Source organism: Cryobacterium flavum (assembly GCF_900103805.1).
Classification (GTDB): Bacteria; Actinomycetota; Actinomycetes; order Actinomycetales; family Microbacteriaceae; genus Cryobacterium; species Cryobacterium flavum.
In genome coordinates this window covers 1-56917 of sequence record NZ_FNIB01000014.1, presented here as the reverse complement: position 1 = coordinate 56917, position 56917 = coordinate 1, and the positions used below count along the sequence as shown (strand labels likewise).

Here is a 56917-nt window from a genome sequence, read left to right as displayed (position 1 = left end):
CCTGCGTTCGGCCGGCTACACCGCACCGATCCTCTTCCTCACGGCAAAAGACGACACCGAGGACAAGATCACCGGACTAACGGTCGGCGGCGATGACTACGTGACCAAGCCGTTCAGCCTCGACGAGATCGTCGCGCGCATCAAGGCCATTCTGCGCCGCACCATGCACGCCGACGAGGATGCCGTGATCCGCGCCGGCGAGCTCACCATGGACCAGGACACCCACGAGGTTCTCGTGGGCACCGAGGCCATCGAGCTGAGCCCGACCGAGTTCAAGCTGCTGCGCTACCTCATGCTGAACCCCAACCGGGTGCTGTCAAAGGCGCAGATCCTCGACCACGTCTGGGAGTACGACTTCAATGGTGACGCCGGAATCGTGGAGAGCTACATCTCCTACCTGCGCCGCAAGGTCGACGTGCACTCGAGCGAACCGCTCATCCAGACCAAGCGTGGCTTCGGCTACATGCTCAAGGCTGCCAAGGCATGATCCATGGGGCTTAGGCACAGCGAGCTTTCGTAGACTAAATTCACTTATGCACGAAACCCTGTCCAGGCGGTGGAGCAGCATCTCCCTCCGTTCCAAGATCACCGGTGTCACGGTGCTGATGCTCACGCTCGGCCTGCTCGTTTCGGGCATCGGCACCATGGCCATGCTCAAGCAGTATGTGGTGACCCAGGTCGACACGCAGCTGCAGGTCGACACGCAGACCGCGCTCAGCGGCTACTCGTCGAGCGTGTTCTCGCAGGGTGACACCGAGGGCGTCGCGTCGGACTACTTCGTGGCACTGTATGACCAGGACGGCGCCCTGATCACCCGCACCTGGCAGGAACGCGACCACGCTGAGCTGCCTGTGGTGGGTATGCCGCTCGACCTGAAGCGGGTGTCGCAGCTCGACGGGCAGATTCAGACACTCTGGGACGCTGCCCACGACACCGAGTTTCACGCCATCATGGTGCCCGTGGTGATCAGCCCCACCGGCACCTACGGCACCCTCGTCATGGCCGTTTCGCTGCGGCCGACCGAGAACACCATGGCCACCTATCTCACGATCTTTCTGGGCTTCGGCGCCGGGGTCGTGTTGATTGGTGCCATGCTCACCCGGGTGCTCGTCACGACCACCTTCGTGCCGTTGCGTGAGGCGGAACAGACCGCCGCGGCCATCGCCGACGGCGACTTCAGCCAGCGGCTCGGCGGGGCCACCCCAAACACCGAGGTCGGTCGCCTCAACCGCTCGCTCAACATCATGCTCAGCCGCATCGACCGCGCCTTCAAAGACCGAGCCCGCACCATCGACCAGATGCGCCGCTTCGTCGGCGATGCCAGCCACGAGCTGCGCACCCCTCTCGTCTCGGTGCGCGGTTACGCCGAGCTGTACCGCATGGGCGCGCTGCAAACCCCCGAAGATGTTGCTCAGGCCATGGAACGCATCGAGAAAGAGGCCATTCGCATGGGCGGCCTGGTCGAGGACCTGCTCGAACTCGCTCGCCTCGACGAGACCAAGCCGCTCGCGCTGACCCCGGTCGACCTCGTTCCCCTGGCCCGTGACGCCGCCCTCGATGCCATGGCGAGCTCCCCGGGCCGCCAGGTCACCGTACTCACTCCCCCGGCTGTTGTCGGGCCGCTCGATGGCGATCTCGACGGGCACGTTGACGGCGACTCCGGCGAAATTGTGCCGTTCGAAAACGACTCGTCGGAGAGCGTCACCACCGGCGCCATCACCCGGCCGTCCGGAACCGGCACGCCGACCGGAGCCATCGCCTTCGCCGGCGCCACCCTGGCCCGGCTGCGCACCCGCAAACCGCGTCGAGGAACCGTCGTTCTGCCCGAGGCTGACCTGACTGTACTGCCGGTGGAGCCGCAACTGCCGCCGATCGTCATGGCCGAAGAGAACAAGATTCGGCAAGTCATCACCAACCTGATGGGCAATGCGATGCGCTTCACCGCCTCGGACAGCCCGATCGAGCTCGAGGTGATGGTCGACTCGCACGCCCAGCGAGCTTCCATCGCCGTGATCGACCACGGCGAGGGAATTCCGCCGCAGATTCGGGAGAAGATCTTCCAGCGATTCTGGCGCGCCGACTCGTCTCGCGCTCGCGAAACCGGCGGCAGCGGCCTCGGACTCGCCATCGTCGCCGCGATCGTCGCGAGCCATAACGGCACCGTCGATGTCGTCGACACTCCCGGCGGCGGCGCCACCTTCCGTATCTCGCTGCCCCTCGCCGGAACGCCGAGCGCCCCGCAGCACGCCCAGCCCGTCATCCCGTAGGGGCTCCTCCCCAGGGTACGGGTGGCGACATCCGCTCACAGATCCGGGCCTGACAAGCGGATGCTGCCGCTCCTCTTCTACTCTCACAGTCACCAACCACTGTTATGTAGGAGAAGGGCACACCATGACGAGCTTTCAGGTCGACAGCGATGCGGTGCAGAGCACCGCGAGCACCGCCCGCGGCACCATCGCGCGAGTGCAGGCCGATGTGGGCGATCTCAACGCTCAGCTGACCAGTCTCGAAGGGTTCTGGACCGGCCAGGCCTCCGCCGCCTTTCAGAGCGCCTTCGCCGAGTGGCGCGGCATGCACCAGCAGCTGGAGGAAAGCCTGACCGTGCTCAACCAGGCGCTGAGCGTGGCCGGGCAGCAGTACGCCGAGACCGAGCAGGCCAACACCCGACTGTTCGCACGATGAGGCGAACGCCTGCACCTGCTCGGCCAGCTACGCCTACTCGGTCGCGAGGGCCACGACCGGGGTGATGCGGGTTGCCCGGCGGGAGGGCACCAGCGACGCCACCGCGGTGAGGGCAACCGCCGCGACAACGATAACCGCGAGCAGCACGAGCGGCACCGTCGGCACCACGATGCCCGGTGAGCCCTGGATACCGCCGATGAGCGACTGCGCCCCGGCCCAGCCGTAGAACGTACCGAGCACAAGGCCGACGACCACCGCCGCGGCGCTGAGTTGCGCGCTCTCGATGAGAATCATGCGGCGGATCTGACGCGCTGTGAACCCTAGCGCGCGCAGCAGGCCCAGTTCCCGGGTGCGCTGCAGCACGTTGAGGGAGAAGTTGTTCACCATTCCGACGGCAGCGATCAGGGCGCTGAACCCCATCAGTACCGAGAACACTGTCACCGTAATGGCCAGCAGCGGGTCGACGCCCGCGTAGACCCCGGGCATTGACTCTTGAGCCGCCTCGATGAGGCTTTGGTAGCTCGCCACCGTCACGGCGAACGTCGTGATCAGGGTGACTCCGATGACGAGCCCAATCGTGGTGCGAGCGCTCCGCTCGGGGTAGCGCACCGCGTTCTCGCGAGCGAGGCGGGCCGTGGCGCTGGTTCCGAACGCCCGGCCGATGAGGCGCAGGGCGCGCGGCATGATGACAGAGGCTCCCAGCACAACGCCGGTAAACGAAAATATTCCGCCGACGAGTCCGATGAGCACGCCGAGCGGATCCACGAGGCCGACCAGCACGCCCGCAACCAGAATCAGGTCGCCGATGACAAACACAGCGAGGGCAACCCTGTTGCGAACTCGCCGGGCGGTCTGCTCGCTGAATGATGACTCACCGGCCGCACCGAGGGCATCCATCGGCGAGACTGACAGTACGCGCCGCGATCCTGCCCACGAGGCCGCGGTCGTGGTGAGGGCGACGGCCAGGACCGGCAGCAGCATCGTGGCCGTGAGGTAACTGTAGTTCCCGGCTGGGAGCGCGCCGGACCGCACCCCGGCATAGACGACGAGGAGGGAAAACAGCACGCCAGCGATTCCCCCCATCAAGGCCCCGACCACCCCGACGGTGAGCCCTTCCCGGGCGACGGCGAGGCGCTGCCTGGCTGCGCTCGAGCCGATGAGCCGCAGCAGGGCAATCGTACGCACCCGACCGGCGATGATGGTAGCAAAGGTGTTCGCCGTGACCAAGGCGCCCACGTAGAGGGCGATGACGACGAACACGACGGCGATGAACGAGAGGATGAAGGTGAGTGTGGCGCTGTCAACGCCGGAATCGCGGATGACCTGGGTGAGAACACCGGTGATGGAGATCAGGCTGACGCCGAACGCCGTCGACAGGCCTGCCACCAGGATGCTCGGTGCGTGTTCGCGCACTGTGTGCACGGTGAGATTCATGAGAGGGCTTCCATGCCGAGCATGATCGAGCTGATCTGTTCGGGGGTGGAACGACCACGATCGTCGACCACGCGGCCGTCGTTCAAAACGATGATGCGATCGGCGTAGCTGGCAGCGACCGGATCGTGCGTCACCATGGCGATGCTCTGCCCGTACTCTCGGCTCGCGGTTTGAAGGAGGGTGAGCACTTCCCGCGAGGTGCGGGAATCGAGGTTGCCGGTCGGCTCATCTGCGAACACCAGGTCCGGCCGCGTCGCCAGAGCGCGAGCGATCGCCACGCGCTGCTGCTGGCCGCCCGACAGTTCGTGCGGGCGGTGCCGCAGTCGATCGCTGAGCCCGAGCACCGCCACGAGCCGGTCGATCCACGCCCGTTCGTCGATCGAGGGCGCTCGTCCGTCGAGTTCGAAGGGCAACAGAATATTTCCGCTGATGTCGAGCGTGGGCACCAGGTTGAAGGATTGAAAGATGAAGCCGACCCGCCGCCGCCGCAGAACGGTCAGGCTCGAATCATCGAGGCGGGAGATATCGCTGTCGCCGAGCCACACCGATCCGCTGCTCGCGGTGTCGAGGCCGGCCATGATGTGCATCAGGGTTGATTTGCCCGACCCGCTCGGGCCCATGATGGCCGTGAACTCGCCACGGCGAATTCCGACGCTCACGTCGGTGAGGGCATTCACCCGAGTGTTCGTGGCCCCGTAATACTTATGCAGCTGGGTCACCCGGGCGACGAGGCCGAGGTCAGTCGTTGTAGTTTTCATGTCTTCCAGTCTGGAGAACCGCCCCAATCCGCGCGTCCGGCCCCAGGATGGTGCTGCTACATCGCAGGGATGACTGGGAGTTAGGCGATGAGCGAGTTTTCGTAGGCGTAGACCACCAGTTGCACGCGATCGCGCAGTTCAAGCTTGGCCAGGGTTCGACTGATATGTGTCTTCACTGTCGCCTCACTGAGAAACTCCGTCGCCGCGATTTCGGCGTTGCTGAGCCCCCGGGCCGCGAGCGCGAAGATCTCCTGCTCGCGCGGGGTGAGCCGGGTGTAGGCGACCGGCGGGGCCGGCGGCATCCGTTTCTGGTCGAAGTGCTCGAACAGCTCGATGATCTGCGCGGCGGCGATGACAGACGAGCCCGCGTGCACGGTGCGGATTGCGGCGAGCAGAAACTCCGGATCGGCGTCTTTCAGCACGAAACCGCTCGCGCCCCCACGAATCGCGCGCGCTGCGGCTTCGTCGAGGTCGAAGGTGGTTAGCACGATGATGCGGGGGCCACCCCCACCGGCCGCTCTCGACGCGTTCACGATGTGAGAGGTGGCTTCGATGCCGTCCATGACCGGCATGCGTATGTCCATGAGCACCACGTCGGGGCTGGCCGACTCGACCAGGCGGATGCCGTCGGCCCCGTTTGCAGCTTCGCCCACGCACTCGAGGTCAACCTGCGACGAGATCAGCAGTCGGAGTCCGGCACGGAACAGTGCCTGGTCGTCGACGAGGGCAACGCGAATCGGAGTGGTCATGCGGGCATCGCCCCTCTGGTGTGCGGAAGCGACGCTGTCAGCGTCGGCAGTGTCAAGCACACGACGAAACGATCGCCCACCTCGCCGGCCTCGAAGGAGCCTCCGGCCAGAACCGCGCGCTCGCGCATGCCGTCGAGGCCGTGCCCGTGCGGCGCGGCACCGACCGGCCGTGACCCCCGCAGCCCGCTGTCCACGGTGAGGATGACGGCATGTGCCTCCCAGCTGAAGCCGATGCGGACGCCTATTGCGGAGTCGCCGTGACGAAGCACGTTGGTCAGTGATTCCTGCACGATTCGGTAAATCACGAGCTGTTGCCCCGGTCCGAGCGCAGCAGTCGGCCCGGAAGCGATGCGCTCAATCATGAGGCCCGAAGCGCGCAACTGGTCGATGAGCCGGTCGAGATCGTCGAGGGTAGGCTGTGGTGCGGCCACGACGGACCGGTCTGACCGGTCGCTACCGGGATCGGCATCATCGTTGGCGCGCAACTGGCCCAGCAGTACTCGCACGTCGGCCAGGGCTGACCGGGCCGTGCTTGCTATGGTGCGGAAGGCCTCATTCGCTGCTTCGGGGTCGGCGGCACGCGCGTAGCGTCCGCCGTCGGCCTGAGCGATTACAACGGCGAGGGAATGCGCCACCACATCGTGCATGTCGCGGGCGATGCGGGTTCGCTCCTGCTCCACCGCCACTTCGCGCCGGGCGTCGGCCTGCTCAGCCGCCGCCGAACGGAGAGCAGCCCTGCCGTCCCGCGCGGTTCGCCAGGTAGCCACGAGCAACCCGAGAACCCAGCTCAGCCCGAACAACGCCGCGGCAGAGACGAAACCGATCACCCCTGGGGCTCCAGCCTGGAAGGCCTCGCCCGTTCGTATCTGCAGAACGAGACTGGTGAGCCCGTCGAAGCCGCCGGACTGAAGGAATAGCACGTACACGGTCGCGATCAGCGCACCGATGGGCACCGATGCGAGACCGGCCCACCTGACGGTTCGGGAACCGTAGGCAGCCGTGGCAAACAGCACGGGAAGAACGGCCGCGTTCGCGATATCGGGAGGCAACGACGCGGAGAGTTGAACGGCTACGGTGCACCACGCCAGCCCGAGCGCGATACCCGGACTGAGCCGTCTCAGGAACAGGGCACCGGCCATACCGACAGTCATCCAGAACGCCACGGCCCCGTCGTAGCCGAGCACTGTGCGCGCGAGGAGCGCGATCACGGCCATCACGGCATCCACCAGGAGTTGCGGGCGGGAGAGGCTGCGGATCATGACTCAACCGTAGACGGTGAATGACCGGTGGTCATTGCGCGGGGGACACAGCCATCTCGTCTGGGTCGTTCGGCGTCCAGCCGTACCAGCCGTCGGCGATCTTGATTACGGCCCAGTTGGCGCAGGCGAAGACACGATCCACGTACACGTCATCCGGTGACCAGTCTTCGGCGTAGGTCGGTGCCGACTGCCGGTCGGTCTCCGCACACTGCATGGGGTCGAGGTCCGAGTTGGTTGTCACCGCCAGGATGGCCGGACCGCCGCCGGCCGCCTCCTCCCGGATCGTGATTTGGGTCGCATCGGCGGGCAGCCAGTCCGCAGGCTGGTCCCATTCCTCGGTGAGGATCGGCACAGACGCGAATTCGAGCGACTTCTCGCGCTGGACCTATTCGATGATGCTCGAACACCCGGTGAGGGCGAGGGCGGTCAGCGCTGCGGCGGCGAGAACGGGGAGGAGCTGGATCCTTTTCATATCTCCAGCCTGCTGGGTCACTACCGGGCGGTCGTCCGTTCCGAGTCGCTACGCGCTACCTCGCAAGGATGACTCTGTCGGGTGGACCGAACTCATGGCTCGACGCGGAACGCACAAAAAATGGGCGCCTCCCGAAGAAGACGCCCACTTTCGTGTACTGCTGGCGGGACTTAGAAGTCCATGCCACCCGAGGGGTCGCCGGCCGGAGCCGAGTTCTTCTCGGGCTTGTCGGCGACGACGGCCTCGGTGGTGAGGAACAGTCCGGCGATCGACGATGCGTTCAGCAGCGCGGAGCGGGTGACTTTCACCGGGTCATTGATTCCGGCAGCGATCATGTCGACGTACTCGCCGGTGGCGGCGTTGAGGCCCCATCCGACGGGCAGGTTGCGCACCTTGTCGGCGACAACGCCCGGCTCCATGCCGGCGTTGAGTGCGATCTGCTTGAGCGGGGCGTCGATGGCAACGCGCACGATGTTCGCGCCGGTCGCCTCGTCACCAACGAGGTCAAGGATTGCCTTGCCCTCGAATGCGGTCTTGCCGGCCTGAATCAGTGCAACGCCACCACCGGCAACGATACCCTCTTCGACGGCAGCCTTGGCGTTACGCACTGCATCTTCGATGCGGTGCTTGCGCTCCTTGAGCTCAACCTCCGTTGCGGCTCCAGCCTTGATGACAGCAACGCCGCCAGCAAGCTTGGCGAGGCGCTCCTGGAGCTTCTCGCGGTCGTAGTCGCTGTCGGTGTTCTCGATCTCGGCACGGATCTGCGAGACGCGACCGGCGATGGCTTCGACGTCGCCGGCACCCTCAACGATCGTGGTCTCGTCCTTGGTGATGACGACCTTGCGGGCGCTACCAAGCAGGTCGAGGGTGACGTTCTCAAGCTTGAGGCCGACCTCTTCCGAGATGACCTGTCCACCGGTGAGGATGGCGATGTCCTGCAGCTGAGCCTTGCGACGGTCGCCGAAGCCCGGAGCCTTGACGGCGACGGACTTGAAGATGCCACGGATCTTGTTCACAACGAGCGTGGCCAGTGCCTCCCCATCGACGTCTTCCGCAATGATGAGGAGCTGCTTGCCAGTCTGGATGACCTTGTCCACGATGGGGAGCAGGTCCTTGATGTTGGAGACCTTGGAGTTGACGATCAGGATGTAGGGGTCTTCGAAGACCGCTTCCTGACGGTCGGGGTCGGTGACGAAGTACGCCGACAGGAAGCCCTTGTCGAAGCGCATGCCCTCGGTGAGCTCGAGCTCGGTGCCGAAGGTGTTCGACTCCTCGACGGTGACAACACCTTCCTTGCCGACCTTGTCGATGGCCTCGGCGATGATCGCGCCGATCTCGGTGTCTCCGGCGGAGATGGACGCGGTTGCGGCGATCTCTTCCTTGGTTTCGATTTCCTTGGCGCTGGCGACGAGCTCGGCGATGACAGCGGCCGTAGCCTTCTCGATGCCGCGCTTCAGGCTGATCGGGTCGGCGCCGGCAGCGACGTTGCGCAGGCCTTCGCGAACCAGGGCCTGGGCGAGAACGGTTGCGGTGGTCGTGCCGTCGCCGGCTACGTCATCCGTCTTCTTGGCGACCTCTTTGACGAGCTCCGCACCGATCTTCTCGTACGGGTCGTCGAGCTCGATCTCCTTGGCGATTGACACGCCGTCGTTGGTGATCGTGGGGGCGCCCCACTTCTTCTCCAGAACGACGTTGCGTCCGCGCGGGCCGAGGGTGACCTTGACGGTGTCGGCCAGAATGTTCAGGCCGCGCTCAAGCCCACGACGGGCCTCTTCATTGAATGCAATGATTTTTGCCATATGTGTAACTCGTCCCTCCCGGACGTTCCAAACGATGATGGGGTTAGCACTCAGATGACGAGAGTGCTAAAACGATTCTGGCACTCTGGGGTCGAGAGTGCAAGCGAGCATCGGGGGCGACGCCGGGCTATCTGCAGACCCTCAGGGAACGAGGTCGACCGAGCCGGTGCCGTTGGGTACGAGCTGAAACCAGGTATTGCCCGGTGCCAGCCGAATTGTCACTCCATTGGCATCGACGAGGCGGATCGGCATGCTCTGGGAGTCCTTGCTCCAGGTGGCCGCGATGGTCTTTCCGCCGCTGGAGATCGACGCTTCCCCCGACGCGATCAGCTCGGTCTTGGGGATGCTCTGGTCGACGGTCACATTCACCCGCACCACGACGACGTTCGTTGCCTTCAGTTGCGCGCCTTCCGGAGTCAGATCGGGCGCGCCGTCCTGCGCGCGCAGGTATGCGGCGGCTTCGGCGTTCCAGGTCCAGCTGCGGGCACTGGAATTGGAGAATCGGGTGTTGATCACCGAGATCGGGGTGCCGTCCACGACGGCGGATGCCCCGGCGAGCGCGGGCGCATAGCCGTACTGCTGGGTGGGCGGTGCGACGGTCGCGTTTCGGTTGACGAATTCGGAGGCCGCGAGGATAACGTTGTGCGGGGCCGCTGTAGCCTTGGAACGAGAAAATAGCCCGGTCGTGTCGTAGTCGAAGATGGCACTGATTTGACCGGTCGCGTTCATCGCGTCGACGAATCGTTGCTGCCCGCCCGAAAACGCTACGAGGCCGCCGAACGGCGCAATGATGTCGGGATCCATCGGACGGATCGAGCGCACCGGGCCGACCTGGTCGGGAATGCTGGACTGCCACACGGCGACGTATCGGGTGATACCACCCTCGACCAGCTCTTCGAACACCAGGTCGGTACGGTCGATCGCGACCTGCGGGCGAGCGGCCACGTGGTTGTCGATCTTGGCCGCGAGGGAGGGACGTGCCGACGACCCGACCGCAACGGTCAGGCCGCTGAGCGGGGCGATTTCCGTAGCGGCGGGGGCGACATAGTTCGACGTCCACGCTTCGGCCGTCTGCGTCTTGGTCAGCGTCGCGCTACTGCCGGTGCATCCGCTCAGCAGCAATGCTGGAACGATCAGAGCGAGCAGACCCGCGGTCTTCAGCGGTCGAATTGTGCGGGCTGTCTTTTTCTTGGTCACCGGTAAACACTAACGCCGCCCGTTGCAGCGGGCGGCGTTAGGTGGGGGACAGACCCCGTTTAGGGGGTGGGTCAGGCCGGTCGAACCGATTCAGCCTGGGGGCCTTTCGCTCCGGCACCGACCTCAAAGACGACCTGCTGGCCTTCTTCGAGCACCTTGTACCCGCTCATGTCAATGGCGGAGTAGTGAACGAAGACGTCCTGCCCTCCCCCATCGACAGTGATGAAGCCGAAACCCTTTTCAGCGTTGAACCATTTAACGGTTCCGTTCGCCATGTGTTACTCCTTGCTCAATTTCGACGGCACGGCCCATTGGCTGTTCCGGGCCCTGCCGCAGAGACTGCGTTCATTCTGAACGAGCAGCAAATCCCCGAGAGCAAGTCTTCTGTTGCAAGTTACCTACTGGTGCAAGTTACCTTGGGCGAGCGTTCTTGATCCGGGCGGGTATTGCCCGAACAAAATGTTTGACCAAAACCAGATAATACTGAAGTGGCCGCAGAAGAAAAGGGGCTTGACGAATCAGGTAATGCCCAGTACGTCGGCAGTTTCGAGTTAAGATCAGCCCGCAGGAATGACGTAGTCGTTGCCGACGACGACGGTCAGGCTGGCACCTGTGTCAACAAAATTGGACGAAACGACGATCGTCGAGCCGGGCAGTGAGGCTGCGATGCCGCGGGCGGCGCCTTCCAGGCTGGCATCGGCATAGTAGATGACGGTGGTCGGTTCGGTGTCTGTGCTCGCGTTGCCGGTGCCACTGACTACCCAGCCGGCGGCGGTGAGCGTGTCGCTGACGGATGCTGCGACACCGTTCGCCGCGGAGCCGTTCAGCACATTCACGGTCAGCGCCGGGTCGACGGTGGCTTCAGCCGTTGGAATGACGGTCTCGGTGGGGATCGGAGTCGAGCTGGCCGAGGACAGACCCGGGATATTGGAGAAGTCGAGGCGATTGTTGATCGCGAAGATTCCGACCACGCCAACCGCGATCAACAGCACGGTGGCGCCGAGCGCCCACCAGAACCCGATCCAGCCGCGGCCCTTCTTACCGGGAGCACGGTGAGCACCCACCCGGTCGAGGGCATGCGTGTGGGTGTCGAAACGGTCTTTCGCAAATTTTCGCGCCATGGTGATTGAATCCTTGGTTGGCCAGCCAGGCCGGAATCGAGCGATGTGTAACGGCCCGGTTCTGGCGGAAAGCGGTCAGGTACTAGTCGTGGGTGGGCAGCGAACGACTGGCGCGCGCCTCGGATCGTGCGGAACGCATCCGCTGCAGTCGGTTCACGAGCATCGGGTCGAAGGCCAGCGCCAACGGTGAATCGACCAGTGCCCCCAATAGCTGATAGTACCGGGCGGCCGAGAGGCCGAATGTGGCGCGGATGGCCTCTTCTTTGGCGCCGACGTGCCGCCACCATTGCCGTTCAAAGGCGAGCACGGCTTCGTCGCGCTCGCTGAGCTGGGTCGAAATCGGGGCGCTGCCGGCGGGCAGAGTGGTGCGTTGCGCGGGGGCCGGTGTGCTCTCACTCATTGATCTATCTCTCCCCCGGGGCAGTTTCGACGGGTTATCCGACGGGCTCATCCTATTTGCGGGCGGCTGGATGTTGCCTCCGGCACGCCCGGAACGGCCCAGTCCAACGACCGGTCGCCGTGCAAACGCTGCGAAACCTATCGGCCAGGAATGCGCGTTTCGCTGCACGAGTTTAGGCTGGGTAGAGGTTGTCCGGGTGCGGACGGCCAGATCGAAGGGACATCCACCATGGACTACACAATCAAGAAGTCAAACGACGAGTGGCGCTCCGAGCTGGGCCCGGAGAAGTTCAAGGTTTTGCGTGAAGCCGGAACCGAACGCCCCGGAACCGGCGAACTGCTCGACGAAGAGCGCTCCGGCACCTACACCTGCGGTGCGTGTAACACCGAGCTGTTCAAGAGCGGCACCAAGTTTGACTCCGGCTGCGGCTGGCCAAGCTTCTACGAGTCGGTACGGCCCGAAGCGGTCGAATTGCTCGAAGACCGTTCCCTGGGCAGCGTGCGCACCGAGGTGCGCTGCGCGAACTGCGGCTCACACCTGGGACACGTTTTTCCCGACGGATTCGGCACGCCGACCGGCGACCGGTACTGCATGAACTCGATCTCGCTCAACTTCACGCCCGCTGAGTAGAGCGGTGCTGTCGACAACAGATGCTGCCACCTCGGTTGTCTTTCGGGCCGTCAATCATCGGCGCAGCTACTCAAAAGTGAGCGCCTTGGCACCGACCCGAGCCGAGCTGCTGCCCCTCGTTGCCGCGGCGGCGCGGGTGGCCGATCACGGCGCGCTGCGTCCGTGGCGGCTGTTGGAGCTGCGCGGCGACGCCCGCGAGCGGTTGGGGGCGGCGTTTGTGGCGGCATCCGCTTGTGAGGGTAGTGATGCGCTCAAGCTGGCGGCTAAGCCGCTGCGGGCGCCCCTGTTGATCGCGGTCGTCGCGTCGCGTCGGGCCAGTTTCAAGGTGACCGACTGGGAACAGGATGCTGCTGCGGCGGGGGTCGCGCACCTGCTGTCGCTGCTTCTCGATGACGCGGGGTGGTGCGCGATGTGGCGCACCGGCCCACTCGTGCGCACCGGCCCGGTGCGGGTCTTGCACGGCCTCGGCGACAACGAGGAGCTGCTCGGCTGGCTCTATGTCGGCGGCATTCCTGAGGATTCGAAGCCGGGCGTGCGGCTGTCGATCGACCCCGAGGAGTTTCTCGGGGTTCTGTGAGTCAGACCAGGCCTATCCATCGATCGGCGACTTCTGACCAGACCCGCCGAAGGTCGTCTTCGTTCTCGCGCATGGGGTCGATGACGTGTTCCGGCAGGTAGCCGGCGGCACGCAAATCGTCGCTGTCACTTTCAGCCCATGCTTCGGCGGTCGCCGCCGAAGCCTCCAGGTGGAATTGTAGCCCCCAGGCCGCGGGGCCGACACGAAAAGCCTGGTTGGGGCAGCGATCGCTGGTGCATAGCGACACGGAGTTCGCCGGCAGGTCGTGTACTTCGAGCGAATGCCACTGCAGCGCCCGGAGCGGCGACGGCAGGTCATGAAGCAAGGAATCCGCGGCGGCACTGTCGGTCAGCTCGAGACCGCTGAGGCCGATCTCGGCGCCGCGCCGCGCCCGTCCGACCGTTCCACCGGCTACGACGGCGAGCATCTGGGCTCCCAGGCAGATCCCGAGGAGCGGGACCTCGCTCTGGAGACAGTCGGCGATGAGTTCACGAACCCGGGGCAGCCAGGCTGCTCGTTCGTCGTCCGTCGGCCCGGTCGTTCCGCCGAGTACGACGACACCATCGAAGCCGTCGGCACGACCGGGGATCGGGGCCCCGGCATCCGGGCCGACCCGAACCAGGTCGATGCCGGCCGCGAGGATTCGCTCCCCGACCAGCCCCACACCAGCATTAGCCTCGTGTTCGACCACTAAAATTCGTTTCACAGTCACAGCCGTTCGCTTGGTTCGTCAGAATGGCCCGGTGTTCGCGCCGTGCCCCGTGCGTGGCCGGGGCGGTGCCAGCGCACTGCGGCGATAACGACGGCCACCAGGGCGAGAGCCGTGCCGGCAATGGTCGTCAGGCCAAGCGGATGCCCCGCCGACGGCGCCAGCAGATCCAGCGCGAGGGCGCAGAGCAGCTGCCCGGCGACGATGCAGAGACCCAGCATGAGCACCCCGGTGGTACGCACGACGAGCGCGGCCCCGGCGATGAAGATGCAGCCGATCAGTCCGCCGGTATAGAGCCACGGGTTGCTCGGCAGGTCGAGCGCGAAGCCGACCAGCAGGCCGTGCACGAGCGCGGCGAGCACGAGGGCAATGGTGCCACTGAGAAAATTCAGAAAGGTCGCTGTGAGGGCGCTTTGCGCGGTGACCCGCACCTGACCGTTCACGGCTTGCTGCCAGCCCTGCCCGATGCCAGCGATCAGCGGCAGTGCGAGCAACCAGAGCGCGCCGCTGCCGTGCAGTTCGCCGCTCACCGTGAACGCGACAGCCACCAGGGCGAGCCCGGCACCGACGATTTTGGACGCGTGCAGGGTTCGACGCCCACCGGGGCCGATGCCGAAACGGTCCATGAGCACGCCGCTCACGGTCTGGCCGGCCACGACGGCCACCGTGAACAGGGCGATGCCGAGCGGCGCGGCGACGAGGCCCTGGGACAGCACGAACAGGGCACCGGCCAGGCCGCCGAGCAGATGCCACCAGGAGAGGTGCTTCGTTTTCACACCGCGGGCGACCAGTTGCAGGCCGCGGCGCCCGCTACGAAACACGACGAGGCCGAGGCTCAGAATGACCAGGCCAGAGCCGAAGGAGATGACGGCTGCGGTGAATCCGTCGCCGATCTGGTGCCCGAGTTCGCCGTTCACCCGCGATTGCACCGCGTACAGCGCCCCGATCAGCACCGAGAAAACCAGGGCCAGCCAGACCGGCATAGCGGATGCTGGCGCGACCGAGGAATCCGTTCGGGTCTGCGCGCGGGCCTGGGTCACCTGGTAATACTACGAGGTGCCGGGCGCTGAGTTCCGCCGGGCCCACCTTCGGACACCGGGCCCATGATCTATCGTGGGCTCAGTTTCCGGGCCCGGGCCCGGGAAGTGTAGACAGCGCGGGTCAGGCTGCGCGGACCTCGATCTCGCCGGGAGCGGCTCCGTCGCTGCCGAAAACGAGGCGGCGGTTGGCGATCTTGTCCGTGAAGAACCGGTCGTGGCTGGCCACCACAACGGCACCGGGAAAGTGCACGAGCGCGCGTTCCATCACCTGAGTGCTCGACATGTCGAGGTGGTTGGTCGGTTCGTCAAGCAGCAGCACCGACGCTCCGGAGAGCAGGCACTGGGCCATCGCTACTCGCGCGCGCTGCCCGCCGGAGAGGGCACCGATCTTCTGCTTGAGGTCGGCCTCGCTGAACTGGAACATGGTCAGAAAGCGGTTGACGGACTTCTTCGTTGCGGTCAACGCGAGGCTGCCGGGCATGGCATTCACGGCGTGACTGACCGTGTCGCTCGGGTCGAGTTCGTCGAGAATCTGGTTGTAGGAGACTACGCCGGCGCCGCTGGCCCAGGCGACGTCACCCCGGTCGGCCGTCTCTTCGCCGGTGAGCACGCGCAGCAGGGTGGTTTTGCCGCTGCCGTTGCTGCCGAGCACGACGATGCGGTTACCGCGACGCACTTCGAAGCTGAGGTTCTCGAACAACACTTTGTCGCCATAGCTCTTGGCGAGACCGTCGACCCGGCAGAGCACGTCCTTGACGTGCAGGTTGCCGTAGATCTCAGTGATGATCTGGTCGACCGGGCGCGGCGTGCGCGACTTCTTGATGTGGGCGAGCTGGTTGCCGAGCTGACGGCTCTCGGCTTTGGCTGCTTCGCGCCGGTCCGCGATTCCCTCGGCTTCAAAAGCGAGCAGCTCGGATTCGTGCACGAACTGGGCCTCGAGGGTCTTCAGCCGAAACTGCTTCTGCACAATGTACTCGCCGAAGTTGCCTGGATACTCGTGCAGGTGATAGTTCTCGACCTCGATGATGCGGGTGACGACGGCGTCCAGAAATTTGCGGTCGTGCGAGACCACGATCGCGGCACCCTTGAAGCTCTTGAACCAGGCCTCGAGCCACTCCACGCCGGCCACGTCGAGGTAGTTGGTGGGCTCGTCGAGAAGCAGCACGTCGGGCGCCTCGAGCACGATCTTGGCCAGGGCCGCCCGGTTGCGCCAGCCGCCGGAGAGCTCGTCGATCGAGCAGACGCGGTGCGCCTCGTCGAATCCGAGGGTGGTCAGGGCGGTGTCGATGTGGCGCTTGTAGTCCCAGCCGTCCAGGCGGTCCATCTCTTCGAAAAGTTCGCCCTGGCGGGTGATCAGCCGGTCGAGGTCATAGCTGGCCGAGGAGTCCAGGGCGATTGCCGCGTCGATGGAGGCGAGTTCAGCCTCGACCGCCTTCACCGCCACAAACAATTCGTCGAGCACCTCGGTGATGGTCTGCGCGCCGTTGAGTTCGGAGAACTGCGAGAAGTAACCGACCTTGATGCCGTCCTCGAGCGTCACCTCGCCGGTATCGGGCGAGACCTGGTCGAGAATCAGCTTGAGAATGGTGGATTTGCCGGAGCCGTTCTTGCCGATCAGGCCGACCCGGTCACCGGGTTCGAGGCGAAAGAACGCTTCGCGCAGAATCTGCGTGTTCTCAAAGCGGATGCTGACGTCGTTCAGCCGGATCAGGCTCATGCGTATTTCCTTTCGGGGCGCGGGTGCGCGGGGGCGGGCATCCGCTCTTAAAACCCCAGCCATCAGTGTACGTGGAGGCCGTGTGCGGCCCTGGGGAGAGAGCGTCGAACCGGCAGACAAAAACCCCTACTTCCCAGTTGGGAGTAGGGGTTTGTGGGGCCGGCCACGGGACTTGAACCCGTAACCCCCACTTTACAAGAGTGGTGCGCTACCAATTGCGCCAGGCCGGCATGAGGCCAAAGCCTCGAAAGACCATCCTAAATGATTTCGGGGCCGCCACGAGCAACAGCCAAGCCGATGCGCGTGGGGCATCCGCTGGTAACTACCCGCCGGGTGTCGGTTCGGGCGTCGGCGTCGAGGTGGAGTACGTCTCACCGAGGGCCACCTGCACGAAGGACGCGAACTCCTTCGGGTCTTCGATCGACCCGGTGTACGGCTTGCCATTGACGAGCACGGTGGGGGCGCTCGTGATCGCCTTGATCGAGGAATTGGGTATGGGGCCGTCGAGCGCGCGATTGGTTGCCGCCTTGACCCACGATTCATAGGTGCCGTCATCGATGCAGGAGTTGATGTTGGAGACCGCCGTGCTCACGCCGGAATCCTTCACGACGGCCTTGATCTCGTCGTTGCTGCGGCCGGGCGACGTCTCTTCCGGCTGGTCAACGAACAGGGCCGAGCTGAAGGCGAAGAAATCATCTGGCGAGTAGTTGGCGACGCAGGCTGCAGCGTTCGCCGCCCGCAGGGAGTACTTGGTGCCGGCGGACTTGCTCGTGAGAATGGCCACCGGGTGAATTTCAACGGTCGCAGCTCCAGAATCGACCCAGTTGGCGATCTGTTCGTTGTTGGCGTCTTCGAAGTCGCCACAGAGCGGGCAGAGGTAGTCGACATAGATGCGAATGTTGGCGACGGCGCCGGAGGTATCCGGTTCGGATGCCCGCAGGTTCGCGTCGGGCTGCAGCGCGGGCGTCAGCGCGGTGACCATGCCCTCGCCGATAAGAGCGCCGTCACTGGCCATATTTTTCGGGCCCGGACCTGACGGTTTAATCGAATTCACGATGATGACGGAGACTAAAACCACGATGGCAACGGCGGCGATAGCGATGCCGCCCTGCAAGAACAGTTTGTTGCGGCGGTCCTTCTTCTTTTGGCTGACTCGAAGCTGCTTCGCCTTGACCCGGGCGGCGTCACGCCGCCGGTTTTTTGAGGGACTGCTGTCGCTTGGCCCGCCAATAGTCATAAAAATTCGCTTTCGAGAAGTAGGGGCGCACGTGAAGGCACCTCTGGAATAGTAGATCCCCTGACTGGGAAACGACCAAACGGGGGGCGGACCGGCGCCGGGGCATCCGTCGTGTAATAATGGAAATGTCGCTCTCTTTGGCGCGCGACGCACAAATCCTATTCACAACGGATCGTCCGGCACGTTCCTGCCGGTGAAGGAGTAATAATCATGGCTTCAGTGACCTTTGACAAGGCAACCCGGCTCTACCCTGGTTCCACGAGGCCGGCTGTTGACCAGCTCGACCTGCAGGTCGCCGATGGCGAATTCCTGGTTTTGGTCGGCCCGTCCGGCTGCGGCAAGTCCACTTCACTGCGAATGCTCGCCGGCCTCGAAGAGGTCAACGATGGCAACATTCTTATCGGTGACCGCAACGTGACCGATGTCCCGCCAAAAGACCGCGACATCGCCATGGTCTTTCAGAACTACGCGCTGTACCCGCACATGACCGTCGCCGAGAACATGGGCTTCGCGCTCAAGATCGCCGGCATCAACAAGGACGAGCGCGCCGCCCGCGTGCTCGAAGCCGCCAAGCTGCTCGACCTCGAGCCCTACCTCAGCCGCAAGCCGAAGGCACTTTCTGGTGGCCAGCGCCAGCGCGTTGCCATGGGCCGCGCGATCGTTCGTCAGCCTCAGGTGTTCCTGATGGACGAGCCGCTCTCCAACCTTGACGCCAAGCTGCGCGTGCAGACGCGTACGCAGATCGCGTCACTGCAGCGCCGCCTCGGAGTCACGACCGTCTACGTGACCCACGACCAGACCGAGGCCCTGACCATGGGTGACCGGATTGCGGTACTGAAGGACGGCATCCTGCAGCAGGTCGGTTCGCCCCGCGACCTGTACGCGAAGCCGCAGAACGTGTTCGTGGCCGGCTTCATCGGCAGCCCCGCGATGAACCTGTTCCTCGCCGACACCGTCGATGGCGGCATCAAGTTCGGCACCGCGACCGTTCCGGTGCAGCGCGAGACGCTCGCCAGCTCGACCGGCAAGAAGGTCACCGTGGGAATTCGCCCGGAGGACATCCAGATGTCGTCCACCGCTGGCGACGGACTGCAGATCGAGGTCGACCTGGTTGAAGAACTCGGCGCCGACGGCTACCTCTACGGCCACTCCACCATCGAGGGCAAGCGCACCGACATCGTCGCTCGCGTCGACGGCCGCTCGCACCCGAACGCCGGCGAGACGGTGTACCTCACGGCTACCCCGAACCACCTGCACGTGTTCGACGCGGAAAGCGGCCTGCGCCTCGGCGGCGCCGTCACCGACTAGTCTCCATGAACGGCGGGAGGGGCTCGCTCCCTCCCGCCGGTTAGGCTCCAACCATGAGCGGTTCCCTCAATATCATCGCGGCCACTGCCGACCCTGCCCTGCTCGACCTGCCGTGGCAGTTGCCCCTCGATGCCTGGCCGAATGAGAACATCGCCTCGCTGCCCAAGGGCATTTCGCGCCACCTCGTGCGCTTCGCCCACCTGAGTGGGCGGGTGGTCGCCATCAAAGAGACCACGAGCGAGATGGCCAAGCGCGAGTACGACATGTTGCGCACCCTGGCCAACCTCGAGATCCCCTGCGTCGAGCCGGTCGCCGTCATCACCAACAGAACGGATGCCGACCTCGACCCGCTGAATTCGGTTTTGGTCACGCGTCACCTCAAGTTCTCACTCCCCTACCGCGCCCTGTATTCGCACGCCCTGCGACCGGATACCGCTACCCGGCTGGTCGACGCCCTCGCCGTGCTGCTCGTGCGGCTGCACATGATCGGGTTCTTCTGGGGCGACGTGTCGCTCTCGAACACCCTGTTTCGCCGCGATGCCGGTGCCTTTGCCGCCTATCTCGTCGATGCCGAAACCGGGCAGTTGTATTCGGGCGGGTTGTCGAACGGCCAGCGCGAAAACGACCTCGAAATTGCTCGGGTGAACATCGCCGGGGAGCTCATGGACCTCGAAGCCGGTGGCCGGGTCGCCGACGAGCTCGACCCGATTCGGGTCAGCAACGGAATCGTCGCCGCCTACCGACTGCTCTGGAAAGAGCTCACCGGCTCGGAGTCATTCTCCAACTCCGAACGCTGGCGCATCACCCAGCGCGTGCAACGCCTGAACGACCTCGGTTTCGACATCGAGGAACTGGCAATCAAGACCGACAGCGCTGGCTCGAGCGTGCGGATTCAGCCGAAGGTCGTCGACGCCGGCCACCACCAGCGCCGGCTGCTGCGCTTGACCGGCCTCGACGCCGAAGAGAACCAGGCCCGCCGCCTGCTGAACGACCTGGATTCGTACCGGGCCGCTTACGGTTCGCCGGCCGCGGACGAGGAGATGGTCGCCCACGAGTGGCTGGTGCGGGTGTTCGAGCCGGTGGTGCGGGCCATTCCCGAGGAGCTGCAGGGCAAGCTCGAGCGGGCGCAGGTGTTTCACCAGCTGCTCGATCACCGTTGGTACATGGCGCAGAACCAGTCCCGGGACATCCCGCTCGCCGAGGCTGTCACGTCCTACGTGCAGGATGTGCTGCGCCACCGCCGGGACGAGGCCACCGTGATGGACCCCGTCACCGAGGCCATCACCCTGCCGATTCGCACGCAGCTCGGCGACGACACGTCTTCTGACCCCGACGATGCCGACGACTGGATGCTCAAGGTCTAGCCTCGCCATCCGGGACGGGGCCCGGGCCCCGTCCCTGGGCCCAGTTTATAAACTGGGCCCCGGGCCACAAGCTGGGCCTACAGAGGTGCAGGCGCGCGCGGTCGGTGCGCACACGGGCATCCACCCCCGCGGGGCCCGGGCCGCAGTCTGTGCGGACGGGGCCCGGGCCCCATCAACGGGCCCGGTTCATGAACCGGTCCACAAGGTGGACCCGAACGCCGTGACGACGAGGACGCGCGATGTCCCGGTTGCGCGCGGGGCGCATCCGCTGCCTGATTACGCGCGCGGAACGTTGTGCTGAATCAGGAATTCGTAGAATAGGCGGGGCGAGTAGGCCGTGTCCCAGTCCCAACGGTCGAAGCTGTTGACTTCTGGGCGCAGGAGATTCTCTCGATTCTTTTCGACGACGACCACCTCGCCGGGGTGGCGGTCGCCCAATATTGCGCCCCGCGTGTATTTGATTTTGCCGTCGAACTCACCGATCTTGCGCACTCTAGGCCAATAGAAGTCGACCCAGTACTCCCGCCCGTGCACTACGAAGCGCACCTGCAGTTCGGGTATCTCGAAGCCCAGCTCGGCCATGCGCACCCGGCTCATCGACTCGCCAGGGTTAGCGGAAAGCAAATTCGAGAAGTCTATGATCCGACGCACCTTCGGGCCTCCGCGTCTCGGATTCACCATCATCAGTTCCGCGTAGAGATCCTCCTTGGCGAGGGCCGCAGCACCGGGGATGCCCATTCGGCGTTCGTTCTCGGCGCGCTCCGCCTCGACGCGCAGGGCGTGGTCCATCATCGTGACGCCGACGAGAAAGCTCGAGGTGGCTGCGACATCGATGAGGGTGCGCGCGAGTGTGGTGGCAGCGCATCCGTCGATCACCACCTGTTCGGGCTCCACCACGCTCCGATGGCTCGTTGTGAACCGGGCGCTACTGCCCCCGGCGGTTTCGTTGTTGATGGCGTGCACGACGTTCGGCCACGGACCGATGATCGGCAGATTGTGCAGCGCTGCCGCCGAGAGGTGCGAGAGGAGGAGCGGCTGCTCGGCCGTGGCCACAGTCGCGCGAACGAATAGTCGATACCGGTCGTCGCTCTCGGCGCCGCGCCACGTGGCGCCCAGAGTGTAGACACCGCGCCGGATGCGCACCAGCTCACCATTCGCAAGCAATGCGCGCACGGCGCGCGTGTTCAGGCCCGCTGCCCAGAGGGACTCGGCGAGAATCAGACCGTCGTTGTGGGCATTGGGGACATCCAGAATGTCAAGCATGATTCAGTGTCACCATTGTCAGGAGGTGGACGCTGGGACAGCGACTGATCTGTGCACAGTGGGGCAAAACATCCGCTGTGGAGGACAAGCACCGGTCGGGACGTTCACGCCATCGCGGTGGTCATCGGGCCCACGTTATGACCACAGGCCCAGTTTATAGACTGGGCCCGTGGACGGGGCCTGGGCCCCGTCCAGTAGGCAGGAGCAACGCGAAAATCGGACCGCACGAACGGACGCGACACAGGCCCCACGCAATCGGACGAGCCCGACCTCTTCGGGCCCACCTTATGTCCATGGGCCCAGTTTATAAACTGGGCCCATGGACGGGGCCTGGGCCCCGACCACGCGGCGGGGACTAGGAGAGCTTGGCAGCCTGCTTGGCCTGCTTGATTTGGGCGCGGAGACGGGCCACCTCGTAGAGGGTGACGCCGATGGCGATTCCGGCATTGAGCGACTCGGTCGCCGCGCTGATCGGAATCGAGACGATCGCGTCGCAGGTGTCGGTGACGAGGCGAGACAGGCCTTTGCCCTCGCTGCCGACGACGATCACGATCGGGCGTTCGGCGAAGCCGATGCCGAGGTCGGGCAGCGACACGTCGCCGCCACCGTCGAGTCCGAGCACGAACACGCCCTGCGCCTTGAGCGCCTTCAGCGTCTGGGTGAGGTTGCTCGCCATGGCGACGGGCGTGCGCGCCGCGGCGCCGGCGCTGGTCTTCCAGGCTGAGGCCGTGACGCCGACCGAGCGACGCTGCGGCACGATGATTCCGTGGCCGCCGAACGCAGCGGTCGAGCGGATGATCGCGCCCAGGTTGCGCGGGTCGGTGATGCCGTCGAGGGCCACGAACAACGGCTTGTGGCCGCGGCTGATCGTGAGTTCGAGCAGCTCCATCGGGTGCGCATACTCATACGCGGGAACCTTGAGGGCGAGGCCCTGGTGCACGGCGTCGCGACCGGCGAGACGGTCGAGTTCGGGGCGCATGACCTCGAGGATGGGGATATTGCGGCTGGTCGCCATGAGCAGAACCTCTTTGACCCGCTCATCTATTTCGATGCGCGCGGCAATGTAGAGGGTCAGCGCCGGGATCTTGGCGCGCAGCGCCTCGAGCACCGAGTTACGACCGGTGACAATCTCGTGCTCGTCGATCTGCTTGGCGCGACGCGTCGAGGATCCGCCACCGCCGGTGTTGCCGGTGCCGCGCTGGGGTGCACCCTGCGAGGCGCCGCGGGCACCACCGCGGGGGGCGCTGCCGCGAGCCGGGGTGCCGCCGCGCGAGCCGCCACGGTTGGCGGAGGCATCCGCTGCGGGGCGCGAGTTGAAGCCACCGGCAGCAGTGAACCGCTCGGCGGCCGCCTTGCGCTTACCGGCGGGGTGGTACGGACGGTCTTCGGCCTTGGGGGTGGGCTTTTTGCCCTCGAGCGCCTGACGGCCCTGGCCGCCGGAGCCGACCTGGGCTCCGCGGCTGCCCTTGCGCACCGATCCAGTGCGCGATTTGCGGTCAAGATTCTTCATCAGTCAAAGCTCCAATGGGCACCCGACGGGGTGTCTTCGATGGTAATTCCGGCGGCGACGAGTTCGTCCCGGATTCGGTCTGCGGCCGCATAGTCGCGGTTTTCGCGGGCGTCGTTGCGGTCGCCGAGCAGTCGCTCGACCAACGCACTCAGGGCCACCATGGCCGGTTCGTCTGTTGCCACGGCCCAGCCGGGCGACAAAGGGTTGATTCCCAGCACTTCGCTCATCGCGAGTACTTCACTGCGAGCGGATGCCGCAGCGTGAAGGTCTTCGGCATCCAGCGCGGCGTTACCGGCGCGCACGGTGTCGTGCAGCACGCCGAGCGCTTGCGGAACGGCGAGGTCGTCGTCCATCGCCGCGGCGAAATCATCGGGCACGACCTCGACGCCAGTGCCGGCGAACCGGGTTCCGGCCAGCCGACGATCGGCGCGGTCGAGAAAACTCTCGACCCGTTCGAGGGCGGCTTCGGCCTCGGCCAGCGAGCCCTCGTTGTAGTCGATGGTGGATCGGTAGTGGGCAGCGCCCAGAAAGTAGCGCACGACGATGGCGCGGGCCTGTTCGAGCAGTTCGGCCGCGAACACCGAGTTGCCGAGCGACTTGCTCATCTTCTGCCCGTTCACGTTGACCAGACCGTTGTGCACCCAGTAGTTCGCGAAGTCGCTGCCGGCCGCGTTCGATTGGGCCAGTTCGTTCTCGTGGTGCGGAAACCGCAGATCCAGTCCGCCGCCGTGAATGTCGAAGTGGTCGCCGAGGTAGCGCGCGGCCATGGCCGAGCACTCGATGTGCCAGCCCGGACGCCCCTGGCCCCACGGCGACGACCAGGCTGCGGAGTCGGGTTCGCCGACCTTGGAGCCCTTCCACAGGGCGAAGTCGCGGGGGTCGCGCTTGGCGCGCGGGGAGGGATCCGCTGCCGCTTCCATATTGCCGGGCGACTGGTGCGTGAGCGCGCCATAGGCCGCCCAGCTGGCACTGTCGAAGTAGACGTCGCCGGACGCGTCGGGGGCAGCATACGCGTGGCCGCGCTCGATCAGGGTGGATATGAGGGTCTGCATCTCGGTGATGCTCGCCGTCGCGCGCGGCTCGTAGGTGGGGGCGAGAATGCCGAGGCGCTGGTAGCCGGCGGTGAACTCGAGTTCGTAGCGGTACGCGAGCGCCCACCACTGCTCGCTCGAGCCCTTCGCGTTGATCAGGATCTTGTCGTCGATGTCGGTGACGTTGCGCACGAAGGTGACATTCATGCCGCGGTAGCTGAGCCAGCGACGCAACTGGTCGTAGACCAAGGCGCTGCGCAGATGACCGATGTGCGGGCTGGACTGAACGGTGGGGCCACACACGTACATCGAGACTTGGCCCGCTTCGAGGGGGACAAAGTCGCGCAAGGCTTGCGCCTTCGAATCGTACAGTTGCATGGTCACGCCTCCCAGTTTAGGTCAGGGGTCTGACCCGGCTCGGGGGCAGCGTAGAGCAGCGCGGTTGCCGTCGCGGCGATACCTTCCCCGCGTCCGGTGAAGCCGAGCGCATCCGTGGTGGTCGCGGCGATATTGACCGGTGCAGAGAGGATGCCGGAGAGCCGCGTTTCGGCGTCGGCCCGACGCGGTGAGAACTTGGGGCGGTTGCCGATGATCTGCACCGAAACGTTGCCGACCCGGTAGCCGGCGGCCGCAACCAGGCGCACGGTTTCCTCGAGAAAAACGTGGCCGTGGGCACCGCTGAAGCGCGGATCGGCCGTGCCGAATACGCTGCCAATGTCGCCGAGTCCGGCGGCTCCAAGAAGGGCATCGCAGATGGCGTGGGCCGCGACATCGCCGTCGCTGTGTCCGCTGAGTCCGCTCTCCCCCGGCCAATATAATCCGGCCAGCCAGAGTTCCGTCGTGTCGTCGGCCGCGAAGGCGTGCACATCGAGGCCGGTGCCGATGCGCGGAAGCAGTGTGGGCTGCGGGGCGGCAGCCTGCAGAATCAGATCGGCGCGCTCGAGGTCTTCGGGCGTCGTGATCTTGAAGGCCAGCGGATGCCCACCGATCACGCTCACCGGATTCCCGGCGTCGGCCACGAGCGCTGCGTCGTCGGTGAGCGCTTCGAACCGGCCGTTCTGCACGGCCCAGGCGCGGGCGGCCTCGAGCATGGCGCGGGGAAACCCTTGCGGGGTCTGCACTGCGGAGAGTTCCGACCGATCGACGGTTCCAAGAATGGCACCGGATTCGGCGACACGCTTGATGGTGTCGACCACGGGCAGGCCCGGAATGACGCCGTGCCCGGTGGCGCGCACAGCGGCGACGACCCCGTCGCACAGTGCGGCAGGGGTGAGTGCGCGGGCGGCGTCGTGTACGAGCACCACGTCGACGCTCGGCAGCAGGGCGTTCATGCCCTGGTCCACGGAGTCCTGACGGGTGCGTCCCCCGGCGACCAAGGTCACGAACCCGGTGGGCGCCTCGTGGCGGGCGGCGGCGCGGACGGCGATGGCGCGGGCATCCGCTACCCGATCGACGGGGGCGACCACGATGATCTGCACCGGCTCTTTCATGCCGAAAATGGAATCTAAGGCATGGTCGAGCAGCGGGCGCATATGCAGCAGCACGAATGCTTTGGGTTCGGCGTGGCCGAGGCGGGTTCCGCTGCCGGCAGCGACCACAATGACCGCGACCGTGGGCGTCGCGGCGACAGCGGAGGCGGGTTCGGGTCGAGCGCCGCGGAGGGGCTCTGCCGGCGAATCGGTGGAAACAGTCATATCTGGAGGGTATCTATCTGGTGAAGTGCGAGGGAACATGCAAAAGGCGGCGCCTCACGGCGCCGCCCCTCACGAAAGAATAGTCAGGAAGCAAGGACCTCATCGAGAACGGTGGACGCTTTCTCTTCGTCGGTCTTTTCGGCCAGGGCCAGCTCGCTGATCAGGATTTGGCGAGCCTTGGCCAGCATGCGCTTCTCGCCGGCAGATAGACCACGGTCCTGGTCGCGGCGCCACAGGTCGCGCACGACCTCTGACACCTTGATCACATCGCCGCTTGCCAGCTTTTCGAGATTGGCCTTGTACCGGCGGGACCAATTGGTGGGCTCTTCGGTGAACGGTGCGCGTAGCACTTCGAACACCTTGTCGAGGCCGTCCTGGCCGATCACATCGCGAACGCCGACGAGGTCGACGTTTTCGGCGGGAACTTCGATGGTGAGATCACCCTGGGTGACATTCAGCTTGAGGTACAGCTTCTCTTCGCCCTTGATGATGCGGGTCTTCACCTCGGTGATCATTGCGGCACCATGGTGGGGATATACGACGGTTTCGCCAACCTGAAACAGCATGGATGTGATCCCTTCAGCAACTTCTAAGATACCACAGCTTCGAGGTGCTACAGTACGCGCGCCCCCGCGAGGCACCGGCCGACAATCGTGCGCTCACACACGCCGCTAAGCTAGTGACAAAGAGAATTTTGCAGCGTCGGCCACTGTCGCGCGCTGCTTTCAGTAAGTGGAGGTCTTGTGAGAGCGCGCATCGCTGCATCCGTCGTCTTGGCGGCTGGCATTCTGTTGGGCACGAGCGCGTGCGGATTTTTCGCACCGCAGGCCACCTCGATTCAGTACAACGCGAGTGACGGCGTGAGCGGAGACGTCGGCGAAATCCACGTTCGCAACGCCCTACTGGTCTCCGCCGACGGCGAACTGGCCAACCTCATCGTCTCCGTTGTTAATCCGACGGACACCCTGCAGCAGGTGCTCGTGCAGTACAAGTCCAGCACCGGCACGGTGTCGCAGGACATTCCAGTCGAGGCCAACACCACCGTGACGTTCGGCACCGACGGCGCCCCCTCGGTGGTGCTGGAGAACATGGGCAGCCAGCCCGGCTCGCTGTTTCCGGTGTTCTTCCAGTACGGCGAAGAGACCGGCATCGAACTGCTGCTGCCCGTTCTTTCTGGCACCCAGGGCGAGTATTCGACCCTGATGCCCACGCTCGCACCGACCGAGACTCCCACCGAAACACCAACACCGACGGCCACGCCCGCCGCGTAACGTTCTTCTAGCTCAGGCCGTCGCCCCCTGCGGGTCGGCGGCCTGAGCTGTCTTTCGGGCTACGCTTCGAACCGGTAACCCAGCCCGCGAACGGTGACGAGCATCACCGGCTCGGAGGGCGCAGTTTCGATGCGCGAGCGAATGCGTTTGATGTGCACGTCGAGCGTCTTGGTGTCACCGAAGTAGTCGGTGCCCCAGACCCGATCGATGAGCTGGCCGCGGGTAAGCACCCGGCCGGCGTTGCGCAGCAGAAATTCGAGCAGTTCGAATTCCTTCAACGGCATGTTGACGAGCTCGCCGGAGACGGTGACGGCGTGCCGCTCCACGTCCATGCGCACCGTGCCGGCCGTGAGCATGGTGTCCACATCGGCCGTGCTCTGGTCTTCGTGCCGTCGCAGCACCGCGCGAATGCGGGCGACCAGTTCGCGGGTGGAATACGGCTTCGTGACATAATCGTCGGCGCCGAGCTCGAGCCCGACGACGATGTCAATTTCGGAATCCTTCGCCGTGAGCATGATGATCGGCACGGTCGACCGGGTACGAATCTCCCGGCACACCTCGGTACCCGGAATGCCGGGCAGCATCAGGTCGAGCAGAATCAGGTCGGTGCCGTTCTGGTCGAACTCGCTGATCGCGCTCGGGCCGTCTTCGGCTACGACGACCTCGTAGCCTTCACGCTCGAGCAGAAAGCTGAGCGGCTCGCTCAGTGCGCTCTCGTCTTCAACCAAGAGGATGCGGGTCATAGTGTGTCTCCTGCCGCCGCACGGACGGCTCGTTTCGGTTGGATAGTGTCGACGGGCTTCGCCGCCTCTGGAAGGCGAATGGTGAAGGTGGATCCGCTGCCGGGCTGCGACCAGACTCGAATGTCGCCGCCGTGGTTCTGCACGACGTGCTTGACGATGGACAGGCCAAGGCCGGTACCGCCGGTGTGCCGGGACCGGGCCTGGTCGACTCGGAAAAAGCGTTCAAACACCCGATCGAGGTCGGCCTCGGCAATTCCGACGCCCTGGTCGGTCACGGTGATCTCGACGATGCCCTTCTGCAGGCGCACGCCGACGCCCACCCGGGACCCCTCGAGGGAATAGTTCACCGCGTTCGCGACCAGATTGTGCACGGCCACGGTGAGCAGAGCCTCATCACCGAAGACCAGGGCGCCGGACTTCTTGCCGATGACGATCGTGATGCGCTCGGCCTCGGCGACCACCCGGCTTTGGTCGACCGCGGCGGCGACGATGTCGTCGACCTTGAGAATCTCCGGTTCGGCGAGGGCGTCCTGCGCCTGCAGCCTGGAGAGTTCGATGATCTCCTGGGTGAGGCGGCCGAGCCTGGCCGACTCTGTCGTTAACCGGTTGGCGAACCGGCGAACCTGCTCCGGTTCATCCGCTGCCTTGTCGAGCGCCTCGGCGAGCAGCCCGACGGAGGCGATGGGGGTTTTCAGCTCGTGGCTGATGTTGGCCACGAAGTCGCGGCGCACCTCGTCGAGGCGAAACGCTTCGGTGCGGTCCTCGGCCAGAAGCAGCACGTAGCGTGTGCCGAGTCGGGCCAAGCGCACCCGAAAGCGCATGCTCGCGTCGCCGAACGGGCCGCGGGAGAGCACGAGGTCTTCACTGATCGGCTCGCCGGTCAGCCGTACCCGGCGGGCCAGTTCGAGCAGTTCGGGGTGCACGAGCTGCTGGTTCCAGACCAGACCGAGGGTGAGGGCGCCCGGGCTGGTCTTGATCACGTTGTTCGACGGGTCGAGAACGACCCCGGCAGTCTCGAGGGCGTCGAGCACCTGATCGATACCGTCCGGTACCGCTGGGTTCACTACCTCAGAGGCGCGGCGACCGTGACGCTCGGCGACGTGCACGAGCGACACGAACCCGGCGCCAACACCGAGTCCGAGTGCCAGCGACAGCAACACCAGCCACGTCGATTCCATCTCTACAGATTACTGACAGTCTTCGGCCGTCGTTCGCAGCGTGGGTGTGCGGGAGCCTGTACTTTAGAAAGTGTTCAAGTCTGCGGCACCTGCCGTTAACCTGAATTCGACATCATAAACCCGATCGTGCGTGTTCGCGCGGCAAGGAAGGAACACCCCCATGCGCGATGTATTTCAACAAGAACTCGCCGAAGTTCAGCAGCGACTCGTGGAAATTTCGCGCCTCGTCGCGATCTCCATGGACAAGGCCACTCGCGCTTTCAACGAAAGCGACGTGGGTTTGGCCGAAGAGGCCATCACCGAAGACGAGAAGATCGACGAGCTCACGGTCGAGCTTGACGAGCTCGCCATCACCATTCTCGCGCGCCAGCAGCCGGTCGCCCGCGACCTGCGCATCGTGGTCAGCGCCCTGCGCATCAGCGCCTCCCTCGAGCGGATGGGCGACCTCGCCACCCACATCGCCCAGCTGGCCCGGTACCGTTTTCCCGACAAGGTCATCCCCAAGGGGCTGCGCGGCACCTTCGCCGAGATGGGCGCCCTCGACGTGGTCATCGCGAACATGCTCACCGAGCTGCTCACCCACCAGGACATGCACCTCGCCGACACCATTCGCAACGAGGATGACAAGGTCGACGCCCTGCACCTGAGCGTGTTCGACGCCGTGCTCGGCGAGACCTGGAAGGGACTCGCGGCCGACACCGTCGACGCGACCCTGGCCAGCCGATACCACGAACGTTTCGCGGACCACGCGGTGTCCATCGCCAAGAAGGTGCAGTACCTCGGCACCGGGGCCTGGCACCAGGACGACAACGTCTGATTTCTGGCACGCGAGAGGCCCCGGAGGTCCTACTCCGGGGCCTTCTATGCCGGCTACTTCTTGTTGCCTTGGGCTGCTACTGCGGCCGCTCCGGCGGCTGCCGCCTCGGGGTCGAGGTACTGCCCCGGCGCCAGCGGCATGAGGTCTTCGCCGAGCTGGTAGACGAGCGGGATTCCGGTGGGAATGTTCAGCTCGGCGATGTCCGCGTCACTGATTCCGTCGAGGTGCTTGACCAGGGCCCGCAGCGAGTTGCCGTGCGCGGTGACCAGCACGGTCTTGCCCGCCTGCAGGTCGGGAACGATGTCGGACTGCCAGTAGGGCAGCATCCGCTCGACGACGTCTTTGAGGCATTCGGTGCGGGGCAGGTCGGGGCCGAGGCCGGCGTAGCGGGCGTCGTGCGCCTGCGAGAATTCGCTGGAGTCGTCGAGCACGGGCGGCGGGGTGTCGTAGGAACGGCGCCACAGCATGAACTGGTCCTGGCCGAACTTGGCCTGGGTGGCGGCCTTGTCGAGGCCCTGCAGCCCGCCGTAGTGGCGTTCGTTGAGGCGCCAGGAGCGCTTCACGGGGATCCACATGCGGTCGGCTTCCTCGAGCGCGAGGTTCGCGGTCTGGATGGCGCGGGACAGCAGGCTGGTGTGCAGCACGTCGGGCAGCAAGCCGGCGTCCTTCAGCAGCACGCCGGCGCGCGCGGCCTCGGTGGCGCCTTGCTCGCTGAGGCGAACGTCCACCCAGCCGGTGAACAGGTTCTGCTGGTTCCAGGTGCTTTGGCCGTGACGGAGGAGGACGAGTGTGTAGGGGGCAGACATGTGCCCACTCTATCGAGGGCGGTCGGTGTTCGTGCGGGCAGGCGTTGGCTGCAGCAGTACGTGCGGCCACAACGGATGCCGCCACCCGCGTGATTGCGCGCGCGGCAGCACCCTCGTCGTGTTGGATGACAAAACTGCGGAGATTTCGGAGGGATCAGGCTCAATCTGCCATGTTTCATCAGGGGCTGCGAACGAGAATCTCCGCAGTTTTGAACGGTGCCGCCGATACCCGTCTACGTCAAGCTCTCGCCGAAGGCGCGAAAATATAGTCCGTAGCCTGAATTTGAGGCAACCGCAGGCTAGTGCGCGGTGCGCACTCCGAGGCGGGGCAGGCGCGGGATGTCGGCGACGGATCCGGCGGACTGTGGGACGATGATTTCCTGGGCGGCCGAGATGCTGATTCCCTCGGACTCGACGTACAGCGTCGACGCGGCCGGAATGGTGCGCTTGATCACGGCGAGGGCGATCGGGCCAAGCTCGTAGTGGATCGCGCTCGAAGTTATGGCGCCGACGGTGACCCGCTCGGCTTCTTGCTCGGGCCGGACGCGATCGGCCTGCACGGGGTCGCCCGGGGCGGGAAGCACTCCCTCTGAGCCGTCGAGGTGCAGCATGACGAGGCGGCGGGGCGGGTGGCCGAGGTTGTGCACCTTCGCCACGGTCTCTTGCCCGCGGTAGCAGCCCTTGCTCAGGTGCACGGCGGTACGCAGCCAGTCCAGCTCGTGTGGGATGCTCTTCTCATCGACCTCGCGGGCCCGGCGCGGGCGCCAGGCGGCGATGCGCAGGGCTTCGAGGGCGAGGAGTCCGGCGGGTTTCACTGGTGAAGCGGATGTTGCGGCGCTGGTCTCGCGGGCCGGCGCGGTCCGGGTGTCGGGCGTGCCGAGCGCGGGTGTTTCGGCGGGCGCGGCGGCGAGGGCGGGCGTTACCGTCAGGGTTCCGGCGGCGAGGGCATCGCGCAGGGCTGGCAGGCTCGCGCGCGGTACGAGGGTTTCGGTGTAGGTCCAGAGGGTTCCGGGATGTACGGGGGTCTCGGCGTACTGGTGGCCGCCGCGGGTGACGGAGGCCCAGGGGTCCAGCCAGGTCAGGGGCACGTCGTTGGGTGCGGCGGCGGCGAGGCCGACGGTGGCGGGGGCATCCGTCATGGCGCCGATCGTGGCGTAGGCGAGGGTGTGGTCGACGACCTGAACGCGCAGCATGAACTTCATGCGGTCGAGGAAGGTGTGCAGGGCGGGCAGTTCGGCGGCTTCGAGGAGGAGCCAGGTTTCGACGCCGTCGTCGAGCACGCGGATGGCGAATTCGAGGCGTCCGGTGGGGTCGAGCAGCAGCATCTCGGTGGATTCGCCGGGTTTCAGGGCTTTCAGCTCCTGGCTGGCGATCGAGTTGAGCCAGGTGAGGCGGTCGGGGCCGGCGACGGAGAGCACGCCGCGGTGCGAGAGGTCGACGATGGCGCGGCCGGCAGCGAGGGTGCGCTGCTCGATCAAGGGGTTGCCATAGTGGGCGGCGACGCCGGTGTCGATTCCTTCGGACTGCACCGCGCCGGGCAGGGTCAGCAGCGGGGAGACGGTTGTTACCGGGTCTGTCATGTCGCTCAATTCTGCCGGCCGGGTTGACGGCGGCTGGGGGTTCCCCCGTATCAACAGTACGGGTGCGTGATTTATTCGGGGTGGGGCGACTGCTCGGGCGAACGGGCCCACCTTATGACCATGGGCCCAGTTTATAAACTGGGCCCATGGACGGGGCCTGGGCCCCGTCCAGAAAATGGGCGGTACGTGCACGATGCGCCGGTCCCGTGGAACGCGCGCGCATACCTCGAAACGCGCCCGGCAGGCGTGTCCGCGGGCGACCGGGCCCACCTTATGACCCCGGGCCCAGTTTATAAACTGGGCCCGGGGACGGGGCCTAGGCCCCGTCCCCAAAGGGGAGGGGCTACTGGACGCGAGCCAGGCGGCCGGAGGCGTGGGTGCGGAGGTCCTGGCCGAGGGCGGCGATGTCCCAGGCCCAGAGCAGGTGATTGTCGACGAGGCCGTACAGGCGCGTGGCGGCCGCGTAGGGTTTGGCGCCCGCGGTGCGGAGCACGGCATCCGTTGCGAGGTCGATGCGCGGACCCTTGACCTGCCCGAGGTAGAGCTCGGCGACGCCGCCGGGGTGCACGAGGGTGACCTCGATGTCGAAGCCACCATCACGGTTGCGCAACGTTTCCACGGCCGCAGCCGACGTGAATGGGCGCTCCCCGGTGCGGGGCAGCATGCCGGGTCCGGGGTCGCCGTCGCCCTGATGGCGACTGAGCCGCCAGTATCCGGTTTCGGTGACCAGCGGGGTTCTTTCGTCCGACTGCAGCTCGGGCGGCAAGTTCACGGCGCGCGTTTCAGTGGATGCCGCCGCGCCCGCTTCGGAGGACGCGGGCGTTTCAGCGGGCGCGGCGGCCTCCGTTTCAGCGGGCACGTCGGCATCCGTTTCCGCGGGCACGGCGGCATCCATTTCAGACGCTGCCGCGCGAGCGGCGGCATCCGTTGCGGATTCGGGCTCGAGCCAGGTGTAGGAGCTGTAGTTCAGGTGCGGCAGGCCGTCGTGGCTGAAGCTGATGCGGTGGCCGAAGGTGCGGCTGACCGACTCCTCGCCGATTTTGTATTCGAGCACGCCGGAGCCTTCCCAGACTCCGATCAACCAGGAGAGCGGAACAAGTTCGGACGGCAAACCGACCGGAAGGTCAAACATACGTACTTACCGCTGCCCCCGGTACAGCTTGTAAACAACCATGCCGGACACCCAGGCGATCGACAAGCTGGCGAGCCCCAGGAGGCCCAGGAAGAAAAGTTCTAGCGCTAACAGATCCATGCTGCGAGTCTAGTGGGGGCGCATCAGAGCGAGACGACGATTGTCGCCACCACGAGAATGACGATGGCCCCGGTGATGCTCATGGTGACCCGTTTGACGTAGCCCTCTTTGGTGCCGGTGGCGATCTGCAGGCCCAGCGTGACGAGCGTGCAGAGGGCGAGGGTGAGGCCGATCCAGCCGATCGCTGAGGCGGGCGTGGCGAGAATCGCGGTGAGCACAGCGCCCACAATCGCCAATACCCACACGGTCGCGATCGTTTTCCAGTGCCAGCTCACGTCTCTATTGTGCCTGACCGCCCGCGTTCCATGGCACGCTAGTATGAAATTCGAGATACTTGGAGGGCGCGAGTGGCGCAGTTGTTGATCCTGACCTCGGCGGCCAACAATGATGTACTCCCCGCCCTGGCGTTGCTGTCGCACAGCGCACGGCTGATTCCCGCCCAAGCGGACCAGCTCATCAACGCGCCCGACTCTGACCTCATTCTGGTCGACGCCCGCACCAATCTGGCCGCGGCCAAGTCGCTCTGCCAGATACTGCGCACGATGGGCAGCTCCACTCCCCTGCTGCTCGTGATCACCGAGGGCGGCCTCGCCGCCGTCAGCCCCGATTGGGGCGTCGACGACGTCATCCTCGACACAGCCGGCCCGGCCGAAGCGGATGCCCGCATCCGCCTGACCGCAGGCCGCCTCGCCCAAACCTCGCCGTCGAACACGATTCGCGCCGCCGGCGTCGTCATCGACGAGGCGAGCTATTCGGCAAAGGTGCACGGCAAACCGCTCGACCTCACCTATAAGGAGTTCGAGCTGCTGCGGTTTCTGGCGGCGCACCCGTCACGGGTGTTCACCCGCGAACAACTGCTGAGCGAAGTCTGGGGCTACGACTATTTCGGCGGCACCCGCACGGTCGACGTGCACGTGCGGCGCCTACGCGCCAAGCTCGGCGACCAGGAGTCGATCATCGGCACGGTGCGCAACGTCGGCTACCGGTTCAACGTGCACGAAGAGAACGATGAACGAGTTCCGAATTCTGTTCGCGCTTAGTACAGCGGATGCCGCTGGCCTGGCTACCTTTCGCCGGGTCGCCGCGGGGGCGCTTGCCTTCGACGGGTACGCGCCGTTCAATGAGCAGGCGTTGTATGACCTGCAGGCTGGTCTTCGGACCGCCTATTTGGTGCGCGTTGCCGGCCACGAATTCGAGACAGGTCACGTGCCCGTTATGGCGGCCTCGACGGGCTCGACCAACGGAGACGGTCACGTCGGCGCCGCGGCGACGATCGTCGTGGGAGCAGCGCTGGGCGGACGCGGGGAGATTGACCTGGTGATCAGTCCGGAATATCGGCGACGCGGGTTTGGCCGAACGGCCTTTCGTGAACTCGCAGCGACCGAGCCCAACGGGCTGACCGCCTGGTCGCACGGCGATCATCCGGCTGCTCGCGCCCTCGCGATCGAACTGCGGTTCGTCGCCGCCCGCACACTGCTGGAATTGCGCAAGCCACTCTTTTCGGCTGAAGCCGGGGCAGGCGCATCTGACGCTGCGCCGGAAGCCGAGGTGGCGGGCGAAGCTGAGGCTGCCTCGGCGAGCGGGGCGGGGGCATCCGTTTTGGGCGATGCGAGTATTTCGGGATTTCGGGTGGGAGTCGACGACGCCGAATGGGTCGCGCTCAACGCGTTGGTGTTCACGAGCCACCCGGAGCAGGGCGCGATCACCGAGGCCGACCTGGCCGCGCGGCAGGCCGAGGACTGGTTCGATGCCGACGACTTTCTGATTCTGCGCGACGCCGACGGCCGCATGATCGGCTATAACTGGCTCAAGGTTGACGGGGCGATCGGCGAAATTTACGTGGTGGGGGTGCATCCGGATGCCGCTGGCCGCGGGCTCGGCCGGGTGCTCATGCAGGCCGGCCTGCAGCGCCTGGCTGACGCCGGTTGCACGAGCGCCGCGCTCTACGTCGAGGCCGACAGCCTCGGCCCGGTGCACCTGTATCGGGCGCTCGGCTTCACCGACCACACCGTCGACGTGCAATACCGCCGCCTCGCCGGCTGAGGCACCACCGACTGACACCGCGCGACGTAACACTGGGTACCCGACACGCCGCAAAGTCAACGGCCCCGGCATAATTTCGCGTGACGTTCACCCGGTTCGTCGCGACGGCGCGACCAACGGTGTCAGGATGGTCAGATGGACGGCGAAATCACCCAAGCAGACTCGGGACTCACAGACTTCGATGACGACTTTGACCCACTCATCGAAAAAGTCGACCCCACGCTGCCGGACGACCGCTACCTCGACCGCGAGCTGAGCTGGCTCGCCTTCAACCAGCGGGTTCTGGAACTGGCCGAAGATGAGAGCCTGCCGGTACTGGAGCGCACCAACTTTCTCGCCATCTTCGCCAGCAACCTCGACGAGTTCTTCATGGTGCGCGTCGCCGGCCTGAAGCGCCGCATCCTCACCGGGCTGGCGGTGCCAACCAACGTGGGGCGCGCTGCCCAGGACGTGCTCAGTGACATCTCGGCCGCCGCCCACGCCCTGCAGGATCGCCACGCCCTCGCCTTCCAGAGCCTCGTGCGCCCCGCCCTCGCCGAGGCCGGGATTGAAGTCGTCGACTGGCAGAGCCTCGATGACTCCGATCGTCGTTCGCTCCGTACCTATTTTTCTAACCAGATTTTTCCGGTGCTGATGCCTCTCGCGGTTGATCCGGCGCATCCATTTCCTTATATTTCGGGCCTGTCGCTCAACCTGGCCGTGCGGGTGCGCAACTCCAAGACCGGCAAGCAGGAGTTCGCCCGGCTCAAGGTGCCACCCATGCTGCCACGCTTCGTGCGGGTCGACCGCCGGGAGTCGGTTGACCGCATCCGCTATATCGCCCTGGAAGACCTGATCGCCAACCAGCTCGGCGATCTGTTCCCGGGCATGGAGATTCTCGAGCACCACGTGTTTCGGGTCACCCGCAACGAAGACGTCGAGATCGACGAAGACGAAACCGAGAACCTGATCAAGGCGCTCGAGAAGGAGCTGCTGCGTCGCCGGTTCGGCCCGCCCATTCGGCTCGAGATCACCGAGGACATGGACGAGGTCACCCTCGGCCTGCTCGTGCGCGAGCTCGACGTGACCGAGCAGGAGGTCTACCACCTGCCCGCGCCGCTCGACCTCGGCGGCCTGTTCGACCTGCGCATCGACCGGCCCGACCTGCACTTCGCCAAGCACGTGCCGACCACGGCGGCGCAACTGTTGCCGAGCGAGCCCAACGCCGAGCAGGACATCTTCGCCGCGGTCGCCAAGCAGGACGTGCTGCTGCACCACCCCTACGAGTCCTTCGCGACGAGCGTGCAGGCCTTTCTGGAGCAGGCCGCGGCCGACCCGAACGTGCTCGCCATCAAGCAGACGCTGTACCGCACGAGCGGTGACAGCCCCATCGTCGAGGCGCTCATCGCCGCCGCCGACAGCGGCAAGCAGGTGCTCGCGCTGGTGGAGATCAAGGCCCGCTTCGACGAGCAGGCCAACATCACCTGGGCACGCAAACTCGAAAAAGCCGGCGTGCACGTGGTCTACGGCCTGGTCGGCCTGAAAACCCACTGCAAGCTCGCCCTCGTGGTGCGCTACGAGAAGGGCGTGCTGCGGCACTACAGCCACATCGGCACCGGAAACTACAACCCCAAGACCAGTCGCATCTACGAAGATCTCGGACTGCTGACAGCGGATGCCCAGGTCGGCAAAGACCTCACCCGTCTGTTCAACGAGTTGTCGGGTTACGCGATTGAGAAGAAGTTCAAGCGGTTGCTGGTGGCTCCGCTGCACCTGCGGAAGGCTTTGCTGAAGCACATCGCGATCGAGACCGAGAACGCGCTCGCCGGTAAGACCAGCGGCATCCGGATCAAGGTGAACTCGATGGTCGATGAGGACATCATCGACGCGCTGTACCGGGCCAGTCAGGCCGGCGTGCAGGTCGATGTCTGGGTGCGCGGCATCTGCAGCCTGCGGCCGGGCGTCGTGGGTATGAGCGAGAACATTCGGGTGCGGTCGATCCTCGGGCGGTATCTCGAACACTCGCGCATCTTCAGCTTTCACAGCCTCGGCGGAACCCAGGTGTACATCGGTAGCGCCGACATGATGCACCGCAACCTCGACCGCCGGGTCGAAGCTCTCGTGCGGCTGGTCGACCCTGAGCATCTGGTCGAGATCGATGCGCTGTTCGAACGTGCGATGGATCCGCGCACGTCGGGCTGGTGGCTCGACGCAACCGGCCAGTGGACCCGCCACGACGTCGACGAGAACGGCGTACACCTGGACGACATGCAGAACAAGTTGATGCAGCAGATCAGCGCGCGCAAGCGGCCGTCCGGGCGTCGCTAGTGGCTGTGAAATCGACCGACGTTTACGCCGCCGGAGCGGTCTGCTGGCGCCTGATTGACGGCCGCATGCACGTGCTGCTCATTCACCGCACAGTGCACGGCGACGTGACCATCCCCAAGGGCAAGGTTGACCCGGGCGAGACTCTGCCCCGCACCGCGGTGCGCGAGGTCGAGGAAGAGACCGGGCTGGCCGTCGCGCTCGGTGTTCCGCTCGGGGTCTCGCACTACGATATGCCCGACGGCCGCACCAAGATCGTGCACTACTGGGCCGCCGAAATTACGCCGGAGGCCATCGCGAAATCGACGTTCGTGCCGAACGGCGAGGTCGCTGCCATCGAGTGGGTCACCATTAAGAAGGCTCGCACCTACCTGACTTACCCGGCCGATGTGGAGATTCTCGAGACGTTCTCTGCGCTGGTCGACGCTGGCGTGACTCGCACGTTCGCGCTGATCGCGCTGCGCCACGGTAAGGCGGCGCCGCGCACTGGCGACGGTCCCGACGCGCGTCGCCCGCTGACCGCGCGCGGCGTAAAGCAGGCCGCGAGCCTGGTCGACACGATCACGGCCTGGCGCCCGCTGCGCATTCTCTCGAGCACCGCAACGCGGTGTGTCACGACGGTGGCTCCGCTGGCTGCGTTCACCGGCATCCCGATCAAGCAATCCGAGCTGATCAGCCAGGACGCCCTCGAAACCGGCGAAGCGGATGTTCGCACCGTCGTCGGCAAGCGGGTGCGGGCCCGCAAGACGGCGGTTTTGTGCAGCCACGGGCCGGTGCTGCCGGAGATTTTGCGGGAGATCGCGCTGGCGACGGGCTCGCAGCCGTCTGCGGCGCTGTCGGACGCGGCGCATTTGGACACCGGAGGGTTCTCGATCGTGCACCTGTCGTCGGAGAACCCGGCCTCGGGCATTCTGGCCGTGGAGACATACCCCGCGACTGCCTGAGCCGCAGGGCAGCAAGCGTTATCTCTCGTTCACCTTCTGTTTACCTTCAGGATGGTCGGCGGTTACTTCAGATCTCTAGCCTCGTTCACGGGCCAGCACCGGCTTGCATCAGCAAACACAGTCTTGTCAAAACCCTGAAAGGGAACACACGTGAACTTCAAGCGTTTCGGCCGTCCCGCGGTCATCGCCATTGCCGCAGGCCTCGCACTCTCGTCCTGTGCAGCAAACGAAGGCGCCGCACCGGCGTCCGACGAAGCGTCGGCCTCGACGCTCACCGGCACCCTCAACGGCGCGGGCGCCAGCTCAATGGATGCCGCCCAGCAGGCCTGGATCGCCGGCTTTCAGACCGCTAACCCCGCCGTCACGATCAACTACGAGCCCTCCGGCTCGGGCGGCGGACGCGAAGCATTCATCGCCGGCGGCACCGACTTCGCCGGCAGCGACTCCTACATGAGTGCCGACGAACTCGCCGGCACTTTCAAGTCCTGCGCTCCCGACAGCAAGGCCGTTGACCTGCCGGTCTACATCTCCCCCATCGCCGTGATCTTCAACGTCGACGGCCTCACCGACCTCAACATCGATGCTGACACGCTCGCCAAGATTTTCTCCGGCGCGATCACCAGCTGGGACGACGCTGCCATCGCCAAGCTGAACCCCGACGCCACCCTGCCGGCCACGGCCATCGCCGCCGTGCACCGCTCGGACGACTCGGGTACCACGAAGAACTTCACCGACTACCTCGGCAAGGCCGCCTCTGACGTGTGGACCGAAAAGGCCTCTGACACGTTCCCCTTCCCCGGCGAGGGTGCTAAGGGCACCTCCGGTGTGGTTGACGCCGTCACCAACGGCGTGGGAACCATCGGCTACGCCGACGCTTCGCAGGCCGGCAAGCTCAGCACCGCCAAGCTCATGGTCGGCACCGACTTCGTGGCTTACACCCCCGAGGCTGCGGCCGAGGTTGTCGCCGGATCGCCCCTCGTGCCCGACCGCGCAGCCGATGACCTCGCGCTCGACCTGAACCGCAAGACCACCAACCCGGCCGAGTACCCGCTGGTTCTGGTGAGCTACGCGATCGTCTGCAACGAGTACGCTGACCCGGCCAAGGGTGAGCTCGTCAAGGCATACATCGAGTACATCGCCAGCGCTGCCGGCCAGACCGTTGCTGAGGGAGCCGCCGGTGTTGCACCACTGACGAGCGAACTTGAAACCAAGGTCGCCGCGGTTCTCGCGACCGTCAAGTAACAACGTTTACCTACCTGCCCGGTCCTTTCTCGCACATCTGCGAGGACGGATCGGGCAGACTGGGGTGTACGGCCAGTTGCGTCCAGCCGCATGGCACCCCCGTTTCACATAATTTCACCAGCACGACGCTACTTAGGAGACCGGCATGACCACCGCTGCCGCCACGACCATCAAGGCCAGGCAACGCCCGGGCGACCGCATCTTCTCCTCGGCCACCGTGATCTCCGGCAGCCTGATCCTCGCCATGCTCGCCGCCGTGGCCATCTTTCTCCTCGTCGAAAGCCTGCCGGCGTTCGTCGCGGCGCCCGAGGACTTCAGCGGAGACGTGACCAACTTTTGGTCCTACGTAGGCCCGCTCGTGTTCGGCACGATCTACTCGGCCATACTGGCGCTGCTCATGGCCGTGCCGGTAGCCATCGGCATCGCCCTGTTCATTTCGCACTTCGCCCCGCGCAAGCTCGCGCAGGGCCTCGGCTACCTCGTAGACCTGCTCGCCGCCGTTCCCTCAGTGGTGTTCGGGCTCTGGGGCATCGGCGTGCTGGCCCCGCTCGTGCAGCCGTTCTACACCACCATCGTGGAGTGGTTCGGCTGGTTCACCCCCTTCGCTGGCCCGGTCTCCGGCACCGGGCGCACTATCTTCACCGTCTCGATTGTGCTCGCCGTGATGATTCTGCCCATCATCACCGCCATCTGTCGTGAGATTTTTCTGCAGACGCCGCTGCTGCACGAGGAAGCCGCTCTGGCTCTCGGCGCCACCCGCTGGGAAATGATTCGCATGGCCGTGCTGCCGTTCGGCCTGCCGGGCATCATCTCCGCCTCGATGCTCGGCCTCGGCCGAGCCCTCGGCGAGACCATGGCCGTGGCCATGGTGCTCTCCCCCAGCCCCGAGGTGATTTTTCAACTGCTGACCGCGCAGAACTCCAACACGATCGCCGCCAATATCGCGCTGAACTTTCCTGAGGCGCACGGCGTTGGCGTGAACATTCTGCTCGCGACCGGCCTCATCCTGTTCGTCGTGACGCTGCTCGTGAACATGCTGGCCCGGGTCATTATCAACAGCCGTAAGGCATTTTCGGGAGCCAACTGATGTCATCCGTTTTGGAAGCCGCGCCGCTGACCAACTCCCTCACCGCCGGCAAGCTGCCCCGCCGTTCGTCGCTCTGGGTGCTGCTGGCCAGCTGGGCCGTGTCGGCCGCCTTCTTCACCATGCTCTACCTCTCGGGCGCCGTCGACGGCTTCAACATTGTGGGCACGGCCGTGTTCGGCACCGTGCTCTACTGCGTGGCCATCTACGTACTGTCCCGGCTGGTCGAGGGCTCGCGCAAGGCTAAAGACCGGCTGATGACGGCGCTGGTGACCGCTGCTTTCGTGATCGCCCTGCTGCCGCTGATCTCGATCATCTACACGACGGTTGTGAACGGGCTGCCCGCGTTTTTGACGCCGACGTTCTTCACCTCCTCGCAGCGCAACGTGGTCGGTGCCGGCGGCGGCGTGCTGCACGCGATCACCGGCACGCTGCTGGTCACCGGCGTGGCGACACTGATTTCGGTGCCGATCGGTCTGTTGACCTCGATCTACCTGGTGGAATACGGCCGCGGCCGGCTCGCGAGATCGATTACCTTCTTCGTCGATGTGATGACCGGCATCCCCTCGATCGTGGCCGGCCTATTTGCGTTCGCACTGTTCGCGCTGCTGTTCAACGACCCAGGTGTGCGCTTCGGCTTCGGCGGGTCGATCGCGCTGTCGGTGCTGATGATTCCGGTGGTAGTGCGCTCGAGCGAAGAGATGCTCAAGCTCGTGCCCAACGAACTGCGCGAGGCCGCTTTTGCACTGGGCGTGCCGAAATGGCTGACCATTCTCAAGGTCGTGCTGCCGACATCCATTGCCGGAATCGTGACCGGAGTCATGCTGTCGATCGCCCGCGTGATCGGTGAGACGGCGCCGCTGCTCATCATTGCCGGGTTCACGTCGAGCATGAACTACGACCTGTTCAGCGAGCGGATGATGACACTCCCGGTGTTCGTGTACACCCAGTACGCCAACCAGGGCGCCGATTCGCAGGCCTACATCGACCGGGCCTGGGCCGGGGCGCTCACCCTGATTCTGATCGTGATGCTGCTCAACGGTCTCGCCCGCCTCATCGCCCACTGGTTCTCGCCCAAGCTGGGCCGCTAACTCTTCTTAGAAAGGACTTAAATGTCTAAGCGCATCGAAGTCAACGACCTCAACGTGTACTACAGCAATTTTCTCGCCGTCGAGGGTGTCTCGATTGTCATCGAGCCGCGCACGGTGACCGCGTTCATCGGGCCCAGCGGTTGCGGAAAATCCACGTTCATTCGCACGCTCAACCGCATGCACGAGGTCATCCCCGGCGCGCGCGTTGAGGGCGAAGTGCTCATCGACGGCAACAACCTGTACGGCCCGGGCGTTGACCCGGTGCTCGTGCGCCGCCAGGTGGGCATGGTCTTTCAGCGGCCCAACCCGTTTCCGACCATGTCGATTCAGGACAACGTGCTGGCCGGCGTGAAGCTCAACAACCGCCGCATGAGCAAAACGGATGCCGACGACCTCACCGAAAAGGCCCTCCGCGGCGCCAACCTGTGGAACGAGGTGAAGGATCGCCTGGCGCGGCCCGGATCGGGGTTGTCGGGCGGGCAGCAGCAGCGCCTCTGCATCGCTCGGGCGATTGCGGTCGAGCCCGACGTGATTCTGATGGACGAGCCGTGCTCGGCGCTCGACCCGATCTCCACGCTGGCCATTGAGGACCTCATCGAAGAGATGAAGCAGGAATACACGATCGTGATCGTGACGCACAACATGCAGCAGGCCTCGCGGGTGTCGGACCGCACGGCGTTCTTCAACATTGCGGGCACCGGCAAGCCGGGCAAGCTCATTGAGTACGACGACACGACCACGATGTTCTCAAACCCCAGCGTTCAGGCCACGGAGGACTACGTGTCGGGTCGGTTCGGCTAGGTCGCACTGGATTTGTCGCGTTCACGCGCGACGGCATCGGCTCAGTGGACAACTTTGGTGGGTGAAGACCCACCTGCACCCACCAAAGTTGTCCACTGAGCCCCGTCCATAGATAGCTACGGGGCCAGGAGGGCGGCGCCGTGGGTGGCGCGACCGGCCAGCAGCGTGGCGGCCACGGGCATCCGTTCGAAGGTGGCGTCGGAGACGGTGAGCGGGTCGCCGTCGAGTATGGCAATGTCGGCAACGTCGCCGACGTGCAGGCGGGTGCGTCCGCGGGCGGATGCCGCGAGGGCCTCGGCGCGGGAGATCACCTGGTCGGGGCGCCAGGGTTCGCGGCCGTCGCTGCGGGCCCGCGATGTGGCAGCGCTCATGGCAGTGAACGGGTCGAGCGGCGCGACAGGGGCGTCGGATCCGAACGCGAGAGTGGCTCCGGCATTGAGCAGGGAGCGCAGAGCGAAGACGCGATCGGCGCCGGCGGACCAGTTGAGTTCGACCGCGTCACGGTCGTCGAGCGCGTGCTCCGGCTGCACGCTCGCGATGACGCCAAGGCTGGCGAAACGGGCGAAGTCCGCGGGCTGCAGGAACTGGGCGTGCTCGATGCGACCGCGAACGGATGCCTGACGCTCACGGCCACGCCGGTCCGCCCGGGCTGCAGCTTGGGAGGCTGGGACCTCGTGGGAGGCCTGGCCGGCGGCTCGACCGGACATGGCGGCAGCGGCAACAGCACCTAAGGCTTGCTCCTCGTGGGCGGCCCGGCCACGCAAGGCAGCGCGCTCGAAGGCGTTCAGGGCAACGGTGTTTGCCGCGTCTCCGATGGCGTGTACCGCGGGCAGCAGCCCGGCGCCCCGCGCGGCCACGAGAATCTCGGTGAGCTCGTCTTCGCTCACGGCGAGCATGCCGTGCCCGCCGACCGGGTATTCGTCGACGCAGAAGGCCGTGCGGGTGTTCAGGGATCCGTCGATGAGCAGCTTCAGTGGCCCCACGCTGAGCAGGCCGCGGGAGTCTGCGATGCGGTCGTCGGTGTGCATCCGCTCGGCGACGGCACGGTCGAAGTCGGCGAGATAGATGCCGGCCTCGACTCTTAACGCATCGAAACCGTTCAAGAAGCGGCGCTGCCAGACGGAACGGTTCCAGGTCATCTCGAAGTCCACGATGCCGACGACTCCGCGGGCGGCGGCCCGGGATCCGGCCTGGGCGGCGAGCGCGTCGACCTCGGCGTCGGGCAGCTGGCCGAGCGCGATGGTGAGGTCGAACGCGGCCTGTTCGCGCAGCAGCCCGGACTCGTCGACGTGCACACCGAATTGCTCGGCGGCAGCACTGTTAATCCAGACACAGTGCAGGTCGTGGCTGATCAAAGCGGTCGGATGCCCCTGCGTCACGTCATCGAGACCGCGCAGGGTTGGCAGGTCGGCCCAGACCGCATCGCGGAACCGCACTCCGATGAGTGGAGTATTCGGGGCGGCGACCTGCGCCCGCACGAGCTCGAGGGCCTCGCGCGCCGAGACCGCGGTGGAGAGGTCGAACCGGGCTCCGGCGAGCGCCCACTGGGTCAGGTGTACGTGTTCGTCCCAGAGACCGGGGATGACGGTGCGGCCGTCGAGGGTTGGGGCATGCGTTGTGGTGGTGGGCGTGATTTGCGTGATGACGCCGTCGGTGATGTGCACGTCGGAGAGCGTGGTGTCGCCGGGCTGCCGGACGGAGCGCAGAACGAGGTCGGGCATGGCGCGGCTTTCGGTCGAGGGGGTCTTGCCACCCTACAGGCGGGTGCGGGGCAGATCTGTCAGCCAGTTTCGGATGCCGCGAGCGGCACCTTCACCACCCATCAACTCGTGCGCAGTTCGATGGAGCGGCACCTTCACCACCCATCAACTCGTGCGCAGTTCGATGGAGCGGCCCGAAATGGTACAGCAGAAAACCTTCAGTGAGAAATTGTCATGAACCCGTAGATATCTACGGTGCAGACCACTACGGTTTGAGTCATTCGAGGCATACCCCGCTTCGATTCGTGCCGACCCGATCGTTCTGACAGGAAATTCCCATGCTCAAGAAACTCTTTGCAATCACAGCCCTGGCCACGCTGGCCGTCTTCGCGGTGCCGGCCGCGGCATCCGCTGTCACGTATGTTCCCAGTGACGGTCCGAGCCCCAAGGTGACCCGTGTCGTCGTGCCCCCGGATGAGGGGTATGTCGGCTCCAAACCAGCCTACGTGGGCTACGTCGGGCTCGCCTCCACGGGCTATGACGCCTCCGTGCTGGCGATTTCGGGCGGAAGCGCCGCGCTCCTGCTCGGGCTGACCCTCGTCACCACGTCGGCAGTGCGACGCAAGCGTGCAGAAGGCTCTGTGCGCCCGTAAAGCGGATGCGGGATGGCTGGGACTCAACGGATGCCCACCGATGGGCGGCGCACCCAGCTACAGCGAGGCGTAGCCCAGGTTCTTCGTGGCCTGGGCCACGATCTCGTCGGCCGTGGCATCACTGAGCCGTGCGCTGAAACGAACGCGCGCGGGGAAGGCGGAGACCCTCTCTGTGCGGCTAAATAGGGTAACGAGGGGCTCGTTATTGATCGTGGACTGGTGATAGAGGCCATCCAGCACGTCACCGTGTCGCTCACAAATCGCCCGAGCCCACGCTTGCGTAGACGCCTTGTCGTTCATCATCATCGCCGCCGCCGCCGCACCGTTGACCACCGGCCAGTTCGAGGTGAGATCGAGCAGAACGGATGCGGGATGGTCAGCCCGACTGGCGCCGCACGATCGCGGCGGTCCCTCCGCCGCTGATGTGAACTCCCACACCGACGCCATCTCTTCAGAGGTGTGTCCCGAAGCCTCGAAACTTCTGTCGTAGAAATACCCCCTCAATGGGGAAAACCCATTTATGTAAACTATTAGAGCGGCAAATCTCCGCACACTCGGGGGAGGTGGCCATATGTCGAACACGACACGCACGCGCACCTACACCAAATCATCCCGCGACTGGCACGCCGTTTACTCGGCCCGCCTCACCCTCAGCGACTTTCTCGTGCTTCTCTGGGTGGTCTTCGGCGTTCAGATCGCCTGGTTCGGCTTCGATAGCGCCAACCTCAAAGTGCGCTCGAGCGGCCTCGCCGTCTCCTACACCTCGGTGTCGGTCATTCTCATCGCCGCCTGGATGTCCGCGCTCAGCATCTACGGCACCCGCAACGACCGCGTGCTCGGCACCGGCTTCGACGAGTACAAACTTATCGCCGGAGCGTCAATCCGCCTGTTCGGCTTGCTCGCCATCGTCGCGTACCTCTTCAAGATCGACGTGGCCCGCGGCTACATTCTTCTGGCTTTCCCGCTCGGTATCGTTGTGCTCATTTTTTCGCGCTGGATGTGGCGCCAGTGGCTCGTCGCGCAGCGCTCCCGCGGGCAATTCACCTCCCGCGTCATTCTGATCGGCACCCAGGAATCGTCCGCCCGCATCGCCGCTGAGCTGAGAACCCGCCTCGGCGCCGGCTACCTCGTCGTGGGCGCTTGCGTCACCTCCGGCCCTAGCGCCACCTACCTGCCCGGCGGCACCGTTCCTATCGTCGGCGACATCGACGACGTGCACACCGCCCTCGACTCCTTCGACGCCGACACGGTCATCATCACCAGCAGTGACGACATTTCCCCCACCCGCACGCGTGAACTCAGCTGGAGCCTTGAGCCCGGCCGCCACCACCTCATCATGGTGCCGCGCCTCATTGACGTGGGCGGCCCCCGCATTCACACGCGGCCCGTCGCCGGCCTGCCGCTCATTCACGTGGAAACCCCCCGGTACGAAGGCCACACCCTCTACACCAAGCGCGCCTTCGACATCGTCACGTCCGCCCTGCTCATCGTCGCCCTTTCCCCCGCCCTCGCGGCCATCGCCTTGGCCGTGCGGTTCAGCGGCCCCGGCCCAGTGCTGTTCAGCCAGCAACGCGTCGGTCACAACGGTCACCTCTTCAAGATGCTCAAGTTTCGGTCGATGGTAGCGGATGCCGAAGCTCGCCTGGCCGCATTGCAAGACTCTCCACGCGTGGTTGGTAATTCGGTCATGTTCAAGATGCAGAACGACCCCCGCGTCACGCGCGTCGGCCGGTTTCTGCGCCGCTACAGCCTCGACGAGCTACCACAGCTGTTCAACGTAATGCGTGGATCAATGTCACTGGTCGGCCCCCGCCCGCCCCTCGAGACCGAGGTCAGCGAATACGAGCTGCACGTGCACCGCCGCTTTCTCGTCAAGCCCGGCATCACCGGCCTCTGGCAGGTGAGCGGCCGCTCCAACCTCACCTGGGACGAAACCGTGCGCCTCGACCTCTACTACGTCGAGAACTGGTCCCTCACCGGCGACCTCGTCATTCTCTGGCGCACCGCCCGCGCCGTACTAGGCCGCGACGGCGCCTTCTAACCACCCCACGCAAGCGGATGCCGCAGCCGCGTCTCAGGCCGGCCGCACCCCGCCGCTGATCGAGCTTGTCGAGATCCCCATACGACCAGGCGGCGCGGCCTCGAAAAATCCACCCCGTCACGTCCACGCCCGTGACACGGCGGAGAATTACTGACTAATCCTCGCTAATCGCCGCCGGGCAGGCTACCTTCGCACTACGGAGACGCGCTTACCTCGCGAATCTGTCGTGTTCTGCCACCCGGTCGGTGCACGTACCCGATGCAGTTTCGGCTTTGAAGGTGCACCCGCATGCGCTTCCCCCTCACCTCGTTTCACCGGTGGCTCGCCCGGCACCTCAGCACCCCGCTCGATGCCATGTACGAACGCATCGACTCCCACCTGCTCGACGACCGCCGCCGCTAACGCGGTCGTTCCCGATGCAGTCCGCACGAGCGGATGCCGCCACCGCGGTCCACCGGCAGCCCGCGCCCCTGCGGGTTCGACAAACCATCCTGCTACCCGGTCGAACACCGCATCTGCTGAATGCTGGCATAAATTTCACCGTCAGCCTCAGCCGGCACGGCCACGATAATACTCTCTCCCGCCGTGAACTGCATGAAAATCGTCACCGATCGCAACTCATCCTTGCTCTCCGAAAAAAGACTGATGCCCAGCGTCGCTTGAGCACAGTCATCTTGTGGAGTCAGCTCCCACACCCAGCACCGTGAGCCCTCCGTGCATTCCGAAGCCGTCGTCACCTCGGCCGCAACCTGTTTTTGAACAACGCGGCTGTAGATATCCGAACCGGAATGTGATTCGCTGCCGACCCCGTCGACGTACGCGAGCACGAGCATTACCGCCACAAGAATCACCGCTCCGGTTCCGAGGGTGGCGCCGAAAGCCAGCCAGAGCCGGAATCGCCGAATCGGCGCCGGCTCCCGCGCTCCCGGTTCCGCTCCCGGCCGAGACGAAGTCGCTGTCGCCGTCGCCGAATCGGGGTTCTGGTTCCACGCCATAAACTCCCGAGCTGCCAAGTATTCGTCAAAACTCAGAGGCCGCTCCGACGGCCCAGCACCAGCAGATGGCTCCGCTGACGACCACCCCGGCGTCGACGGCGCTGACGCCTGCCCGGTCGACCACCCCGACGGTTGCGACGCCGCGGCCTGCGACGCTGCCGCGGCGCGCGCCGCGCGCTCCGCTATCCAATCCAATAGAACCGCTTTGGCCTCAGCGATGCGAATAAATTCCACGCTTGCGGCTTTGAGTTGATCGGGAGATCCACCGGCGAATCGATCGGGGTGCGAGAGCCGAGCTCCACGCTTGAATGCCTTCTCTACCTCAGCTTTCGAGGCGAAGACGTCAACGTTTAGTATGGCCGCAGCCGCCTCGGGGGTCATTGGTTACCCCGAAATCGCTGCAGATAGGCCTGATAGTCGTCTCGCTCGGTGGACTGCTGCACCTCCCAGGCACTTTCCCGCAGCAGGTCAATCATCCCCGCTCGAATTTTGCGCAAATCAATTGCAGCGCCGCCCATCCCGACCACGCCCGTGCCGATCACGCCGATGCCGATTGCCACCCAGACCACCGCGTATTGGCCGATTCCTGAGGTTGCACCCCAGTCAGTGAGAATCACCCCACTGACGAATATTGCACACCACAACCAGAATGACCGCTTGGTTGCGAAGAACAGCCGGTGGGCAAACCTAGGCCAGCCCACCTCGCTCTCGCTCCAGAACACCCAGCCGGCCGGCGCCGGCACCGCTCCCAGCACGGGAGGAACCCAGCCGGGCGGGGGCTGCCAGGCTTGGTGGCCGCCGATCCACTCCACCGTAGGCATCGGCCACGTCGGGGGCGCATGAAACAGAAGCGGAAGATCCGAGGGATCAGACATACCGAGACAATAGGCGCACATCCCTCGCTTGGGAATGCATCGTTCCTCGACCCGGGCTACGAATCCCGTCGTTGACGGTTACTCGTCAGGGACTATCGAATGCTCCGGTTACTCCCGCAGCGCCCCAGCGTTCGCGTGATACCACTCCACCGTCGACCGCAGCCCGTCCTCGAGCTCAATCCGGGCCGTCCACCCCGCACCAGCCAGCTTCGACACGTCCAGCAGCTTCTGCGGTGTGCCGTCGGGCTTCGACGAGTCCCACAGCGTCTCTCCCGTGAACCCGACGACTCGCGCCACCGACTCCGCAATCTCGGCGATCGTCACGTCGCGCCCGGTACCCACATTCACTTGCTGCGGACCGTCGTAGTGCTCCATGAGGTGCAGGCAGGCCTCGGCCATGTCGTCCACGTGCAGGAACTCCCGCCGTGGCGTTCCTGTGCCCCAGTTCGTCACCGAAGCTGAACCGGCAGACACCGCATCGTCATACCGACGAATCAACGCCGGCAACACGTGCGACCCCGTCACAGAGAAGTTGTCCCCCGGCCCATACAGGTTCGTCGGCATCGCCGAGATCCAGGCCAGCCCATGCTGGCGCCGAACCGCCTGAATCTGCAGAATGCCCGCAATCTTCGCGATTGCATAGGCATCGTTCGTCGGCTCCAGGTAGCCGGTTAGCAGGGCGTCCTCGGTGATCGGCTGCTTCGCCAGCTTCGGATAAATGCACGACGAGCCGAGGAACAGCAGGCGCTCCACCCCGTGTTCGAGGGCGGCGTCGAGCACGTTCACCTGAATGCGCAGGTTGTCGCTGAGAAACTCCACCGGATACGTGCTGTTGGCCAGAATGCCGCCCACCTTCGCCGCCGCCAGCACTACGTACCGCGGCTTGGTCGCAGCGAAAAAAGCGAACACCGCCGCGCGATCCTTCAGATCCAGCTCAGCGGATGTTTGCCCCACCAGATCAGTAAATTCCTCGCCTTGCAGGCACCGCCAAATAGCCGACCCCACGAGCCCGCGGTGCCCGGCCACATAGAACCGCGCGTTGCGATCCAGCGGCCCCGGCGTGAACTCAACCTGGTCGCGGTCGTCACCGACAGAAGCGGTCACGCGCCCACTCCCACGGGCTCGAGCGTGCCCCAGCTGGCGAGCTTCACCTGATCGATCCACTTGCCGCCGGCATACTCCAGCGCGGCAATGTCGGCGTCGACCATGATGCGGGCCAGCTCGGCGGTATCGACGGTGGCCTTCCACCCCAACTTGTCCTCAGCGTGGGAGGCGTCACCGACGAGGGCATCCACTTCGGTGGGACGCAGGTAACGTTCGTCGAAGCGAACGTGCTTTTCCCAATCGAGGCCAACGTGCTCAAATGCGGTGGCCACGAAGTCGCGCACCGAGAAGTTGCCGCCGGTGGCCAGCACGAAGTCGTCGGGTTCATCGACCTGCAGCATGCGCCACATGCCCTCCACGTACTCGGCGGCGTAGCCCCAGTCGCGAATGCTGTCGAGGTTGCCCAGGTACACGTGATCCTGCGTGCCGGCCTTGATCGCAGCGACGGCGCGGGTGATCTTGCGCGTAACGAAGGTCTCCCCGCGCCGCGGCGATTCGTGGTTGAACAGAATGCCGTTGACAGCGAACATGCCGTAGGCCTCGCGATAATTCTTGGTGATCCAGTAGCTATACACCTTCGCGGCACCGTAGGGCGAACGCGGGTAGAACGGCGTGAGCTCGTTCTGCGGCGGCGGGGTGGCGCCGAACATCTCCGACGACGACGCCTGGTAGAACCTGCATTGAATGCCGGCCATGCGCACCGCTTCGAGCAGCCGGATGGTACCCATACCGGTGGTATCGGCGGTGTGCTCCGGCTCGTCGAACGACACCCGCACGTGCGACTGCGCGGCCAGGTTGTACACCTCGTCGGGCTGAATCTCGGCGAGCAGAGTCACCAGGCGCGACCCGTCACTCAAATCGCCGTAGTGCAGAAACAGCTTCGCGCCCTCGTCGTGCGGATCCACATAGAGGTGGTCGATGCGCGACGTATTAAAAGTGGATGCCCGCCGAATCAGCCCGTGCACCTCGTACCCCTTGGCGAGCAACAGCTCAGCCAGGTACGAGCCGTCCTGGCCCGTGATTCCGGTAATAAAAGCGCGTTTCGCCATGAAGTCCCCCTAGATTTTGGCTGCATCGTTTCAGGCAGCCAATTTCGACAGTTCCAGCCTACCGACCGAATTTTCTCACGGATGCACACCCTTCCCGTTACCGAAACGCGCACGCCCCAGTTCGGGGCACACGACGGCGTCGATTCACGTAGTGAGATGACGTCATTCTCGCGCGCCGAACCGCCCCGCACCGACGGCACTCGCGTGCAGCCCTAACCGATGCGCGCGCTCTGGTTGAATAGGGCAATGTCTTCTTCGCACGCGGCGCACGCCGCACCCCCGAAGCGCACCCGTAGTCGCACCCGCACCCGCACCCGCACGGTCGTCGGGCTCGCCGTGCTCGGCCTGCTCATGGTCGTCGTCGCGGCCACCGCCTGGGTAGGCATTCGCGTTCTGCAGGCAAAGGACGCCCTCGAAGCCGCCGTGCCGCTAGCGTCGACGATCAAAGACCAGGTCATCGCCGGCGACTCCGACGCTGCGGGCCGCACGGCCGCCGAGCTGGCCGATTATGCCCAGACCGCCAGTTCGCGCACGAGTGACCCGGTCTGGCGCACCTTCGAGCTGCTGCCGTTTCTCGGCCCGAACCTGCAGGTCGTGCGCGAACTCGCCGCCGTCGTAGACGACGTCGCCCAGAACGCCGTGACCCCGCTCGCCGAGCTCGCTGGCAGTTTCGACCTCACCGACTTGAAGCCCGTCGACGGCTCAATCGCTCTACAGCCCCTGCTCGACGCCCAGGCTCCGGTTGCCAAAGCACACGACGCGCTCGCCCGGGCAACGACCAACGTCGACGCCATCGAGACCGGCCAGGTACTTGAGGTCGTGCGCAGCGCGGTCACCCGGCTGCAGACCGTCACCGTCGAGACGGCTGGAACTCTCGACGGACTAAACCGCGCCGTCACGCTGCTGCCGGCCATGCTCGGCGCGAACGCACCGCGCGACTACATTCTGCTGTTTCAGAACCCGGCCGAGCTGCGCTCGTCCGGCGGCATCCCCGGCGCGCTGGCCCTGTTGCACACCGATCAGGGCGCAATCGAACTCACGCAGCAGGCGACGTCAACCTCGTTTAAGCAATACCAGGCTCCTGTGCTGCCGCTCAGCGACGAGATCCGATCCATCTTCGGTGACGTTACCGGGGAGTTCATGCATGACGTCACGATGACCCCCGACTTCGCTCAGACTGGCGCCCTCGCCCGCGAAATGTGGCGGCTCGAATTCGGTGTCGAGGCCAATGGGGTGCTTTCAGTCGACCCGGTCGCGCTCAGCTACCTGCTCGACGCTACCGGCCCGATCACTCTCGCCACCGGGGACGAGCTCAACGCCGGTAATGCCGTGCAGCTACTGCTGAGGGATGTCTACGCGCGCTATGAGGAGCCGGCCCAGCAGGACGCCTTCTTCGCTGCCGCGGCTGGTGCCGTCTTTGACGCTGTCAAGAGCGGGCGCGCCGACCCGACCAAGCTCATCACCGCCCTCGCTAGGGCCGGTGCTGAAAACCGCGTGCTCGTCTGGAATGCCGACGAGGCCGAACAGGCCGTGCTCGCCGGCATTACCCTATCCGACGGGCGCCCGCTCAGCGACGACCAGACGAACCGATTCGGGCTTTATCTCAACGACGGTACCGGCGTAAAAATGGACCTCTACCTCTACCTCAACATGACAACGGCCATCGGCCAGCAGACCTGTCGCGAAGACCGGCGCCCGCAATACGCGCTCGAGGTGACCCTCACCAAGACCGCACCCAGCGATGCCACCACGGCCCTTCCTGGGTATGTCACGGGTGGGGGGTCCTTCGGAGTACCGCTCGGCAGCATCAAGACCGTTGTCTCGGCCTACGGCACCCCTGAGCTGCAGAACCTCGGACTCACGCGAGACAGCGTCGAGGTTCCATACCATCCGGCCACCGACGCAACCTACCCGGTGAGCACCATTGCCATCGAGCTCGCGCCCGGAGAAAGCACCGTGCTGCGCTTTGCCTGGCTCGGCCCCGAGCCGTTTGCCGGCGACCTCGAGCTGCGCAGCACACCGCTGATAGCACTGCACGAGACGACATAACTAGATTGCTTGCTAAGGCACGCCATATAGGAGAAGGAGCACCCTCACAAAGCCTCGGTAGTCTAAGAGCTTTAGGCCACGTTACCGCACCACGGTCGCATACTTTTTCTCTGCGGCAAGCTGTCGCAACCAACTCGCATAGCGATCGATCGCTGCGTCTTCGCCGAGCACCTCGTTGCGGTATTGCAGCCCATTGGCGCCCAGTCTCGCCGCGGCCGTGGGATCACCGGCCAAGCTCATGGCCGCGTCGACCATCGCCTGCGCATCCCCCGCCTGAACGATGAGTCCCGCGTTCGCCGCCGCAATTTCATCGGCAGTAATGCCGGTCAGGTCAGTAGCCGCAATCACCGGCCGCCCCGCGTTGAAGTACGACGTGAGCTTGCTGGGCACAGCCATCTCGGCCACTCCCGGCTTCTCGTTCACCAGCAAGATGTCCGCTGCGCTTAGTGCACCTTGAAACTCCGCGTCTTCGAGCGAGTCGATGAAATCGAGGCGTTCAATTCCCTCGGCCAGCGTGCGCAGCTCGTCACGCTGACTACCGTTGCCCAGCAGCACAAACCGAAGCGGCAAGTGGTGCTCGTCGGCGAGCCGAGCCGCGTTGACGACGTTTTCAAGCCCCTGCTTCACGCCCATGTTGCCGGCGTGCAACACCACGGACTCGTCAGCACCCCAGCCATGCGCGCTGCGGATGGTGCGCACGTTCGCTACCGGTGCCGAGTCAAAGTGGGTCCAGTTGCGCACAACCTCAACACGATTCGCGTCGACCCCGAGCTTGTCGCTCACGTAGTCAGCGAAACGCGTGTGAATGACAACGACCCCCGCCGCCGCCTTCAGCGTCTTTGTCTCGACCCACGTCACAATGCGGGCAACCAGCCCACCACCCATGCCGGTCTCAGTCATGCCCAGGCTGTAGATATCTTGCAACCACACGTTGATGACCGGCTTGTGCCACCCCAAACGGATCCGCAGTGTCGCGATGGCACTCGCAAAGAGCGCTGGTGAAACCATCACGACAACGTCAGGCTTGTCCCACCGCGAAAAAACCAGTCGTAGTCCGAAGGAAATCTCCGAGAGGAGGCGCTTCACGCCGCTCGGACGCGCCGGAACATAATGCCGAAGCCGCCGAACCGGAACGCCGCCGACGGTGTCGTGCGTGGTCCAAGAGCCAAACCCCGGGTGAATGCGCCACTCCGGATAGTGCGGGTGCGCCGAGAAAACATCGACCTTCATACCACGGGCTTGCAACCCGCCCGCCAGTGCGCTTGTGTAGGGAGCGATGCCCGTGCGTTCAGGCAGGTAATTGAGGCCGATCACAAGTACGCGCAACTCCTGCTGGTCAGTCGATCCAGACAGAGGTTTAGAGAGATGAATAACGGTCATTTGTGCCGACCGGCCAACCCACGAAGGCTGTCAGAAGTTTGACCGCTGAAATGTATGCACATATCCGCTCTTAGCCGCACGGATACCCCCCAAATGTATGTCCCTACGATTAAACGAAAATGCGACGAACTGCGTGCAGTTTCATGAGCCTCAATGCGTAGTCCACATTACAGCTTACCGCACAAGGGCATGGGCAGCGACTCTGCCAGCGACCTCATCGCGATCCGGGAGCACCGCCTTCCCCCAGCGATCGCCTCGCAGAACGGGTGGATCATGGGGCGCCGGGTTCAAAAGAACGGGCATGTGGTTTGGGAGAAGAATTTCTACTCCGCCCCCTACGCGCAGATCGGGCAGGGCGTGGATCTGCGCATCACCAGCCAGGTGCTGGAGGTTTATCGCAATCATGAGCGGCTCACCAGCCACCTCTTGTTTGGTGAGCATGTTGTGAACGAATACCGCACGAACGATGCCGACCAGCCTCAGGGTAAGAAGTATCGGGAGTGGGACAGCGTCAGGATCCGGGCGTGGGCGACGCGTGTCGGCCCGCACATGGTGACTATCGTGAACAGGATCTTCGAGGCGGTGCCCGTGGAGGAGCAAGGCTTCGATGCCGCTCTCGCAGCGCTGCGACTGAGCCGCCGCCACTCCAGTGAGAGAGTGGAAAAAGCGTGCCAGATTGCGCTGTGGCGAGTAGCCCTTGATGGTACGCCTAGTCCAGCGATGTGGTGTGTAATCGCGTGACATCGTGGACAGTGGATCTCAGCACTTCGTGGACGCCGGCTCTCATGGCTTCGTGTGTCCTGTCTCAGCGCATCGTGGACACACGATCTCATGACATCGTGGACACGATGTCTCACAGCATCGGAGACACTTGCGCCGGGGATAGTTAGGGAATGTCGAATTCTCTTTCACCCCAGACTCGTGCCGCGATCATGAATTACGATCCGACCCAGCCTCACGCGCTGTCGATTATCGGGTTCTGTCGCTCTCTGAAGATCTCTCGGAGCATGTTCTACAAGATCCGCGGGCGAGCTGTCCACGAGGCTGCTGCTGCGCTGCACCCACGCTCCCGCGCCCCGAAGGTCCCGGCCCGGCGTTATGGGCAGGTCGTGGTGAATGAGGTGGTGAAGATCCGCAAACAGCTCAAGACTGATGGCTGGGATTATGGTCCCCGCTCGATCTACTACGAAGCGGCCATGGACAGCGGGTTCCCCGGAGGGAAGGTCCCGTCGGTGGCGACGACGCAAGCCGATACGACGTGGGCTCCGACGCGTATTCGCGTCATGAGAACAGTGCTGATGCCAAGGACGTCCTCGAACGGGCAATCGCCGCATGCGGGGCACCCCAGGAAGTGTTATCGGATAACTCGCTGGCGTTCAACCAGCTGCGCGCAGGCACGATCGGCTCTGTGGAGATCTTTCTGGCATCGAAAGGCACCATGCCGATCAGCGGACTGCCGGGCAAGCCCACCACACAGGGCAAGAATGAGCGCTCCCACCAGACGTTGATCCGTTTCCTCGACGCCGACCGGCCGGCCACTCTCGAGCATCTCCGTGTCCGGATCCAGCGTTTCCGGGAGCACTACAACAACCGGCGACCGCATCAAGCCCTCGAACAAGCTACGCCGCGGGCGGCGTGGGACTTGCTCGAGCACACGCCAGCGACCGAGCCGATCCCGCTGTCGGTATTGGAAGCAAAAGCCTCAGAGTACCGGCGGGCGGAATTTGATGCTCCTATTGTTGTCAAGCACTGACTTTCGGTTGTTCACCGAGCCATGCGCGGTAGCGCTCAGAAAGGACTCGATCTTGGGTGGCGCCGCGTTCAATCCGCGAGATGGCTTTGGGCCAGGCGGGACTGCCCTCGGTTTGTTTGACTCCTGACCTGTGGAGCTTCGTCTTCACTGGAAAGATGTCATCATGCCCAAGCCCTACCCACCCGAGTTTCGCCGTGATGTTGTCGCGGTC

The 56917-nt window shown here is 65.0% G+C and carries 54 protein-coding genes, 1 tRNA gene and 1 pseudogene (1 of these 56 cut by a window edge); 22 read left to right on the top strand and 34 right to left on the bottom strand.

From position 1 onward, the window contains the following. The 3 genes from BLS91_RS16520 to BLS91_RS16510 form a co-directional block, all read left to right on the top strand. Positions 1-487, top strand: partial view of a response regulator transcription factor gene (locus BLS91_RS16520; protein ID WP_092112483.1) — the 3' portion only. The gene continues 206 nt to the left of window position 1, outside the view; only the last 487 of its 693 coding nucleotides appear in the window; its start codon lies off the left edge, out of view; its stop codon occupies positions 485-487. 46 nt (positions 488-533) lie between these two features. After that, a complete protein-coding gene (locus BLS91_RS16515; RefSeq protein ID WP_092341855.1) occupies positions 534-2267 on the top strand; it encodes a sensor histidine kinase in 1734 nt (577 codons plus the stop codon). A gap of 124 nt (positions 2268-2391) precedes the next feature. After that, a complete protein-coding gene (locus BLS91_RS16510) occupies positions 2392-2682 on the top strand; it encodes a WXG100 family type VII secretion target (protein ID WP_092341854.1) in 291 nt (96 codons plus the stop codon). A 33-nt stretch (positions 2683-2715) separates the two neighbouring features. Here BLS91_RS16510 and BLS91_RS16505 read toward each other — a convergent pair whose 3' ends face one another. From BLS91_RS16505 to BLS91_RS16460, 10 genes are all read right to left on the bottom strand, one after another. Then, a complete protein-coding gene (locus BLS91_RS16505; RefSeq protein WP_092341853.1) occupies positions 2716-4116 on the bottom strand; it encodes an ABC transporter permease in 1401 nt (466 codons plus the stop codon). Continuing rightward, complete coding sequence (locus BLS91_RS16500; protein WP_092341852.1) at positions 4113-4874, bottom strand: ABC transporter ATP-binding protein; 762 nt, start codon at positions 4872-4874, stop codon at positions 4113-4115. Before BLS91_RS16500 ends, BLS91_RS16505 begins: the two co-directional genes overlap by 4 nt. Positions 4875-4954: 80 nt before the next feature. Then, complete coding sequence (locus BLS91_RS16495; protein WP_092341851.1) at positions 4955-5623, bottom strand: response regulator; 669 nt, start codon at positions 5621-5623, stop codon at positions 4955-4957. Further along, positions 5620-6882 (bottom strand): sensor histidine kinase, encoded by a 1263-nt coding sequence (locus tag BLS91_RS16490; RefSeq protein ID WP_092341850.1) that lies wholly within the window; start codon positions 6880-6882, stop codon positions 5620-5622. The genes BLS91_RS16495 and BLS91_RS16490 overlap by 4 nt, the downstream gene beginning before the upstream one ends. 31 nt (positions 6883-6913) lie before the next feature. Continuing rightward, the gene (locus BLS91_RS16485; protein WP_092341849.1) at positions 6914-7234 is read right to left on the bottom strand and encodes a hypothetical protein; all 321 of its coding nucleotides are present in this window, start codon (positions 7232-7234) and stop codon (positions 6914-6916) included. A 290-nt stretch (positions 7235-7524) separates the two neighbouring features. Continuing rightward, positions 7525-9153, bottom strand: coding sequence for a chaperonin GroEL (gene groL / locus BLS91_RS16480; protein ID WP_092341848.1), 1629 nt, complete (start codon positions 9151-9153; stop codon positions 7525-7527). Positions 9154-9294: 141 nt separating this feature from the next. Beyond that, positions 9295-10350, bottom strand: a complete 1056-nt coding sequence (locus tag BLS91_RS16475) for a DUF3048 domain-containing protein (RefSeq protein WP_092341847.1) — start codon at positions 10348-10350, stop codon at positions 9295-9297. A 71-nt stretch (positions 10351-10421) separates the two neighbouring features. After that, the gene (locus tag BLS91_RS16470) at positions 10422-10625 is read right to left on the bottom strand and encodes a cold-shock protein (RefSeq protein ID WP_035834941.1); all 204 of its coding nucleotides are present in this window, start codon (positions 10623-10625) and stop codon (positions 10422-10424) included. A 282-nt stretch (positions 10626-10907) separates the two neighbouring features. Then, positions 10908-11471 (bottom strand): LytR C-terminal domain-containing protein, encoded by a 564-nt coding sequence (locus tag BLS91_RS16465; protein WP_092341846.1) that lies wholly within the window; start codon positions 11469-11471, stop codon positions 10908-10910. Between the two features lie 82 nt (positions 11472-11553). Beyond that, positions 11554-11871 carry a DUF3263 domain-containing protein gene (locus BLS91_RS16460; protein WP_092341845.1) on the bottom strand — a complete coding sequence of 106 codons (318 nt, stop codon included), beginning with the start codon at positions 11869-11871 and terminating at the stop codon, positions 11554-11556. Positions 11872-12099: 228 nt separating this feature from the next. Here BLS91_RS16460 and msrB point away from each other — a divergent pair, with 228 nt between their 5' ends. Together msrB and BLS91_RS16450 are read left to right on the top strand one after the other, a co-directional pair. Continuing rightward, a complete protein-coding gene (gene msrB / locus BLS91_RS16455) occupies positions 12100-12501 on the top strand; it encodes a peptide-methionine (R)-S-oxide reductase MsrB (protein WP_092341844.1) in 402 nt (133 codons plus the stop codon). Between the two features lie 4 nt (positions 12502-12505). Beyond that, complete coding sequence (locus tag BLS91_RS16450; protein WP_092341843.1) at positions 12506-13078, top strand: nitroreductase family protein; 573 nt, start codon at positions 12506-12508, stop codon at positions 13076-13078. A 1-nt stretch (position 13079) separates the two neighbouring features. Here the strand turns inward: BLS91_RS16450 and BLS91_RS16445 are convergent, their stop codons facing one another. The 5 genes from BLS91_RS16445 to BLS91_RS16425 all read right to left on the bottom strand — a co-directional run bounded on the left by BLS91_RS16445 (position 13080) and on the right by BLS91_RS16425 (position 17781). After that, a complete protein-coding gene (locus tag BLS91_RS16445) occupies positions 13080-13784 on the bottom strand; it encodes a type 1 glutamine amidotransferase (protein WP_159433882.1) in 705 nt (234 codons plus the stop codon). A gap of 2 nt (positions 13785-13786) precedes the next feature. After that, complete coding sequence (locus BLS91_RS16440) at positions 13787-14827, bottom strand: DMT family transporter (RefSeq protein WP_241983106.1); 1041 nt, start codon at positions 14825-14827, stop codon at positions 13787-13789. 121 nt (positions 14828-14948) lie between these two features. Continuing rightward, complete coding sequence (locus BLS91_RS16435) at positions 14949-16544, bottom strand: ABC-F family ATP-binding cassette domain-containing protein (protein WP_092341840.1); 1596 nt, start codon at positions 16542-16544, stop codon at positions 14949-14951. Between the two features lie 154 nt (positions 16545-16698). Beyond that, positions 16699-16774, bottom strand: a tRNA-Thr gene (locus BLS91_RS16430). Positions 16775-16866: 92 nt separating this feature from the next. Next, positions 16867-17781, bottom strand: coding sequence for a DsbA family protein (locus tag BLS91_RS16425; protein ID WP_092341839.1), 915 nt, complete (start codon positions 17779-17781; stop codon positions 16867-16869). A gap of 210 nt (positions 17782-17991) precedes the next feature. On the opposite strand from BLS91_RS16425, the gene BLS91_RS16420 reads away from it, so the two are divergent. Both BLS91_RS16420 and BLS91_RS16415 read left to right on the top strand, forming a co-directional pair. Further along, on the top strand, positions 17992-19089 hold the full coding sequence (locus BLS91_RS16420; protein ID WP_092341838.1) for an ABC transporter ATP-binding protein: 1098 nt from the start codon (positions 17992-17994) through the stop codon (positions 19087-19089). Between the two features lie 53 nt (positions 19090-19142). Continuing rightward, the gene (locus BLS91_RS16415; RefSeq protein ID WP_092341837.1) at positions 19143-20453 is read left to right on the top strand and encodes a DUF4032 domain-containing protein; all 1311 of its coding nucleotides are present in this window, start codon (positions 19143-19145) and stop codon (positions 20451-20453) included. A 276-nt stretch (positions 20454-20729) separates the two neighbouring features. Here the strand turns inward: BLS91_RS16415 and BLS91_RS16410 are convergent, their stop codons facing one another. The 5 genes from BLS91_RS16410 to BLS91_RS16390 all read right to left on the bottom strand — a co-directional run bounded on the left by BLS91_RS16410 (position 20730) and on the right by BLS91_RS16390 (position 26517). After that, positions 20730-21716: a type IV toxin-antitoxin system AbiEi family antitoxin domain-containing protein gene (locus BLS91_RS16410; protein ID WP_092341836.1), complete on the bottom strand. Its 987-nt coding sequence runs from the start codon at positions 21714-21716 to the stop codon at positions 20730-20732. A 355-nt stretch (positions 21717-22071) separates the two neighbouring features. Then, entirely contained in the window at positions 22072-23226 is a 1155-nt protein-coding gene (gene rlmB, locus BLS91_RS16405) for a 23S rRNA (guanosine(2251)-2'-O)-methyltransferase RlmB (RefSeq protein ID WP_092341835.1), read from the bottom strand. Further along, the gene (gene cysS / locus BLS91_RS16400; RefSeq protein ID WP_092341834.1) at positions 23226-24641 is read right to left on the bottom strand and encodes a cysteine--tRNA ligase; all 1416 of its coding nucleotides are present in this window, start codon (positions 24639-24641) and stop codon (positions 23226-23228) included. Before cysS ends, rlmB begins: the two co-directional genes overlap by 1 nt. Continuing rightward, on the bottom strand, positions 24638-25951 hold the full coding sequence (gene ispD / locus BLS91_RS16395; protein WP_092341833.1) for a 2-C-methyl-D-erythritol 4-phosphate cytidylyltransferase: 1314 nt from the start codon (positions 25949-25951) through the stop codon (positions 24638-24640). Before ispD ends, cysS begins: the two co-directional genes overlap by 4 nt. An 83-nt stretch (positions 25952-26034) precedes the next feature. After that, entirely contained in the window at positions 26035-26517 is a 483-nt protein-coding gene (locus BLS91_RS16390) for a CarD family transcriptional regulator (protein ID WP_092341832.1), read from the bottom strand. A gap of 177 nt (positions 26518-26694) precedes the next feature. On the opposite strand from BLS91_RS16390, the gene BLS91_RS16385 reads away from it, so the two are divergent. After that, positions 26695-27222 (top strand): hypothetical protein, encoded by a 528-nt coding sequence (locus BLS91_RS16385; RefSeq protein WP_092341831.1) that lies wholly within the window; start codon positions 26695-26697, stop codon positions 27220-27222. A gap of 59 nt (positions 27223-27281) precedes the next feature. Here the strand turns inward: BLS91_RS16385 and BLS91_RS16380 are convergent, their stop codons facing one another. Beyond that, entirely contained in the window at positions 27282-27965 is a 684-nt protein-coding gene (locus BLS91_RS16380) for a response regulator transcription factor (RefSeq protein ID WP_092341830.1), read from the bottom strand. Beyond that, positions 27962-29143, bottom strand: coding sequence for a sensor histidine kinase (locus BLS91_RS16375; protein WP_092341829.1), 1182 nt, complete (start codon positions 29141-29143; stop codon positions 27962-27964). The genes BLS91_RS16380 and BLS91_RS16375 overlap by 4 nt, the downstream gene beginning before the upstream one ends. A 160-nt stretch (positions 29144-29303) precedes the next feature. Between BLS91_RS16375 and phoU the strand changes: the two genes are divergently transcribed. After that, complete coding sequence (gene phoU / locus BLS91_RS16370) at positions 29304-29960, top strand: phosphate signaling complex protein PhoU (protein ID WP_092341828.1); 657 nt, start codon at positions 29304-29306, stop codon at positions 29958-29960. A gap of 53 nt (positions 29961-30013) precedes the next feature. Here phoU and BLS91_RS16365 read toward each other — a convergent pair whose 3' ends face one another. From BLS91_RS16365 to BLS91_RS16350, 4 genes are all read right to left on the bottom strand, one after another. Then, complete coding sequence (locus tag BLS91_RS16365) at positions 30014-30766, bottom strand: phosphoglyceromutase (RefSeq protein ID WP_092341827.1); 753 nt, start codon at positions 30764-30766, stop codon at positions 30014-30016. Positions 30767-31065: 299 nt separating this feature from the next. Continuing rightward, positions 31066-32346: a CAF17-like 4Fe-4S cluster assembly/insertion protein YgfZ gene (ygfZ, locus tag BLS91_RS16360; RefSeq protein WP_092341826.1), complete on the bottom strand. Its 1281-nt coding sequence runs from the start codon at positions 32344-32346 to the stop codon at positions 31066-31068. Between the two features lie 343 nt (positions 32347-32689). Further along, complete coding sequence (locus BLS91_RS16355) at positions 32690-33478, bottom strand: heme-binding beta-barrel domain-containing protein (protein ID WP_092341825.1); 789 nt, start codon at positions 33476-33478, stop codon at positions 32690-32692. A 143-nt stretch (positions 33479-33621) separates the two neighbouring features. Beyond that, positions 33622-33873, bottom strand: coding sequence for a hypothetical protein (locus BLS91_RS16350; RefSeq protein ID WP_092341824.1), 252 nt, complete (start codon positions 33871-33873; stop codon positions 33622-33624). 72 nt (positions 33874-33945) lie between these two features. Between BLS91_RS16350 and BLS91_RS16345 the strand changes: the two genes are divergently transcribed. The 8 genes from BLS91_RS16345 to pstB all read left to right on the top strand — a co-directional run bounded on the left by BLS91_RS16345 (position 33946) and on the right by pstB (position 43107). After that, positions 33946-34638, top strand: a complete 693-nt coding sequence (locus tag BLS91_RS16345; protein WP_092341823.1) for a response regulator transcription factor — start codon at positions 33946-33948, stop codon at positions 34636-34638. Beyond that, positions 34607-35641: a mycothiol synthase gene (gene mshD, locus BLS91_RS16340; protein WP_092341822.1), complete on the top strand. Its 1035-nt coding sequence runs from the start codon at positions 34607-34609 to the stop codon at positions 35639-35641. Before BLS91_RS16345 ends, mshD begins: the two co-directional genes overlap by 32 nt. Before the next feature lie 135 nt (positions 35642-35776). Continuing rightward, positions 35777-37948, top strand: a complete 2172-nt coding sequence (locus BLS91_RS16335) for an RNA degradosome polyphosphate kinase (protein WP_092341821.1) — start codon at positions 35777-35779, stop codon at positions 37946-37948. 5 nt (positions 37949-37953) lie between these two features. Continuing rightward, positions 37954-38889, top strand: coding sequence for an NUDIX hydrolase (locus BLS91_RS16330; protein ID WP_092341876.1), 936 nt, complete (start codon positions 37954-37956; stop codon positions 38887-38889). A 150-nt stretch (positions 38890-39039) separates the two neighbouring features. Continuing rightward, positions 39040-40131: a phosphate ABC transporter substrate-binding protein PstS gene (gene pstS, locus BLS91_RS16325; protein WP_092341820.1), complete on the top strand. Its 1092-nt coding sequence runs from the start codon at positions 39040-39042 to the stop codon at positions 40129-40131. A gap of 145 nt (positions 40132-40276) precedes the next feature. Beyond that, positions 40277-41218, top strand: coding sequence for a phosphate ABC transporter permease subunit PstC (gene pstC, locus BLS91_RS16320; protein WP_092341819.1), 942 nt, complete (start codon positions 40277-40279; stop codon positions 41216-41218). Next, positions 41218-42306 (top strand): phosphate ABC transporter permease PstA, encoded by a 1089-nt coding sequence (pstA, locus tag BLS91_RS16315; protein ID WP_092341818.1) that lies wholly within the window; start codon positions 41218-41220, stop codon positions 42304-42306. Before pstC ends, pstA begins: the two co-directional genes overlap by 1 nt. Before the next feature lie 21 nt (positions 42307-42327). Then, a complete protein-coding gene (gene pstB / locus BLS91_RS16310; protein WP_092341817.1) occupies positions 42328-43107 on the top strand; it encodes a phosphate ABC transporter ATP-binding protein PstB in 780 nt (259 codons plus the stop codon). Between the two features lie 116 nt (positions 43108-43223). Here pstB and BLS91_RS16305 read toward each other — a convergent pair whose 3' ends face one another. Further along, positions 43224-44828, bottom strand: coding sequence for an amidohydrolase (locus BLS91_RS16305; protein WP_092341816.1), 1605 nt, complete (start codon positions 44826-44828; stop codon positions 43224-43226). A 317-nt stretch (positions 44829-45145) separates the two neighbouring features. Between BLS91_RS16305 and BLS91_RS16300 the strand changes: the two genes are divergently transcribed. Then, entirely contained in the window at positions 45146-45460 is a 315-nt protein-coding gene (locus BLS91_RS16300; protein WP_092341815.1) for a hypothetical protein, read from the top strand. Positions 45461-45517: 57 nt separating this feature from the next. On the opposite strand, the gene BLS91_RS16295 is transcribed toward BLS91_RS16300, so the two are convergent. Further along, positions 45518-45898 (bottom strand): hypothetical protein, encoded by a 381-nt coding sequence (locus BLS91_RS16295; RefSeq protein ID WP_134505258.1) that lies wholly within the window; start codon positions 45896-45898, stop codon positions 45518-45520. A 133-nt stretch (positions 45899-46031) separates the two neighbouring features. Here BLS91_RS16295 and BLS91_RS16290 point away from each other — a divergent pair, with 133 nt between their 5' ends. Next, on the top strand, positions 46032-47501 hold the full coding sequence (locus tag BLS91_RS16290) for a sugar transferase (RefSeq protein WP_092341813.1): 1470 nt from the start codon (positions 46032-46034) through the stop codon (positions 47499-47501). Positions 47502-47995: 494 nt separating this feature from the next. Here the strand turns inward: BLS91_RS16290 and BLS91_RS19735 are convergent, their stop codons facing one another. The 4 genes from BLS91_RS19735 to gmd form a co-directional block, all read right to left on the bottom strand. Further along, complete coding sequence (locus BLS91_RS19735) at positions 47996-48877, bottom strand: J domain-containing protein (RefSeq protein ID WP_134505259.1); 882 nt, start codon at positions 48875-48877, stop codon at positions 47996-47998. Continuing rightward, positions 48874-49371, bottom strand: coding sequence for a hypothetical protein (locus tag BLS91_RS16280; protein ID WP_134505260.1), 498 nt, complete (start codon positions 49369-49371; stop codon positions 48874-48876). Before BLS91_RS16280 ends, BLS91_RS19735 begins: the two co-directional genes overlap by 4 nt. 108 nt (positions 49372-49479) lie before the next feature. Continuing rightward, positions 49480-50475: a GDP-L-fucose synthase family protein gene (locus tag BLS91_RS16275; protein ID WP_092341810.1), complete on the bottom strand. Its 996-nt coding sequence runs from the start codon at positions 50473-50475 to the stop codon at positions 49480-49482. Then, on the bottom strand, positions 50472-51524 hold the full coding sequence (gene gmd / locus BLS91_RS16270) for a GDP-mannose 4,6-dehydratase (RefSeq protein ID WP_092341809.1): 1053 nt from the start codon (positions 51522-51524) through the stop codon (positions 50472-50474). The genes BLS91_RS16275 and gmd overlap by 4 nt, the downstream gene beginning before the upstream one ends. 246 nt (positions 51525-51770) lie before the next feature. Here gmd and BLS91_RS16265 point away from each other — a divergent pair, with 246 nt between their 5' ends. Further along, on the top strand, positions 51771-53573 hold the full coding sequence (locus BLS91_RS16265) for a DUF4012 domain-containing protein (RefSeq protein ID WP_159433881.1): 1803 nt from the start codon (positions 51771-51773) through the stop codon (positions 53571-53573). 81 nt (positions 53574-53654) lie between these two features. On the opposite strand, the gene BLS91_RS16260 is transcribed toward BLS91_RS16265, so the two are convergent. After that, the gene (locus tag BLS91_RS16260; protein WP_241983107.1) at positions 53655-54887 is read right to left on the bottom strand and encodes a glycosyltransferase family 4 protein; all 1233 of its coding nucleotides are present in this window, start codon (positions 54885-54887) and stop codon (positions 53655-53657) included. Between the two features lie 255 nt (positions 54888-55142). Between BLS91_RS16260 and BLS91_RS16255 the strand changes: the two genes are divergently transcribed. Both BLS91_RS16255 and BLS91_RS20795 read left to right on the top strand, forming a co-directional pair. After that, on the top strand, positions 55143-55694 hold the full coding sequence (locus tag BLS91_RS16255) for a Mu transposase domain-containing protein (protein ID WP_092341806.1): 552 nt from the start codon (positions 55143-55145) through the stop codon (positions 55692-55694). Between the two features lie 152 nt (positions 55695-55846). Next, positions 55847-56664: pseudogene (locus BLS91_RS20795) on the top strand (integrase core domain-containing protein); the annotation flags it as partial. Between the two features lie 31 nt (positions 56665-56695). Here BLS91_RS20795 and BLS91_RS20370 read toward each other — a convergent pair. Beyond that, the coding region (locus BLS91_RS20370; RefSeq protein WP_208859939.1) for a hypothetical protein at positions 56696-56917 on the bottom strand (222 nt) is incomplete at its 5' end.

Excerpts from the sequence above, each read along its gene's own strand:
- msrB (WP_092341844.1), top strand. The coding sequence starts at position 12,100 with ATGGACTACACAATCAAGAAGTCAAACGACGAGTGGCGCTCCGAGCTG.
- BLS91_RS16465 (WP_092341846.1), bottom strand. The coding sequence starts at position 11,471 with ATGGCGCGAAAATTTGCGAAAGACCGTTTCGACACCCACACGCATGCC.
- BLS91_RS16290 (WP_092341813.1), top strand. The coding sequence starts at position 46,032 with ATGTCGAACACGACACGCACGCGCACCTACACCAAATCATCCCGCGAC.
- ispD (WP_092341833.1), bottom strand. The coding sequence starts at position 25,951 with ATGACTGTTTCCACCGATTCGCCGGCAGAGCCCCTCCGCGGCGCTCGA.
- BLS91_RS16425 (WP_092341839.1), bottom strand. The coding sequence starts at position 17,781 with ATGACTATTGGCGGGCCAAGCGACAGCAGTCCCTCAAAAAACCGGCGG.
- BLS91_RS16380 (WP_092341830.1), bottom strand. The coding sequence starts at position 27,965 with ATGACCCGCATCCTCTTGGTTGAAGACGAGAGCGCACTGAGCGAGCCG.
- BLS91_RS16490 (WP_092341850.1), bottom strand. The coding sequence starts at position 6,882 with ATGATCCGCAGCCTCTCCCGCCCGCAACTCCTGGTGGATGCCGTGATG.
- BLS91_RS16280 (WP_134505260.1), bottom strand. The coding sequence starts at position 49,371 with ATGTCTGATCCCTCGGATCTTCCGCTTCTGTTTCATGCGCCCCCGACG.
- BLS91_RS16495 (WP_092341851.1), bottom strand. The coding sequence starts at position 5,623 with ATGACCACTCCGATTCGCGTTGCCCTCGTCGACGACCAGGCACTGTTC.
- BLS91_RS16420 (WP_092341838.1), top strand. The coding sequence starts at position 17,992 with ATGGCTTCAGTGACCTTTGACAAGGCAACCCGGCTCTACCCTGGTTCC.
- pstB (WP_092341817.1), top strand. The coding sequence starts at position 42,328 with ATGTCTAAGCGCATCGAAGTCAACGACCTCAACGTGTACTACAGCAAT.
- BLS91_RS16300 (WP_092341815.1), top strand. The coding sequence starts at position 45,146 with ATGCTCAAGAAACTCTTTGCAATCACAGCCCTGGCCACGCTGGCCGTC.
- BLS91_RS16265 (WP_159433881.1), top strand. The coding sequence starts at position 51,771 with ATGTCTTCTTCGCACGCGGCGCACGCCGCACCCCCGAAGCGCACCCGT.
- rlmB (WP_092341835.1), bottom strand. The coding sequence starts at position 23,226 with ATGAAGAATCTTGACCGCAAATCGCGCACTGGATCGGTGCGCAAGGGC.
- BLS91_RS16305 (WP_092341816.1), bottom strand. The coding sequence starts at position 44,828 with ATGCCCGACCTCGTTCTGCGCTCCGTCCGGCAGCCCGGCGACACCACG.
- phoU (WP_092341828.1), top strand. The coding sequence starts at position 29,304 with ATGCGCGATGTATTTCAACAAGAACTCGCCGAAGTTCAGCAGCGACTC.
- BLS91_RS16435 (WP_092341840.1), bottom strand. The coding sequence starts at position 16,544 with ATGAGCCTGATCCGGCTGAACGACGTCAGCATCCGCTTTGAGAACACG.
- BLS91_RS16375 (WP_092341829.1), bottom strand. The coding sequence starts at position 29,143 with ATGGAATCGACGTGGCTGGTGTTGCTGTCGCTGGCACTCGGACTCGGT.
- gmd (WP_092341809.1), bottom strand. The coding sequence starts at position 51,524 with ATGGCGAAACGCGCTTTTATTACCGGAATCACGGGCCAGGACGGCTCG.
- pstC (WP_092341819.1), top strand. The coding sequence starts at position 40,277 with ATGACCACCGCTGCCGCCACGACCATCAAGGCCAGGCAACGCCCGGGC.
- groL (WP_092341848.1), bottom strand. The coding sequence starts at position 9,153 with ATGGCAAAAATCATTGCATTCAATGAAGAGGCCCGTCGTGGGCTTGAG.
- mshD (WP_092341822.1), top strand. The coding sequence starts at position 34,607 with ATGAACGAGTTCCGAATTCTGTTCGCGCTTAGTACAGCGGATGCCGCT.
- BLS91_RS16410 (WP_092341836.1), bottom strand. The coding sequence starts at position 21,716 with ATGCTTGACATTCTGGATGTCCCCAATGCCCACAACGACGGTCTGATT.
- BLS91_RS16390 (WP_092341832.1), bottom strand. The coding sequence starts at position 26,517 with ATGCTGTTTCAGGTTGGCGAAACCGTCGTATATCCCCACCATGGTGCC.
- BLS91_RS16515 (WP_092341855.1), top strand. The coding sequence starts at position 534 with ATGCACGAAACCCTGTCCAGGCGGTGGAGCAGCATCTCCCTCCGTTCC.
- BLS91_RS16355 (WP_092341825.1), bottom strand. The coding sequence starts at position 33,478 with ATGTTTGACCTTCCGGTCGGTTTGCCGTCCGAACTTGTTCCGCTCTCC.
- BLS91_RS16255 (WP_092341806.1), top strand. The coding sequence starts at position 55,143 with ATGGGCAGCGACTCTGCCAGCGACCTCATCGCGATCCGGGAGCACCGC.
- BLS91_RS16415 (WP_092341837.1), top strand. The coding sequence starts at position 19,143 with ATGAGCGGTTCCCTCAATATCATCGCGGCCACTGCCGACCCTGCCCTG.
- BLS91_RS16500 (WP_092341852.1), bottom strand. The coding sequence starts at position 4,874 with ATGAAAACTACAACGACTGACCTCGGCCTCGTCGCCCGGGTGACCCAG.
- BLS91_RS16460 (WP_092341845.1), bottom strand. The coding sequence starts at position 11,871 with ATGAGTGAGAGCACACCGGCCCCCGCGCAACGCACCACTCTGCCCGCC.
- BLS91_RS16470 (WP_035834941.1), bottom strand. The coding sequence starts at position 10,625 with ATGGCGAACGGAACCGTTAAATGGTTCAACGCTGAAAAGGGTTTCGGC.
- BLS91_RS16510 (WP_092341854.1), top strand. The coding sequence starts at position 2,392 with ATGACGAGCTTTCAGGTCGACAGCGATGCGGTGCAGAGCACCGCGAGC.
- BLS91_RS16505 (WP_092341853.1), bottom strand. The coding sequence starts at position 4,116 with ATGAATCTCACCGTGCACACAGTGCGCGAACACGCACCGAGCATCCTG.
- pstA (WP_092341818.1), top strand. The coding sequence starts at position 41,218 with ATGTCATCCGTTTTGGAAGCCGCGCCGCTGACCAACTCCCTCACCGCC.
- BLS91_RS16365 (WP_092341827.1), bottom strand. The coding sequence starts at position 30,766 with ATGTCTGCCCCCTACACACTCGTCCTCCTCCGTCACGGCCAAAGCACC.
- ygfZ (WP_092341826.1), bottom strand. The coding sequence starts at position 32,346 with ATGACAGACCCGGTAACAACCGTCTCCCCGCTGCTGACCCTGCCCGGC.
- BLS91_RS16335 (WP_092341821.1), top strand. The coding sequence starts at position 35,777 with ATGGACGGCGAAATCACCCAAGCAGACTCGGGACTCACAGACTTCGAT.
- BLS91_RS19735 (WP_134505259.1), bottom strand. The coding sequence starts at position 48,877 with ATGACCCCCGAGGCGGCTGCGGCCATACTAAACGTTGACGTCTTCGCC.